At 42.0% G+C, this 57,671-nt stretch carries 46 protein-coding genes and 1 pseudogene (1 of these 47 running past the window's edge); 11 read left to right on the top strand and 36 right to left on the bottom strand.

Going from position 1 to position 57,671, the window contains the following annotated elements; genetic code table 11:
* The 4 genes in view from DCO44_RS12940 to kdpA are tightly spaced (at most 16 nt apart) and all read right to left on the bottom strand, a layout consistent with a single transcriptional unit that may run on beyond the window.
* Window positions 1–2,557: the 5' portion of a sensor histidine kinase gene (locus DCO44_RS12940; RefSeq protein ID WP_116762547.1), read on the bottom strand. The gene continues 92 nt to the left of window position 1, outside the view; 2,557 of the gene's 2,649 nt are visible here — the first part of the coding sequence; it begins with the start codon at window positions 2,555–2,557; its stop codon lies off the left edge, out of view.
* A 12-nt stretch (window positions 2,558–2,569) separates the two neighbouring features.
* Window positions 2,570–3,205 carry a potassium-transporting ATPase subunit KdpC gene (gene kdpC, locus DCO44_RS12935; RefSeq protein WP_116762545.1) on the bottom strand — a complete coding sequence of 212 codons (636 nt, stop codon included), beginning with the start codon at window positions 3,203–3,205 and terminating at the stop codon, window positions 2,570–2,572.
* Between the two features lie 9 nt (window positions 3,206–3,214).
* Window positions 3,215–5,227: a potassium-transporting ATPase subunit KdpB gene (gene kdpB / locus DCO44_RS12930; RefSeq protein ID WP_116762543.1), complete on the bottom strand. Its 2,013-nt coding sequence runs from the start codon at window positions 5,225–5,227 to the stop codon at window positions 3,215–3,217.
* A 16-nt stretch (window positions 5,228–5,243) separates the two neighbouring features.
* Window positions 5,244–6,941 carry a potassium-transporting ATPase subunit KdpA gene (gene kdpA / locus DCO44_RS12925; RefSeq protein ID WP_116762541.1) on the bottom strand — a complete coding sequence of 566 codons (1,698 nt, stop codon included), beginning with the start codon at window positions 6,939–6,941 and terminating at the stop codon, window positions 5,244–5,246.
* Window positions 6,942–7,343: 402 nt separating this feature from the next.
* Between kdpA and DCO44_RS12920 the strand changes: the two genes are divergently transcribed.
* Window positions 7,344–8,312, top strand: coding sequence for an MBL fold metallo-hydrolase (locus tag DCO44_RS12920; RefSeq protein ID WP_116762539.1), 969 nt, complete (start codon window positions 7,344–7,346; stop codon window positions 8,310–8,312).
* 123 nt (window positions 8,313–8,435) lie between these two features.
* On the opposite strand, the gene DCO44_RS12915 is transcribed toward DCO44_RS12920, so the two are convergent.
* From DCO44_RS12915 to DCO44_RS12900, 4 genes are all read right to left on the bottom strand, one after another.
* Window positions 8,436–9,116, bottom strand: a complete 681-nt coding sequence (locus DCO44_RS12915) for a DUF799 domain-containing protein (protein ID WP_116762537.1) — start codon at window positions 9,114–9,116, stop codon at window positions 8,436–8,438.
* Complete coding sequence (locus DCO44_RS12910; RefSeq protein ID WP_116762535.1) at window positions 9,113–9,490, bottom strand: DUF4810 domain-containing protein; 378 nt, start codon at window positions 9,488–9,490, stop codon at window positions 9,113–9,115. The genes DCO44_RS12915 and DCO44_RS12910 overlap by 4 nt, the downstream gene beginning before the upstream one ends.
* Window positions 9,491–9,503: 13 nt before the next feature.
* Window positions 9,504–10,175, bottom strand: a complete 672-nt coding sequence (locus DCO44_RS12905; protein ID WP_116762533.1) for a CsgG/HfaB family protein — start codon at window positions 10,173–10,175, stop codon at window positions 9,504–9,506.
* 98 nt (window positions 10,176–10,273) lie between these two features.
* Entirely contained in the window at window positions 10,274–10,855 is a 582-nt protein-coding gene (locus DCO44_RS12900) for a LysE family translocator (protein ID WP_171304982.1), read from the bottom strand.
* A 463-nt stretch (window positions 10,856–11,318) separates the two neighbouring features.
* Here DCO44_RS12900 and DCO44_RS12895 point away from each other — a divergent pair, with 463 nt between their 5' ends.
* Window positions 11,319–12,932 carry an oleate hydratase gene (locus DCO44_RS12895; protein ID WP_116762529.1) on the top strand — a complete coding sequence of 538 codons (1,614 nt, stop codon included), beginning with the start codon at window positions 11,319–11,321 and terminating at the stop codon, window positions 12,930–12,932.
* Between the two features lie 108 nt (window positions 12,933–13,040).
* Here DCO44_RS12895 and DCO44_RS12890 read toward each other — a convergent pair whose 3' ends face one another.
* The gene (locus DCO44_RS12890) at window positions 13,041–13,232 is read right to left on the bottom strand and encodes an NF038215 family lipoprotein (RefSeq protein ID WP_116762527.1); all 192 of its coding nucleotides are present in this window, start codon (window positions 13,230–13,232) and stop codon (window positions 13,041–13,043) included.
* Between the two features lie 240 nt (window positions 13,233–13,472).
* Between DCO44_RS12890 and DCO44_RS12885 the strand changes: the two are divergent.
* The 3 genes and pseudogenes from DCO44_RS12885 to DCO44_RS12875 form a co-directional block, all read left to right on the top strand.
* Window positions 13,473–13,620 (top strand): annotated as a pseudogene (locus tag DCO44_RS12885) (HlyD family secretion protein); the annotation flags it as partial.
* Between the two features lie 63 nt (window positions 13,621–13,683).
* Window positions 13,684–14,553 (top strand): 1-aminocyclopropane-1-carboxylate deaminase/D-cysteine desulfhydrase, encoded by an 870-nt coding sequence (locus tag DCO44_RS12880; protein WP_116762525.1) that lies wholly within the window; start codon window positions 13,684–13,686, stop codon window positions 14,551–14,553.
* A 64-nt stretch (window positions 14,554–14,617) separates the two neighbouring features.
* Complete coding sequence (locus tag DCO44_RS12875) at window positions 14,618–15,817, top strand: NAD(P)/FAD-dependent oxidoreductase (protein ID WP_116762523.1); 1,200 nt, start codon at window positions 14,618–14,620, stop codon at window positions 15,815–15,817.
* A gap of 91 nt (window positions 15,818–15,908) precedes the next feature.
* On the opposite strand, the gene DCO44_RS16950 is transcribed toward DCO44_RS12875, so the two are convergent.
* From DCO44_RS16950 to eat, 6 genes are all read right to left on the bottom strand, one after another.
* Complete coding sequence (locus DCO44_RS16950; RefSeq protein WP_265735818.1) at window positions 15,909–16,043, bottom strand: hypothetical protein; 135 nt, start codon at window positions 16,041–16,043, stop codon at window positions 15,909–15,911.
* 146 nt (window positions 16,044–16,189) lie between these two features.
* Complete coding sequence (locus DCO44_RS16650) at window positions 16,190–16,345, bottom strand: hypothetical protein (protein ID WP_416224530.1); 156 nt, start codon at window positions 16,343–16,345, stop codon at window positions 16,190–16,192.
* A gap of 64 nt (window positions 16,346–16,409) precedes the next feature.
* Complete coding sequence (locus tag DCO44_RS12870; protein ID WP_116762521.1) at window positions 16,410–18,089, bottom strand: mechanosensitive ion channel; 1,680 nt, start codon at window positions 18,087–18,089, stop codon at window positions 16,410–16,412.
* 616 nt (window positions 18,090–18,705) lie between these two features.
* On the bottom strand, window positions 18,706–19,521 hold the full coding sequence (gene eutC / locus DCO44_RS12865) for an ethanolamine ammonia-lyase subunit EutC (protein WP_116762519.1): 816 nt from the start codon (window positions 19,519–19,521) through the stop codon (window positions 18,706–18,708).
* A 15-nt stretch (window positions 19,522–19,536) separates the two neighbouring features.
* Window positions 19,537–20,922, bottom strand: a complete 1,386-nt coding sequence (locus DCO44_RS12860; protein WP_116762517.1) for an ethanolamine ammonia-lyase subunit EutB — start codon at window positions 20,920–20,922, stop codon at window positions 19,537–19,539.
* Window positions 20,923–20,941: 19 nt separating this feature from the next.
* Window positions 20,942–22,387 carry an ethanolamine permease gene (gene eat, locus DCO44_RS12855; RefSeq protein ID WP_116762555.1) on the bottom strand — a complete coding sequence of 482 codons (1,446 nt, stop codon included), beginning with the start codon at window positions 22,385–22,387 and terminating at the stop codon, window positions 20,942–20,944.
* Window positions 22,388–22,637: 250 nt separating this feature from the next.
* Between eat and DCO44_RS12850 the strand changes: the two genes are divergently transcribed.
* Window positions 22,638–23,060 carry a hypothetical protein gene (locus DCO44_RS12850; protein ID WP_116762515.1) on the top strand — a complete coding sequence of 141 codons (423 nt, stop codon included), beginning with the start codon at window positions 22,638–22,640 and terminating at the stop codon, window positions 23,058–23,060.
* A gap of 86 nt (window positions 23,061–23,146) precedes the next feature.
* Here DCO44_RS12850 and DCO44_RS12845 read toward each other — a convergent pair whose 3' ends face one another.
* Window positions 23,147–23,908 carry a ferredoxin--NADP reductase gene (locus DCO44_RS12845; protein ID WP_116762513.1) on the bottom strand — a complete coding sequence of 254 codons (762 nt, stop codon included), beginning with the start codon at window positions 23,906–23,908 and terminating at the stop codon, window positions 23,147–23,149.
* Window positions 23,909–23,993: 85 nt separating this feature from the next.
* Here DCO44_RS12845 and gigC point away from each other — a divergent pair, with 85 nt between their 5' ends.
* Complete coding sequence (gene gigC / locus DCO44_RS12840) at window positions 23,994–24,872, top strand: LysR family transcriptional regulator GigC (protein WP_116762511.1); 879 nt, start codon at window positions 23,994–23,996, stop codon at window positions 24,870–24,872.
* Window positions 24,873–24,925: 53 nt separating this feature from the next.
* Here gigC and DCO44_RS12835 read toward each other — a convergent pair whose 3' ends face one another.
* From DCO44_RS12835 to ndhC, 16 genes are all read right to left on the bottom strand, one after another.
* On the bottom strand, window positions 24,926–25,684 hold the full coding sequence (locus DCO44_RS12835; protein ID WP_116762509.1) for a cold shock domain-containing protein: 759 nt from the start codon (window positions 25,682–25,684) through the stop codon (window positions 24,926–24,928).
* A 102-nt stretch (window positions 25,685–25,786) separates the two neighbouring features.
* Window positions 25,787–26,080 carry a cold shock domain-containing protein gene (locus tag DCO44_RS12830; protein ID WP_116762507.1) on the bottom strand — a complete coding sequence of 98 codons (294 nt, stop codon included), beginning with the start codon at window positions 26,078–26,080 and terminating at the stop codon, window positions 25,787–25,789.
* Between the two features lie 80 nt (window positions 26,081–26,160).
* On the bottom strand, window positions 26,161–26,796 hold the full coding sequence (upp, locus tag DCO44_RS12825) for a uracil phosphoribosyltransferase (RefSeq protein WP_116762505.1): 636 nt from the start codon (window positions 26,794–26,796) through the stop codon (window positions 26,161–26,163).
* Window positions 26,797–26,918: 122 nt separating this feature from the next.
* Window positions 26,919–28,412 (bottom strand): NADH-quinone oxidoreductase subunit NuoN, encoded by a 1,494-nt coding sequence (gene nuoN / locus DCO44_RS12820; protein WP_116762503.1) that lies wholly within the window; start codon window positions 28,410–28,412, stop codon window positions 26,919–26,921.
* Window positions 28,413–28,415: 3 nt separating this feature from the next.
* Window positions 28,416–30,023: an NADH-quinone oxidoreductase subunit M gene (gene nuoM, locus DCO44_RS12815; RefSeq protein WP_171304981.1), complete on the bottom strand. Its 1,608-nt coding sequence runs from the start codon at window positions 30,021–30,023 to the stop codon at window positions 28,416–28,418.
* Window positions 30,024–30,030: 7 nt separating this feature from the next.
* On the bottom strand, window positions 30,031–31,920 hold the full coding sequence (gene nuoL / locus DCO44_RS12810) for an NADH-quinone oxidoreductase subunit L (RefSeq protein WP_116762498.1): 1,890 nt from the start codon (window positions 31,918–31,920) through the stop codon (window positions 30,031–30,033).
* On the bottom strand, window positions 31,917–32,225 hold the full coding sequence (gene nuoK, locus DCO44_RS12805; protein WP_039621332.1) for an NADH-quinone oxidoreductase subunit NuoK: 309 nt from the start codon (window positions 32,223–32,225) through the stop codon (window positions 31,917–31,919). The genes nuoL and nuoK overlap by 4 nt, the downstream gene beginning before the upstream one ends.
* Window positions 32,225–32,743, bottom strand: coding sequence for an NADH-quinone oxidoreductase subunit J (nuoJ, locus tag DCO44_RS12800; protein ID WP_171304980.1), 519 nt, complete (start codon window positions 32,741–32,743; stop codon window positions 32,225–32,227). Before nuoJ ends, nuoK begins: the two co-directional genes overlap by 1 nt.
* The gene (nuoI, locus tag DCO44_RS12795) at window positions 32,743–33,285 is read right to left on the bottom strand and encodes an NADH-quinone oxidoreductase subunit NuoI (protein ID WP_116762494.1); all 543 of its coding nucleotides are present in this window, start codon (window positions 33,283–33,285) and stop codon (window positions 32,743–32,745) included. The genes nuoJ and nuoI overlap by 1 nt, the downstream gene beginning before the upstream one ends.
* A gap of 18 nt (window positions 33,286–33,303) precedes the next feature.
* Window positions 33,304–34,320 (bottom strand): NADH-quinone oxidoreductase subunit NuoH, encoded by a 1,017-nt coding sequence (nuoH, locus tag DCO44_RS12790; RefSeq protein WP_116762492.1) that lies wholly within the window; start codon window positions 34,318–34,320, stop codon window positions 33,304–33,306.
* Between the two features lie 3 nt (window positions 34,321–34,323).
* Window positions 34,324–37,005: an NADH-quinone oxidoreductase subunit NuoG gene (gene nuoG / locus DCO44_RS12785; protein WP_116762490.1), complete on the bottom strand. Its 2,682-nt coding sequence runs from the start codon at window positions 37,003–37,005 to the stop codon at window positions 34,324–34,326.
* A gap of 11 nt (window positions 37,006–37,016) precedes the next feature.
* On the bottom strand, window positions 37,017–38,345 hold the full coding sequence (gene nuoF / locus DCO44_RS12780) for an NADH-quinone oxidoreductase subunit NuoF (protein ID WP_116762488.1): 1,329 nt from the start codon (window positions 38,343–38,345) through the stop codon (window positions 37,017–37,019).
* Window positions 38,342–38,851 carry an NADH-quinone oxidoreductase subunit NuoE gene (gene nuoE / locus DCO44_RS12775; RefSeq protein ID WP_016166025.1) on the bottom strand — a complete coding sequence of 170 codons (510 nt, stop codon included), beginning with the start codon at window positions 38,849–38,851 and terminating at the stop codon, window positions 38,342–38,344. The genes nuoF and nuoE overlap by 4 nt, the downstream gene beginning before the upstream one ends.
* Before the next feature lie 13 nt (window positions 38,852–38,864).
* The gene (gene nuoC / locus DCO44_RS12770) at window positions 38,865–40,652 is read right to left on the bottom strand and encodes an NADH-quinone oxidoreductase subunit C/D (protein WP_116762486.1); all 1,788 of its coding nucleotides are present in this window, start codon (window positions 40,650–40,652) and stop codon (window positions 38,865–38,867) included.
* An 87-nt stretch (window positions 40,653–40,739) separates the two neighbouring features.
* Window positions 40,740–41,417, bottom strand: a complete 678-nt coding sequence (locus DCO44_RS12765; protein ID WP_016166027.1) for a NuoB/complex I 20 kDa subunit family protein — start codon at window positions 41,415–41,417, stop codon at window positions 40,740–40,742.
* Window positions 41,418–41,423: 6 nt separating this feature from the next.
* Window positions 41,424–41,969: an NADH-quinone oxidoreductase subunit A gene (ndhC, locus tag DCO44_RS12760; RefSeq protein ID WP_116762484.1), complete on the bottom strand. Its 546-nt coding sequence runs from the start codon at window positions 41,967–41,969 to the stop codon at window positions 41,424–41,426.
* A gap of 529 nt (window positions 41,970–42,498) precedes the next feature.
* Here ndhC and DCO44_RS12755 point away from each other — a divergent pair.
* Complete coding sequence (locus tag DCO44_RS12755) at window positions 42,499–42,855, top strand: hypothetical protein (RefSeq protein ID WP_116762482.1); 357 nt, start codon at window positions 42,499–42,501, stop codon at window positions 42,853–42,855.
* A 93-nt stretch (window positions 42,856–42,948) separates the two neighbouring features.
* Here DCO44_RS12755 and bfmS read toward each other — a convergent pair whose 3' ends face one another.
* Both bfmS and bfmR read right to left on the bottom strand, forming a co-directional pair.
* Window positions 42,949–44,607, bottom strand: coding sequence for a sensor histidine kinase BfmS (gene bfmS, locus DCO44_RS12750; protein ID WP_116762480.1), 1,659 nt, complete (start codon window positions 44,605–44,607; stop codon window positions 42,949–42,951).
* 34 nt (window positions 44,608–44,641) lie between these two features.
* Window positions 44,642–45,358 carry a response regulator transcription factor BfmR gene (gene bfmR, locus DCO44_RS12745; protein WP_116762477.1) on the bottom strand — a complete coding sequence of 239 codons (717 nt, stop codon included), beginning with the start codon at window positions 45,356–45,358 and terminating at the stop codon, window positions 44,642–44,644.
* A 585-nt stretch (window positions 45,359–45,943) separates the two neighbouring features.
* Between bfmR and DCO44_RS12740 the strand changes: the two genes are divergently transcribed.
* The 3 genes from DCO44_RS12740 to DCO44_RS12730 all read left to right on the top strand — a co-directional run bounded on the left by DCO44_RS12740 (window position 45,944) and on the right by DCO44_RS12730 (window position 50,438).
* Window positions 45,944–48,772: a ribonucleoside-diphosphate reductase subunit alpha gene (locus DCO44_RS12740; protein ID WP_116762475.1), complete on the top strand. Its 2,829-nt coding sequence runs from the start codon at window positions 45,944–45,946 to the stop codon at window positions 48,770–48,772.
* Window positions 48,773–48,882: 110 nt separating this feature from the next.
* The gene (locus tag DCO44_RS16875; protein ID WP_116762473.1) at window positions 48,883–49,011 is read left to right on the top strand and encodes a preprotein translocase subunit YajC; all 129 of its coding nucleotides are present in this window, start codon (window positions 48,883–48,885) and stop codon (window positions 49,009–49,011) included.
* A 143-nt stretch (window positions 49,012–49,154) separates the two neighbouring features.
* The gene (locus DCO44_RS12730) at window positions 49,155–50,438 is read left to right on the top strand and encodes a ribonucleotide-diphosphate reductase subunit beta (protein WP_116762471.1); all 1,284 of its coding nucleotides are present in this window, start codon (window positions 49,155–49,157) and stop codon (window positions 50,436–50,438) included.
* Between the two features lie 156 nt (window positions 50,439–50,594).
* Here DCO44_RS12730 and DCO44_RS12725 read toward each other — a convergent pair whose 3' ends face one another.
* Both DCO44_RS12725 and DCO44_RS12720 read right to left on the bottom strand, forming a co-directional pair.
* The gene (locus DCO44_RS12725) at window positions 50,595–56,396 is read right to left on the bottom strand and encodes a beta strand repeat-containing protein (protein ID WP_116762469.1); all 5,802 of its coding nucleotides are present in this window, start codon (window positions 56,394–56,396) and stop codon (window positions 50,595–50,597) included.
* A 60-nt stretch (window positions 56,397–56,456) separates the two neighbouring features.
* Window positions 56,457–57,404 carry an OmpA family protein gene (locus DCO44_RS12720; protein ID WP_116762467.1) on the bottom strand — a complete coding sequence of 316 codons (948 nt, stop codon included), beginning with the start codon at window positions 57,402–57,404 and terminating at the stop codon, window positions 56,457–56,459.
* Window positions 57,405–57,671: the final 267 nt, after the last annotated feature.

Raw genomic sequence — 57,671 nt, 5'->3', positions numbered from 1 at the left:
TAATGGCTTTGACAATCGCCAGCCCTAAACCTGTCCCCGTTTTGCCGCGATCACCACGCTGCATGGTATAGAACATATCAAAAATTTGTTCACGTTCATCTTCAGGAATGCCAATCCCTTGATCCATAATATCAATTTGCAGACATTGTTCCTCTTGCTGAATCTTTATTTCAATCGGAACATTCTCTGGTGAGAACTTGGCAGCATTTTCTAAGACATTAAAAATGGCTTGCTCAATCAAAGCAGGATGCACATACAATTGCGGAAGTTCTTCCGCCAAAGCAACTTCGATTTTCACCTCAGGCTGATAGCGTTTCAGTCGTTGCGTTGCCGAGCCAATCAGTTCATCCACACCAATCCAAGCACGACTCAAAGTCAACCCTTGATGACCTAATCGCGTCATGTCCAACAGGTTTTGAATATAACGATCCAATCGTTCGCCCTCGATATGAATGGTGTCTAATAATTCATGGCGATCGCTTTCAGGCATCTGTTCACCATAATATTTGAGCGTATCTGCTGAACCAATCATCGCGGCTAAGGGTGAACGTAAATCATGCGATACCGAAGAAAGTAAAGCTGAACGTAGCTTTTCCGTTTCAGCCACTACTCTAGAATTTTCTAACTGTAAAGAGAGCTGAACCCGAGCAACAGTTTGCGCAATGTCTTCAATCATCAACTCAGTTAAACGTTGCAATTCAAAACTGATGGTTTGAGCGTTTTGATTAAAGCGAATTGCAATCACGCCATATTCTTTCACCAAATTTAACGGAATAAACCACCAATCAGAATTGGTCAACGTATTGGTAAAACGTCCACAGGGTTTCGCATTCTTCTGCGTCCAATCTGCGGCAATTTGATCTTTTTCATTTAAAGCAGAGACATCACCTAAAGACTGATTTTCAACTTTTAACCAGACCGTCGCATTTAATGAAGTTTCCAAATGTTGTTTGGCGACGGTTAATACCTGTTCAATATCCACACAGGTCGATAGCTTTCTTTCTAATTCTTGCAACTGTAACGACACTGAATTTGCAGCACGTAGGCTGAGTACCTGAGCACGTAATTGATTGGCTAAACGCCCGACCAGTAAGGCTGAAATAATGAACGTGATAATGGTAATCACGCCGCGTTCAGCACTGATCATAAAGGTAAATCGAGGTTCGATAAAAAAGTAGTTGTAGAGTAAAAAACAGATGAATACGCTGATAATTGTAATCAACATGCGGGCACGTATCGCAACCAATAATACAGTCACAATAAAAATCAAAGCTAAGTCGCTATACCCAATAAAATGATCACTGATTGCCGCCACAATCAGCCCTAGCAACACAATGATAATACTTTCGACTACTTCTCGTGAATTAAATGCCAAACCCTGTTCTCGCCAAGATGAATAAGCCACATCTTTCTGCAAACGCTTTTCATTATTTTTGGCTTTTAAAGGCTGAACAAAGGTGATTTCAAAAGGGTGCTGTTTCTCTAAAAGTTGGTCAGCAATATGATCTGAAAATAGGCGCTGCCATAGCGATTTTTGAGGGCTTTTGCCAAGTAAAATATTGGATGCACCATAATCATAAGCTGCCTGTAAAATGGTCGATGCAATATGATTGCTATACAGTAAATAGGTGTCTGCACCGAGCTTACGCGCTAGGTTAAAAGCCTTCGTCACCGTAAAAATTTGCGTCGTTTCGGCTTTACTTTTTTGAATCGAAATGACGCTCCACGTTGCATTGCGTCTTTCCGCAATCCGATGTGCACGGCGCACCAAATCTTCAGAGAATTCAGAACCATCTATCGCCAACAGGACGTGATTTTGAATCGGGATAATCTGCCCTTGCGCAACAAATTTTTCTCGATAATCAATATCGACCTGCCCTGCAACAGTTTGAATTGCCAGATCACGTAACGCTGTCAAATTCGCAGCTTTAAAAAAACCTTGTAATGCATGGGGTGCAACATCAGCGAAATAAATCTTGCCATGATTCATCCGTTCTAATAATTCGGGAACAGGTAAATCAACCAGTCGAATATCTTTCAAACGTTTAAGTAGTGCATCGGGGACAGTTTCAGTTACCCGAATCCCCGTAATTTGAAAAACCACATCATTGAGGCTTTCCAAATGCTGAATATTTAAGGTGCTATAGACATCAATGCCTGCATCCAACAACTCATTGACATCTTGCCAACGATATTCATGTCGGCTGTTGGGTACATTCCGATGTGCAAGTTCATCAACAAGCACAATTTGAGGCTTTAATTTAAGAATTTGGTCGAGATCCATCTCTTCCAACATTCGCCCTTGATATTCCACAGACTTTCTTGGAATAACATTCAGCCCTTGAATCAAACGTTCGGTATCAGATCGACCGTGGGTTTCTACGACCCCAACTACCACATGCTGCCCTTGTTGCATCAATTCATGCGCTCGGGTCAGCATGGCATAGGTTTTCCCAACCCCGGGTGCTGCACCCAAGAAAATAGTCAAACGTCCAGATTGTTCACGTTGGCTATGTGCCAACCATGCATCTGCTTTGTTATTACGGTCAATCTGCATAAGTGCGCTCTATTAACGAGGTGTAGATGACAATTGATCTAAGGCTAAATTTAACTGCAACACATTCACTCGCGCTTGCCCATATACGCCGAACTGTGCAGGCTGAATTTGTTGTTGTACCAAATCACGAATGTGTTGCTCAGGCAAATGACGTTGCTGTGCCACACGTTTCACCTGCAACAATGCACTTTCAGGTGAAATATCAGGATCAATCCCACTGCCCGACGCAGTCACCATCTCGTTCGGCACTTGTTGCTTAGTAATCTGATTATTTTGGGCAAATTGTATCGTTCTCTCTTTAATTTGTTTTTGCAAATCAGGATTAGAGATTGCCAAATTACTGCCTGCCATGCCATCGACACTGTAACTTACCGCACTCGGTCGCCCATGGAAATATTGTTCACTAACAAAGTTTTGTCCGACCAAACTTGACCCCATCACTTTACCATTGAGTTCAATGACACTGCCATTGGCCTGTTTGGGAAAGATCAACTGTGCAATGGAGACACTTGCTGTAGCGTACAACATGCCTGCAATCAAGAAACCAACCGCAACCAAACCGAGGCTTGGACGTAAAACTGAATGAACAGGATTCGATAATTGGAGATTCTGTTGATTCAATTGCTCATGCTTCAATAAAATATTCATTTCCAACTCCTAAATCCACAAGGACACAACAAGGTCAATGAGCTTGATCACAATAAATGGAAAAACGACCCCACCTACCCCATAGATCAACATATTACGGCGTAACAATTGCAGCGCACTGGCAGGTTTAAATTGAACACCTTTGAGTGCCAATGGAATCAGCATTGGAATAATCAAGGCATTAAAAATCAAAGCGGAAATCACTGCGCTACTTGGGCTACTGAGTTGCAAAATATTCAAAACGCCAAGCTCAGGAATCGCAACGGCGAATAATGCAGGTAAAATCACAAAGTACTTAGATACGTCATTTGCCAAAGAAAAAGTGGTTAATGCGCCACGAGTAATCAGTTGCTGCTTGCCAATTTCCACCACATCCAGCAATTTGGTTGGATCAGAATCCAAATCCACCATATTGCCAGCTTCTTTGGCTGCTTGCGTACCAGAATTCATGGCTAAACCAATATCTGCCTGCGCCAAGGCGGGAGCATCGTTGGTGCCATCACCGACCATTGCGACCAATTTCCCTGCTGCTTGTTCGTTACGAATACACGCCAATTTGTCCTCAGGTCTCGCTTCCGCAATATAGTCATCCACCCCTGCTTCGGCCGCAATCGCAGCCGCAGTCAATGGATTGTCTCCCGTGACCATAATGGTTTTGATGCCCATCTCACGTAGCAGCGCAAAGCGTTCTTTAATGCCTTGTTTAATCACATCCGAAAGTTCAATCACCCCTAAAATACTGTGATTCGAAGCCACCACCAATGGTGTTGCACCTTTAGAAGCCACTTGTTCGACACGAGTTTTAAGCTCTAAGTTGTCTTGAATATTTTGATGGGTAAAGTTAAGAATGGCATCGACAGCACCTTTACGAATCGTTTGTCCAGTTGCTAGATCTACTCCTGAAAGACGAGTTGAGGCACTAAATTGAATGAACTCAGCATCTTTCGGCTCTTGGATGCTCTCACCTAATTCTTTCCCAAGGCTGATGACCGACTTCCCTTCAGGCGTTGGATCGGCAAAAGAAGTCAGCATTGCTGCTTGGCGTAACTCACTTGGTGTCACACCTGCCAATGGATAAAAAGCAGTGGCTTGGCGATCTCCATAGGTGATCGTACCTGTTTTATCCAAGAGCAACACATCAATATCACCTGCAACTTCAACGGCTTTACCTGATTTTGCTAAGACATTGGCTTTTAAAGCACGGTTCATCCCTGCGATACCGATTGCAGGCAGCAAGCCACCAATCGTGGTTGGAATTAAACACACCAACAGTGCAATCAGCAAAACCATACTGATTTTGATTCCAACCATTGAACCAATAACAGGTAAAGTCAGCACCACCACAATAAAAGTGATGGTCATAATATTCAGTAAGATACTGAGTGCGATCTCATTCGGTGTCTTTTGGCGATTGGCACCTTCCACCAAGGCAATCATACGGTCTAAGAAGCTATGCCCTGCTTCATTACTGACTCGAATAATAATTTCATCGGACAAAACCTTAGTTCCGCCAATCACACCTGAACGGTCGGTATTGGCTTCACGCAGTACGGGCGCAGATTCACCTGTAACCGCTGATTCATTGATAGTCGCAAAACCCTGAATAATCTCACCATCGGCAGGAACAATTTCACCTGCTTTGACGATGACTAAATCATCCTTCTTCAGTAAATTTGCAGAAATCACTGTCGGTACAGCATTTAAATCGAGGATACGATTTGCAGTTAAATTTTCACGCGCCTGACGTAATGATGCGGCTTGTCCTCGACCTTTGGCTTCTGCAACCGCTTCTGCATAGTTGGCGAATAAAACCGTAACCAATAAAATCAAGCTTAGGACTAAGCCAAAACCTAAGCTGGTATTTCCCATCAAAGTGGCAACAAGGGTTAAAACTGTTCCCACCCACACACATGCCATCACTGGGTTTTTAAACGCGTGTTGAGGCAGCAATTTATGGAAAGTTTGCTGAATAATTTCTTTATTCAAGATATCCATCTGTTGTGTCGCATTTGAATGTTTCATTGTGCTTGCTCCACGCTTAAACTTTTATCGATAAATAGTCAGCAATTGGTCCAATCACCAACACTGGCATGAATTGCAACAAGGTCAGAATCAATACGATCCCAATTAGGGTCAACGCAAAGGTTGGAGATTCAATCTGTAAAGAACCTTTGCTTTCGACTGCTTGCGGTTTGGTTGCCAAACTGACTGCAATTAAAACTGGAATGATCAACACGCTATAACGCCCTGCCAATAAAGCCACACTGGCACTGAGGTTCCACCAAAGCGTGTTATCACCTAAACCTTCAAAACCTGAACCATTATTGGCATAAGCAGAAACATACTCATAAAACACTTGGCTAATGCCGTGAAATGCTGGATTGGAACTCCCTGTCATTGATGGGACTGCAATGGCGATGGCCGTCAAACCAAGAATCACCACAGGTTGTAAGAGAATGACCAGTGCCAATAACTTAATTTCAGTGACTTCAACTTTTCGCCCAAATAATTCAGGGGTACGCCCTGTCATCAAACCTGCGATAAATACGGCAAGAAATAGGTAAATAAAGAACTGTAATAGACCACAACCAATCCCCCCCCAAATGGCATTGATCAGCATATTGCACAGTTCAACCAATCCCGTCAGTGGTGAAGCCGAATCATGCATCATATTCACAGAGCCGTTATTGACTTGTGTAGTCAAGCTTCCCCACAGTGCGGATGCCTCAGCACCAAAGCGGATTTCCTTGCCTTCCATCAATGCCATATTTGGAATTAATGAGGATTTTTCTGTCCACAGGGTCAATAGCGTTGAAGACAGCGACATCAACAACATGCTGCCAAAAATCATCCACATCAGTTTTTTACGTTGAATAAAGCGTCCAACCATAAACACCGCAGAAAGTGGAATCAGTAAAATCGCAATCATTTCAATCACATTGGACAATGGTGTTGGATTTTCTAAAGGCACAGTACTGTTTGGTCCATACCAGCCACCACCATTACTGCCGAGTTGTTTAATCGCGACCATCGGTGCAACAGGACCCAATGGAATATGTTGGGTTTTGACTTCTGTACTTTGATCTAAAACTTGCGCTGTTGGGCCCGCAGACAGCGTTGATGGAACACCTTGAAAAGTGAGCAGCAAAGAAAAAACAAAACCAAGCGGAATGAAGAATCGAAATAAGGGGCGGATGATATCCATCCAATAATTGCCCAGATTAATGCGATTCCATTTGTTTTGCTCTAGGTCTTGTTGTTGAGCAGATTGTAAAAATAATGCTCTTAACATGGCGACCAATAAGGCAAGTCCCATAATTGGCGATAAATATTGCAATCCCACAATCACCGTCATTTGCGATAGATATGACAGTTGTGCTTGCCCCGAATAATGCTGTTGGTTGGTATTGGTCAGGAATGAAATCGTAGTATGTAAAGCCAAGTCCCAATTCATATTGGGAATATGATCAGGATTTAATGGTAGCCATGCCTGTGTCATTAAAATAGTGACACTCGCCCCCAGCAATAAAATATTGCTCAGAACAAAAGCACCCAAATATTGTCGCCAGTTCATCCCACTGCGCTTGACACCGAGCACAGCATAAATCGGTTGCTCAATCCATTTAAAAAAATGGTCACTTTTCATTGGCTTGCCTTGCATCACATCCGCAAGATAAGCGCCAAGCGGGTAAGCTAGCAACAATGAAAAGACAAATACAGTAATAAATTCCCACATAGCAAATGCCATTTAAAATAGGTCAGCATTAGTATGGAAATTGAGGGAGTAAATTCTCTATATTGAAAAAAGTCAGATGTGTAAATTTCGCGTAAATTTTTAAATGATTCAGATCACAGATAAAAAATTGACTTAAAAAAGAAAACCTAAAAATCTTCAGTAGCCTACATAGATAAAACTTAAATTTGGCATAAGCCAGCACGTCCTATTCCGTTGTAAATGCGTACTAATTTGATGTGAATATACATTGAGCTTTATCCCTTAATAGCAAAGCAAAATAAAACATCCGCCTTTATTTCTTTAAATTTGAAAAGCTAATGTCTAAAACAGAGCCCAAAAATTGCTGCGGAATCATTTACATGTTAAAAATAAAACACTTTATAATTTTATATATGAATCCCAATGAATAAATATATTGCTGCGACTTTCATCTGCACGAGTTTGATTAGCCACGCTGCATTTGCCACTTCACCTCCCACACCAATTCAACAGCAAAAACAAGTTTCAGGCTATTACCAATACCAAGCGGGTGATGTGCAAATCACGGCTCTGCTCGATGGCACCAATTTCATGTCGCCGAAGCTATTTCAAAACACTCCAGAAAAAGAAGTGCATGAAATTTTAAAGAAATACGCTGCCGACCAAGCCAAAGGCGTACAAACCTCTATCAATGCCTTTTTGGTCAATACGGGTCATTCACTGGTTTTGGTGGATAGCGGCGCTGCGAGCTGTTTTGGCGCACATTTGGGTTCAGTTTTAAACAACTTAAAGGCTTCTGGCTATAAACCAGAACAAGTCGATACCATTTTACTTACGCATTTACACCCAGACCATGTGTGTGGGATCAGCAAAAATAGTGTTGCCAGCTTCCCAAATGCCACAGTGTATGTATCGAATGATGAAGCCAACTATTGGCTAAACCCGAAACAAGTCGACCAAATTCCTACAGATAAACAAGCTGGCTATGTCGGCACTGTGGAAAAAATTAAGCAAGCCATAGCCCCTTATCAAGCCAAACAACGCTTCAAAACCTACACATTGGGCGATGAAATTCAAGGCTTTAAAGTAATGAATACCGCGGGGCATACACCGGGACATTTTAGCTATGCGCTGAAAACCAAAGATGAAACGGTGGTATTTATTGGTGACATTGTACACTCGCATACCGTGCAATTTGATAAACCTACAACCGCCATTGATTATGATATCGACCCGAAAAAAGCGGTGCAAACACGCCTAAAACAATTTGCGGAATATGCAAAAGGCGGGCAAACCATTGCAGCACCACACCTCCCATTCCCCGGCATTGGACATATCTATTCGGCAGATGGGAAAAGTTATCAGTGGATTCCTGTGCATTTTAAAGATTAATTCTTAAATAAGCCTTCTCCCTTTGGGATAAATAACCCTATTCCAAAAGGGCTGAGGATGAAAAATCATCCCCCTATAAGCAGGTTGAATCATAAAAATCCCCTCATGAGAGGGGATTATTTTTTACTGCTGTGAGCTCATCGAATTTTGTACGAAATTCGGAGAACGCGGCCCATATAATAAACCTTTCTGCTGTACCAACTGCGGAGCATATAACTGCGTACTCACACTGTTAGAAAGCACATAGGCTTTGTCCGATAGGTGATTTGAAATTTGGTCAATCAAAGCACCAACCAACATCCCCACCAACCCCGCGTTGCTATTATTATTGGCTTGTTGGATTTTTTCCTGACCTTCCCATAATAATGCCCCAGTTTTTAAATCCACCAATTTCGCCTCGACCGCGACGGTCGAAACAGATTGAATCACCTGATACTTAGAACCATATTCTTTGACTTTGATATACAGTGCAGCATCCGCTCCAAAGATTTCATTAAGTTTTTGAATTGGAATTTGCTGCGCATCATAGCCGTTGGTTACACCATTTTCTTTAAATAGCGTATCCACCACAGAAATGGGAAACACGTAATAACCTGCTTCTGCCACAGGTAAAGTTACAGTAGACCAATATCCATAGGTTGCCCGTGTGTCGGGTGACTCATTTACAGGCGGCAATACCAAAATAGATTTTGGCATATTGGCATGATATACAGATAAATCACGTTTACTTTTTGGTGCCGTAACACACCCCGTAAGCAAGGTCGCTGCAAGCCCAAGTACGCATAGTTTTTTAAAATTTTTCACTTTGCCCCCCCAACAGTAGATTGAGCGGTCATTTTTTTCAAAAGACGATCCATTAATACTGCCGACTCTGGGTAGGTTTGGCGTTCAAGCTCAAAATACTGAACAGCACGTGGCCCATTATTGATATTTAGGTTCAATAAACCCAAATGCGCATACAAGCCTGGAGGCACTGCTGCATTTTTAGCTTTGGCTTTTTCAATATCTTTTTCGAGTTTACCAATCTGTTCTTGTGGAGACGTCTTTTCCGGCAGACTCAACATCAAATAGGTTTGCTGCGGGTATTCGCCCCAACTGTAGAGTGATTTTGGCGCTGAAACACAGCCCACCAAAGTCATAGTGCAGATTGCACCTAAAACTAATATGATTTTTTTCATTGATTCAAACCAATTACTGCGCAGACCACTTATTGGTTTGAATATCCAACACCAAATTATTGACCGCTTCACGCACAGCCAAATCTAATACTTTACCGTTCAAAGTTGAATCGTATGACGCGGTAGAACCAAAACCTAAAATTTCACGCTCGCTCAGTGCATACTCACCTGCACCTTGCACAGAGTGGACAATTTCTGCTGTTTTCACATCCACAATATTTAAGTTCACTTTGGCATAAGCAATTTGAGTTTTACCACGCCCCAATATGCCAAAAAGCTGATGATCGCCGACTTCTTTACGACCAAATTCAGACACGTCACCTGTTAATACATAGCGTGCGCCCTTAATGGCTTGAGAAGATTTGGTGAAGCCAGCTTCTTGTTGTAATTCAGTAAGGTTGTCGCGGTTTAGGACAGAGAAATAGCCTGATTGCTGTAAATGCGTTTCTAAAATGGTTTTCGCTTGACCACCTAAACGGTCAACATTGTCTGAAAAAATGCCCCGCATGTAGCTCGAGCGATTGTCAAATTTCCCTACAGAAACAGGGGTTTTAGTTCCCGTATATTTGACTGTCGCCACTGCCGCTGTCACTTGTGGTGCTTGAATTGTTTTTGAGGTTTCTGTTGTTGAACAGGCAGATAATGTTAAAGCGCTAAATACTGCTGTAAAAATAATTTTCTTCAAGAGTTATCCCACTGATATTTATTAAAAATCAGTGGAATTATAACAAGTTACATTCTGGTTACATATACAAAATTAAATATTGTTGTTCTATAAAGGTATTACTTCATTCCAAAAATCAGTTTTAACCCAAGTAAGGTCATGACCCCACCCGCTACACGGTCAAAAATCGCTTTCGATTTTAAATAGACTTTACGTGGACCTTCTGCCGATAAGGCAACTGCCACCAATGAATACCAACCTGCATCAATAAAGAAACACAGCATCGGTAATACCACATAAAAATAGGTAGGAATATCTTTTGGCAATAAAGCCGTGAAAATACTGGCCAACACAATCGCAATTTTTGGGTTACTCATTTGTGTAATTAAACCCAATCGGTACGCTTGTTTATAGCTCATTGGAGCTGCTGCACCATTCGTGGTTTCCATGGGCTCCTTAGCATGCTTAATAATTTTAAATGCCAGCCAAAGTAAATAGATACCACCACAGATTTTTAAAGCGAGATACGCCGAAGGCACTGCCAATAGAATGGCTTGTAAACCCATTACTGCCAATAAACCGAACAACGCGGCGCCTGTTCCTGTACCCAATGCGGTAAACAAACCATGTTTACGCGAAATCGCAATTGAGTTTTTCGCCACATAAATAAAGGTTGGCCCGGGGCTAATTGCGCCTAACATTAAAGCTAAGGTAATTGAACCTAATATAATGAGCGATTCCAAAGCGCACCTCGATGCATTGGGATAAAAATGGGTGCGTCATTTTAGACAAAATTTGCACCAAAACCTATCAAAAAATGTGTTTAGCGCAATAAAAAATGCTTTAAATCGTATTATCCCAATCGACTCTGTTCCCTTAAGTGTTGCTATTAAAATACACATATAAAGTATTTATTAATGTCAAAACAATGAACTTAATTAGAGTAATTATTCAATATAATATTTATTATCATATACTTAAAATTATAACACAGGAATTTTACATTTTAATCTAATTACTTTTTTCTCCATAAAATCATTTTTTTAATCAAAATTTCACATTAAATTTTCACATTTATTTCCTAGTATTTTTACACCAACAATCACATACTAAAAATATGGTTTTATTTTACTTTCTGATAAAAATGACACAAGAGGGTTCATCATGCCGAATAAAAAAACATTCGACGCCAAACAAACACATCTCTGGATCGTTGGGGGTGGCATTGCAGGTATGGCGGCAGCAGCCTTTGCCATTCGTGATGCACAAGTCCCTGCACAAAACATTCATATTCTAGAAGAATTAAATATTACGGGTGGCTCGATGGATGGTGGTCAAACTCCTGAAGCTGCACATGCATGGGTTACACGCGGTGGACGGATGCTGACTGATGAAACCTATTTATGTTTATGGGATTTATTTTCGACCATTCCTTCCTTAGAAAACCCTGACATTTCCGTACGGGAAGAATGTCGTGAGTTTAATGAGAAAGTGAAAACCCACGCCAATGCACGATTAATTGATGCCAAGCACAATATTTTGGATGCGGAAAAATTAGGTTTAAGCAATTTACATCGCGCACAAATGTTACGCTTATTAGCATCAAAAGAAGAGCGCATTGGCAGCCGCCGTATTGATGAGTTTTTTGATGACTCTTTTTTCCAAAGTAATTTTTGGCGCATGTGGCGAACGACTTTTGCGTTTCAAAAATGGCATAGTGCGGCTGAATTAAGACGTTACTTCTTACGCTTTATTCAAGAACTGCCTCGCATTCATACTTTGGCTGGCGTAAAAAGAACCAAATATAATCAATATGATTCGATGATTCTGCCTTTACAGCGTTGGTTAGTTGAACAAGGCGTTGATGTGCGCTTTGGAAACTATGTCACCGATGCAGATTTTAGTACGGATGAAACCACACAAGAGCGTCGTGCGACCAAACTTTATGTCAAATTACCTGAAGGTAAAGAAGAAATAGAACTACAGCAGCATGATCTTGCCATTTTTACCTTAGGTTCAATCACTGCCGACTCACGTTATGGCAGTAACGATGATATTCCTGCATTAATTCGAGATCGCCAAGATCATGGCTGGCGTTTATGGGAAACACTTTCCAAAAAAGCACCTGATTTTGGCCGACCTATGAGCTTCTATGGCAATGTCGATGAACACAAATGGGAGTCTTTCACGCTGACCATGAAAGATGATGTGCTACTAAAACGGATTGTTGACTATACAGGCAACGAACCCGGCACAGGTGCATTAATGACATGGTTTGAGTCAGGTTGGCATTTGTCGATTGTGGTTCCCGCACAGCCCCACTTTGCCAATTTACCACAAGGTAGTTTTACCCTCTGGGGTTACGGTTTCCAAATAGATCATATTGGCGATTACATCAAAAAACCCATGTCCGAAGCCACTGGTCAAGAAATTTTAACGGAGCTGATCAAACAGTTAGGTTTTGACGACATTTTGGATCATGTTTTGGCAACCACTAATGTCACAACGGTCATGATGCCATATGCCTCTGCCCTATTTGCCTGCCGTAAACCTGGGGATCGTCCTTTCGTGATTCCAAAAGGATCACAGAATTTTGCATTCTTAGGGCAATTTGTAGAAATTGAAGATGATGTGGTCTTTACCGTCGAATATTCAGTTCGTGGGGCAATGCTAGCCATTTATAAATTCTTTGGGGTCGAACGTGAAATCCCAGAGATTTATAATGGTTTACTCGATCCTAAAGTTGGATTAAAGGCTTTAGAAGCAGTTTTCCACTAATGACCTGAATTAAAAAAAGAGCGTCATTCAGATGCTCTTTTTTATTTCATCTGTTTTGAATCACTATTGCCTTCTAAAGTTTAGTGAAATTCATCAAGACCGATAACACTAAGGTTGTGAATGATCAACATGAGGCGTTTGATCGCGAGCCATTGACTTATAATCATGATCAGCCACAGGCACACCCCCAATGACCATGGTTCTAACCATCGTTTGAGGTTTATTCAGATCATCCTTTGCATCACAAGCTGTGAGCAACCCTGCCATAATACAGATCAGTATCAAGGATATTTTGTTCATCACATCCCCTCTTTTTCGTTCTTATTGTTCTTTCAGCATAGCACTTTTATTTTTCTAATCCTATTGACTTTGTTACAACTTTTATCCATCCATATAATGATTCTGCGCGTATTTCCTTTATTTAAAAAAACATTAATTATTCATAGTTAAAACAATAATATGAATGATTTAAGCCAACCAAAATTCGATGTAAATATTTATCCAATGTATTGAAAAAAGTTATCTTGGCGGCGTCTTATAAAACCCGCCAAAAATACGGGCAACTTTACCAAAGTGGTACAACGCTGCAGTACGTATTGCAATTGATCCAAATCAAACGGGTATTGAAAACTTACGTCCTGGCATGTCCGTAATTAGTTCGGTCGATACCCAATCTGTACAGCATTAATCTTGTGCAGAAACAATTCATTTTCATTTACACTATGCTCTGAGCCAAGTTGATAAAAATCTTATGTTTGACCAAATTGCCCAAACTATTCCTTATCAGAAGATTACTGTCGAAGGATTTGAGATCAGCATCAAACGTTTGGATTTGGTTCATCCACACATTTCAGGTAATAAATTTTTTAAACTCAAATACAACCTGTTAGCGGCACAGCAACAAGGCTATAAAAAACTGCTGACCTTCGGCGGAGCATATTCAAATCATATTGCCGCAACTGCCTATGCAGCGCAGTTATTTGGATTTGAAAGTTTAGGCATTATTCGAGGTGAAGAGCTGGCCAGTAAACCCTTAAACCCAACTCTACATACGGCGCAACAATTTGGTATGCAGTTGCAGTTTGTAACGCGTGAAGCCTATCGACAAAAGCAAAGCTCAGCCTACTTAGCACAGTTACAACAAGATTATCCTGACTATTATGTGATTCCTGAAGGAGGAACGAATCCCCTCGCCATTCAAGGCTGCACAGAAATTCTCTCTGATGCGGATCGACAAAATTTCGATCTGATTTGCTGTGCCGTGGGGACAGGTGGCACCATTGCAGGTCTGATTGAAGCCAGTCATTCACAACAGCACGTTTTGGGCTTCTCCGCGCTCAAAGGCGATTTCTTAAGCACAGAGGTCGGACAACTCACCCCAAAACGGAATTGGCAAATTACCGATCAATATTGTTGTGGGGGCTATGCCAAAACCACGCCTGAACTACTGCAATTTATTCAAGACTTTGAGCAGCGCTATCAGATTCCACTGGAACAAATTTACACAGGCAAAATGCTGTTGGGTTTAACCGATTTGATTCAACAAGGTTCATTTCCAACGGGTCATCGTATTTTGGTGATTCATTCAGGTGGGCTTCAAGGTCGTTTAGCCGCGCTTTAGATAGTCCTGAAAAAGCAAAAAAGATGGTCTATAATGCCCTGCTTTATTCTCCCGTGAGTGTGTCATGTCCGCAAATCAATATGATGTCTTAGTTTTAGGTGCAGGTGCATCTGGCTTAATGACAGCCTATATGGCAGCTCAACGCGGACGGAAAGTGGTAGTGGTGGAAAAAGCCAATAAAGTCGGCAAAAAAATTCTCATGTCGGGTGGTGGTAAATGTAACTTTACCAATCTGTATGTCGAGCCAAGCACCTTTATTTCACATAATCCGCACTTTGTGATTTCAGCCCTGACCCGCTATACCAATTGGGACTTTATTGGTCTCGTTTGTGAGTACGGCATTGAATATGAAGAACGTAAACATGGTCAACTCTTCACCCTCAATGGTGCTAAAGAGATTTTAGCCATGCTATTGAGTGAGTGTGAAAAAACAGGTTTGGTTGATATTAAAACCAACTGTGAAGTGAAAGCCATCACCGCACTCGATGAGCAAGGTTTTCAAATTGCCACAACACTGGGTTATTTTGAAGCCGAATCTGTAGTGATCGCATCAGGTGGTTTATCTATTCCAACCTTAGGTGGTTCAGGCATTGGTTATGAGATTGCAAAACAATTTGGTCACCATGTTTATCCAACTCGCGCAGGTTTGGTGCCTTTTACCTTCTCGGATAGCTTTAAAGAAGTGACCACACGCTTAAGTGGCAACGCGGTCGATGCGACTTTATCGAATGATTTAAATTCTTTCACCGAAGCCTTGTTATTCACCCACCGAGGACTTAGTGGTCCAAGCTCACTACAGCTATCGAATTATTGGGATGTAGGGCAAAGCTTCAAAATTGACTTCTTGCCAAGCATAGATTTACAAGATTACCTAAAAGCGAAAAAACACAGTCAACCCAAAGCCCTGATTCGCACTTTACTTGGTGAACATTTTCCTAAAAGTGTCGTGATTGAACTGCAAAACCTGATTTGGCCTGAACTGGCTGAAACCGCAATTGGTCAGTTGTCGGATGAAAAACTAGAGTACATTGCAACACGCTTACATGCATTTGAAGTCAAACCATCTGGAACCGAAGGCTACCGTACCGCTGAAGTGACTTTAGGTGGTGTAGACACCACTGAGGTTTCATCGAAAACCATGGAAAGTAAAAAGCAAAAAGGCCTATATTTTGTCGGTGAAATATTGGATGTGACAGGACATTTGGGCGGTTTTAACTTCCAATGGGCATGGTCATCTGCACATGCAGCATCGGAATATGTTTAATCGTTTTAGATGAAAAACAGGCAGTGTAAATTTGCACTGCCTGTTTTTATTTGAGCCAGCCCATCATCAATAGACTGTGAAATCTCATCCGTTATTCTAAATAGTCGGTACGCAATAAATGTACTTGCGGATTCGCATGCACACGCTGAATGGCTTTTTGCATTTGATCTAAACTGTGTTCTGTATCAGTCAATACATTTAAACGTGTCAACAAGAATTTTAACATTGGAATTCCTTTCGTTTTATCTTTTTAGTTCTAAAAATTTAATTCAGAAATATGTCAGCAGTATTAAACTAAATACTAAATGATGCTGAATATTTTATATCAATAACACAATACAATTTAAAATGCGACTCTCTCAGCATAAAATATTAGTCTTTCTGTTTTGTTAAATCCTCTGCTTCATTAGCATTAGGATGCGCCGAATGCTGTGCAAAAATAAATTTATACGCACTCACTAAAAATCCGAAAGTAATTCCCGCAATAATGATTGGGGCAATAATCTTATTCGGTGCCTTATTCTTCATCATCTTTCCTCATGTATAAGATCGACCAGTCTAAGCATGATCGATCTCGACAAAATTCAACACGTTATTCCGGGTCATCTTTGGGCTGAATATCAACATCCTCTTCAGCTTCACCTGTAGAGCCGTATGGGTTATTCAAAGGCTTATGCTCAGGGTCGACCAATAGATCATCTGGAACAACCTGATCCGTATATGATGTTGCAGCGGTTTGTTGCTTGACCTGTGTAGATGCCATCGGACTCGACGTTTTCGGTTGCGGATTGGGTTGTTTCGCCTGCTTTTTCGCACAATCAATCAAGTCAGTCAAAATACGTTCCGCAGGTTGACGACCTCCCAACCCAAATGCGAGTGCAAATGCCACAGCGACAGCACCCAAAGTTAAACCAAAAGCCAAGTTCACAATTGAATCAGCAATTCCCATCGCTCTTAAGCCCATGGCAACCACCAATCCCATAATGAGCACACGAACCAAACTGGCTAACCAAAGTGAACTCTGATATTCACCGCGTTGTACAATATTTGCCACCAAATTGGCCAACCAAAATCCAATTACTAAAATGACAGCACCTAATAGAATATTGGCACCAAACTGGATAAACATGGAAATCAGTATACTAACTTGCTCTAAACCCAAGCGATTGGCTGCTTCGGACACCGCAAACAGCATGGTAAAAAATACAATCAGATAACCCACCACGCATGAAATTTTCGTGGTGCCTAGAAAACGCTGTAGGTCGAGTTTGGCAGGAATATTATCCACTCCAGTCCCAGAGATTACATCCACCACCAGATTTGCCACAAAACGCGAAACCACATAGGCAATAATCAAAATTAGCCCTGCCGCAATAATCTGCGGGATTGCATTCATAATTTCGTACAACATCGCCGTTGCAGGTTGTGAAATTGAATTAATACCCAAGACTTCAAATGCAATAATTAAGGCAGTAATAATAATAATGGCAAATACAAATGAGCCTAATACATGAGCTAAATTCGAGTTCTTAAACAATCCGATTTTTTGCGCTTGCTTTTGCAGATCTAAACTTTGTATCAATCCTTCCAGAATACCTCGAACAATTTTTGCCAAAATATAGCCGACAAATACAATCACAATGGCAATAAACAAGTTCGGTAGATATGAAATGGCTTCATTCAACATATTTTGAATTGGGAACAGCAAACCATTTAAACCTAAAATCGACAGAACAATCGGTAAAAATAGCAATAGAATCAGCCAGTAAACAATTTCACTGATATTTTGGCTAATAGGACTGACACCAACATCTTCACTTAGTTTTTCATCGAGCTGAGTTCGATCCAGTAATTTCTTCAGCCCAACTTTCACTAAATTGGCAAAAATCCAGCCAATAAAAGCAACTGCTGTCGCTGCCAAAAGTTGAGGAATAAATAACAAGAACTGCTGAATCATATTACTGAATGGACCACTGACGCTGGTCAGATTCAAAACATTCAATGCACCAATTACGGCGATAAGCAATACAATCCAAAAGACTATTCTAGACACGATATTTTCAATATTGGAACGATGTCCTGTTGCACCAGAAAGCTTTTGATTGGTGCCTAATTTAGATAATACTTTCTTCACCGCAGCGGCGATCACTAAAGCAATCACCCAACCAATAAGTAAAATAGCAACAGCAGACAAAATCGGATGCAACTGATCCCAATAATACATCCCATTCATTTCAGGGGGTCTCATTCCCCCTTCAAAAAACTCATTCATGTCTATTCCCTCTTCTTATTTCTGTTAATGACTAACTCCATCAGGAGCTTGATTGTTGTATTCATAAAGGTATGGAGGTACTTCATTACCTTAAAATTTGTATTTTTTTTAATCAATAACCATATGCAGAATTACAACAAAAGGGCACATCCCAATAGCAAAAAAGCTCTAGCTTGTTGAGCCAGAGCTTTTATTTTATAGACATCATTCAGTTAAATTATTCATTTCAACTCAAGCAAATTTAACTTGAATCATTGCATCGAACCCCGTCTTCGAGTATTGCTTCAAAGACATTCCCCATTGCACATTCTTAACTTGGCGTTCCGCTTGAAAGCATATACACCACAAGTGCCAAGAAAAAGATACCCACTAAGATTAGCATGTACACTGGTAAGCGTTTTTTTTGTCTTATTTCTTCAGCACTCGTGACATGAGGCGGTTTATTGAAATCATGTACCATGTTCCCCTCACTCAATTCATTCCTTGTTGAATTTTTATACTAACAACAAAAAGTATGAAGTTGTGTGACAAAGCATTATTTGATCGTGAGCGCTTGTAAATTATCTATAGAACGAGCTGCTTAGCTTTTATTTTGACTTAGCATGATATCGCTCTTTTAGAAAATACCATGCAGTAATTGTGGCTGCCCCTGCTCAGTGACCATTTCATGTTCATCCTTTAAATTTACACCAGAAAATTGTAATTGTTTTGACTTAGACATCAGGGCAATCAGGCGTTGTGCCGCTGTCACTTCGTCCAAACCTGCTGGGCGCACATTAGAAATACAATTACGCATGGCATCATGACAGCCTTTTTGAGCTTGCCATGTATAGTAAATCCCCATGCTATCTGGAGAACTCAAACCTGGACGTTCTCCAATCAGCATCACCAACATTTGCGCATTTAAGATTTGGGCAATTTCATCCCCCAAAGCAACTCGACTGCCCGTTGCGACCATGATAGGTGCCACAGACCAACCTTGCTGGGCACATGCATCTAATATTTTCGAGATAAAACTCACCGCATTATCTTCAATCGCACGTGCAGATAAGCCATCCCCAGCAACAATTAATACATCATATTGTGTTTGCTCGGATTGCATTGCTGTGAGCATTTGCCGTGAAGCCGCTGAAAGTTCCCGCCCCAAATCTGGACGTTTCAAATAAGTATCCTTATCAACTGCACAACTACAGACTTGTACAAAAGCCAGACTCTGCTGCTCAAATTGCTGGCTTAACAATTCAATATCAAGAGGTTTTAGTACAGCATCCTTGGCTTGGGCATGCGCCAATTGAAACTCTAAAAGAGGACGAGTTGGAAGGCTTCCGCCTGTTCTCCCCAAGGCAATTCGAGCATCGGTAAACTGTTTCAGTTGTTCCCAACTGTTTTGTTCAAATTGCTGTGGATATTGAACATCATAATGTAGCTTCATCCATATCTCCTCAAACTAAGACATCAGCAAACGTGAGAATTTTTCAGGCATGTGTTGTGGCCATTCCAGCTTTGAACATTGCTGTTTTAATATACCTTGCTGCTCTAACCAATAGGCAAATTCAGGTGCTGGCGCGAGTCCTAAAAGTTGACGAATGTATAACGCATCATGAAACGATGTGGTTTGATAATTCAACATCACATCATCTGAACCTGGAATGCCCATAATAAAGTTAATGCCTGCATTGGCTAATAACGTGAGCAGAATATCCATATCGTCCTGATCTGCATCGGCATGGTTGGTATAGCAAATATCGCAACCCATCGGGACACCTAGCAATTTTCCGCAGAAGTGGTCTTCTAAGCCCGCACGAATAATTTGCTTACCGTTATACAAATATTCAGGACCAATAAAACCCACCACGGTATTGACTAAAAATGGCTTGTACTTACGTGCCACTGCATAAGCTCTGGCTTCTATGGTTTGTTGATCTACCCCATGATGGGTTTGACTGGAAAGCGCGCTGCCCTGACCTGTTTCAAAGTACATCACATTTTGCCCAACGGTTCCCCGCTTCAAGCTGAGTGCAGCGTCATAGCCTTCTTGCAGTAAAGCTAAATTAATCCCAAAGGCGCTATTGGCTTGCTCGGTCCCTGCAATTGACTGAAACATCAAATCTATTGGAACGTTTTTATTCGCAAGTTGAATACCTGAACTTACATGCGTCAGCACGCAAGATTGGGTTGGAATATCATATTCGTGAATAATGTAATCGAGCAGCTTTAATAGTTCAGACAGGTTTTGCAGGTTATCGGTCGCGGGGTTAATCCCAATCACCGCATCACCATTACCATACATCAGCCCATCCAAAATACTGGCGGAAATGCCCAAAACATCGTCGGTGGGATGATTCGGTTGTAAACGGGTGGATAAATGTCCTTCTAAGCCAATGGTATTGCGAAACTGGGTAATCACGCGGCATTTTTTTGCCACCAAAATTAAATCCTGATTGCGCATAATCTTGCTGACGGCGGCCACCATTTCTGGCGTTAATCCTGCTTGTAGCACGGTCAATTTTTCGGTGGTGGCATCTGCACTCAACAACCAATTGCGCAAGTCTCCCACTGTAAAATGTGAAATTGGATAGAATGCCGCTGCATCATGTTCATCTAAAATCAGTCGGGTCACTTCGTCCTGTTCATAAGGAATCAGCGCTTCATTCAAGAACTGCTTTAAAGGGACATCTGCCAAACACATTTGCGCAGCAACACGCTCTGTTGCATTCTGCGCGGCAATACCTGCAAGCTGATCTCCTGAACGCTCAGGTGTCGCCTTGGCCATCAGCATTTTTAAATCTGAAAAAACATAATGTTGATGCGCAACATCAATCCGATAAATCACGGCCCAAACTCCTTATGTCTTATGTATTAAGTTCTTGTTCTGCTGCTTGGATATTGGCAAATTCTTCTTCTGGGGTGCCTGCCACCAAATGATGACGGCTATACAATAAGAAATACAGGATAAACACCGCATAAATTGCGGCTGCCATAAACCACACTTTCGGATCCACCACAAAACCTGCAACCGTCGCTATAGCGGCTAAAACTAAGGCAACCGAAGCGGTAACAATTCCACCAGGAGCTTTGTAAGGACGTGGCATATGCGGTTTGGTAATTTTTAATTTGATGTACGCCATCATCATCAGTACATAAGAAATAGTGGCACCAAAAACTGCCATCAAAATCAGCAAATCACCTTCGCCTGATAAAGACAGCATAAACCCAATCACGCCAGGAATAATGATGGCTAAATACGGTGCATGGTTTTTATTTGTTAATGAAAGTTTCTTGGGTAAATAACCTGCTCGAGATAAGGCAAAAATCTGACGTGAATAGGCATAAATAATCGAGAAAAAACTCGCAACTAAACCTGCCAATCCCACGAAATTAACAAAGCCTGCCAACCACGTATTTTCGCCATAGACCACTTTTAACGCATCCACCAATGGTGCACCAGACGCTTTTAAGGTATCTGCGCCTGCGGCACCCGCACCCAAAAATAAAATGGCTAAGGCAAACACGGCTAAAATCAGCATTGAACCAATCAAGCCTCGAGGTAAAGATTTATGTGGTTCTTTGGCTTCTTCTGCCGCCAAAGGCACACCTTCCACCGCCAAGAAAAACCAGATGGCATAAGGCACAGCCGCCCAAATACCTAAATAGCCCAAAGGTAAAAATGCACTTGCTCCAACTGCATCAGTTTTGACAGGAATATTGAGTAAATTCTGGCTGTCAAAGTGTGGCAACATGGCGGCAATAAAGACCAGTAATGCTACGGCAGCCACGGCGGTAATAACGAAAATAATTTTTAAGGCTTCTCCCGCACCTTTAAGGTGAATGCCCATAAAAAATAGATAGCAAAGTAAATACACAAACCATCCGCCAATCCCAAACAAGGATTCACAGTAAGCGCCAATAAATACTGCAATTGCCGCAGGTGCTATCGCGTATTCAATCAAGATCGCTGTGCCTGTTAAATATCCAGCCAAAGGTCCAAAAGCCGTACGGGCAAAACTATAACCTCCTCCCGCTGTAGGTAACATGGTCGACATTTCCGACATGGCTAAGCACATACATAAGTACATGATCGCGACAACAATGGTGGCAATAAACATCCCACCCCATCCACCTTGTGCCAAGCCAAAGTTCCAGCCTGCAAAGTCACCAGAAATAACATAGGCAACGCCTAGCCCAATCAGTAATAGCCATCCGACAGCGCCTTGTTTGAGTTTGCGCTGAGCAAAATATTCTGTATTGGAATGATGATCTGAATTGACTTCTGCAACTACACTTTTAACATTTGACATAAGCACCTCGCCCTCACTTGATGCTAAACACAAATGCATAAGCCATACCAATTTTGACTTTTAGTTCAAAATGATTTGTATTTATTTATAAAAACAGCAGCTTATTTAACTTAAAAAAAGGAAGCCTTTTAGCATAGTTCCAAGCATGGTGACATGCTAAGAGCACATCAAAGAATATGTAACCAATCTGCCGCATTAAAGCGAAATTAGAGTATAATTATCCACCTCATTTTAAATGCTCCTAATCTTTATGGCGTATAGTCAACAAAGTGTCACACTTGATCTTGACACCGACGTCACCCATCAATGTTCACTACACTACACACGTGATCAGCATCTGATTGGTATTATTGAATTTACCAAACCCAGCTATGTGCTGAAATGGGGTGATTTAGAATATTTCCGTCGTCGCACTGAAGAATTTTCAGTCATGCCTTTTCCAGAGTGCGTGAATGCCATGATTGTGGATATTCGCAATATTGCAGCATTCCTAGACAATGAAGTTCCAATTCTGCCTTGGCGCTTACTGGAAGAGGAATGTCCTGTGCGATTGGTGGTTCCACAAGATCGCTTGGAATATTATGCAGGCTTGTTTGAACCCATTTGGCTCAGCACAGATTTAGACAGTGCGATTTATGAAATTCGTGATTTCATGGATATGTTTGTGCACTAAAAACATCTCCATGAAAGGCAATCCTACACGACAGCAACCGTCCGTGTACTGCTTTAAATGCTCTTGCGCCGCTACAATGCGGCTCATTACCAATAATTTTCGACCGCAATATTGCCTTCACCACGGCGATTCATCGTTAAACCCCGTGCTTTTAATGCTTCTTTGGTATCTTCCACCATTTGTGGATTACCACACAACATCACATGACTGGTCTCAGGATTAAATGGGCAGCCTACTGCCTGTTCTAATGCACCATTCTCGATCAATATCGGCAAACGATCATGCAACACGGCTTGCGGATCACGGGTAATAATCGGCACAAATTTAAAGCCTGTATGCCCTTCTCCGAAAGTTGCTGCAATGTGCTGAATGCGTTCACCATAGGCAAGCTCTGAAGCGGTACGGACACTGTAAACCAAATGAATCTTTCGATATTTGCTCCACGTTTCGAAGTCTTGCAACATAGAAACGAAAGGCGCCAAGCCCGTGCCTGTCGCCAATAGCCATAAATCCTGTGGTAAAGGCAATTGATAACGGGTCAGGGTCAAAAATCCGTAAGGAATTTTTTCTAAATACAGCTCATCGCCCACTTGTAAATGCTGTAAGTTAGACGTAAATGCCCCATCTGGCACCACAATTGAAAAGAATTCTAAGGTTTCATCAAAGGGTGAAGACACAATTGAATAAGCACGTACGACCAATTCATCGCCCACTTTTAAGCCAATGCGGGCAAATTGTCCTGCGGTAAACTTAAAATGCGCAGGCCGTGTCATGGTAAAACTAAATAAAGTATTGGTCCAACGCTGTACAGATAAAACCTTTTCTACGCTAAATTTTTCAATTGACATGATTTCGACGTGGCATCAAAGACTGTGCTCATGTTAGCATGACAGCATAATTTATTAATATTTTTTAAATGTTAAGGCTACATTCATGCGCATGACTTTACGCCAATTGGCTGTTTTTGTAGCAGTCGCTCAAGAAGGCACCGTGACCAAAGCCAGCGACGCGGTGAAGTTGACTCAAAGTGCTGCAAGTATGGCACTGGCAGATCTAGAAGATGGTTTAGGGGCTCCGCTATTCGACCGTTTAGGCAAACGTCTGCAATTGAATGATTTAGGTCGTTTTTTATTGCCACAAGCGCTTGAGATTTTAGGCCGCTGTGAAGCCTTTGAACAAGCAGCAAAAGGTGAATTACAAAGTATCGATTTACGTTTAGGGGCAACCTTAACCATCAGCGACTACTTAATGCCTGACCTCATGGCCAGTTTTTTACAAATTCAACCACAGGCACATTTACAACTTCAGGTTGGAAATACGCGCCAAATGATTGAAGCAGTGAATCAATTCCAATTAGATCTCGCTTTAATTGAAGGTTCATGTCATTTACCTCAATTACAATGTATCCATTGGCGTGATGATGAATTGGCGGTGTGCTGTGCACCAAACCATCCTCTTGCACGCTTAAATCGTGAACTCAGTCCTGCAGACTTTGACAATGTAGAATGGATTCTACGTGAAGAAGGCTCAGGTACCCGTGAAGTTTTTGATAATGCTATTTTGCAAGACTTGCCAGATGCCAATATTCGTCTCACCCTTGGACATAACGAAGCGATTCTTAAAATTGTTGCGGGTGGTTTAGGCATGTCGTGTATTTCTAAACTCGCGATTGAACCTTTACAAGAAAAAGGACATTTGGTGGTACTGAAAACACCGTTCTGGCAACTTTCACGACCTCTATTCATGTTGGTGCATCGCCAAAAGTATCAAGGACCAGGTTTAAAAGCCTTTATGAAATTCTGCGAAGGTTAATCACCTTCATCGTTAAAAATGCTCCTCACATGGAGCATTTTTTATTCCAAAATTTATCTTCCAAACTGCTTCTCACACGGTTCACCATCGTGATTGCCATCCATTTGTGTATTTGGGCAATTTCTTAAGAAAAATACAGCCTCATCATAAGATCGCATTTGACCACAGTGGGTACGCCCGTCACATTTAAAATGAGCAAGCTGTTCACCCTTTTGTACCTTTGCACCGTGAGTCGTTGTAAAGCCAGAGGATGATGCTGTACTCACCTGCTGAACATTAACCGCATAACCTACTTTATCCAAATTTTTCCTCCCCTGCGTTGAAAGAATTTGGTCGGGTAAATTCCCCAATGCTTCTCGCTGCTGTTCTACAATTCTTTTTTGTTGTTGTATCAATTGTTCTGCTTTCAATTGTTTTGCTATACGGTAATTCTGAACTTTTTGATAGCCGACAAAACCCAATCCAGTCACTAAAATAAGCATAAACAAGATGATATATTTTAAGCGCGATACCGATTTCTTTGGCAGAATGATTTTCTCTGAAATCGGAATGGTCTGGTACACAAAGCTATGCTGCTCCATCAGGGAGTAATCATTCTCTGGCTTTAGATCTAAACGCACAATATCGGATGCCTTAAATTTCCCCTGTTCCTCGATTACGCGAAATTTGAGCTGTTCTCCCTCATTGGGCTTAATGTGCCAGCTTGGGAAATCTTTAATATGAAAAAAAATATCTTCCGATTCATCTGTGGCACGAATAAACCCAAAACCACGTTCCGAATTGTAGTTTTTAATCTTCCCCTCAATAAACATAATTCGCCCCAATCTTTTTTATTTTTTTATTGTAATTAATAAAAAAGAGACCCTAAAGTCTCTTTCTTCAATTTGAAATGAAATAAATTAAACAGTTCGTGATCAACGTCTAAAGTTTGTCAATAAAGTGGATGTAATCGATTTATTATGCGTTGATACTTTCGACTTCTTGGCTTTAGCAGAATTATCTTCAACACGCTCAATCTTAATTGCTTTATAGCGATCGCCATTTTCAACCACATTAAACTTCACACGTTCATTGCGTTTCGGCTCGCCTGAGTCTGCAGGAAAATCCGAGATATGAAAAAACACATCGCCTTCAGATGAGGAAATAAAACCAAAACCTTTGTCAGCATTATATTGCTTAACTTTGCCTTGATATTGCTCGGCCTTCATAAACAGATCCTATATGTACACGCTTTGTTTTAGTATATAAAAAAGAGGCCATAAAAGCCCCTTTTTGCTGAGGCTCAAGATTAATCTTTTTGTACTGAACCAAAAATTTTGTCACCAGCATCGCCTAGACCTGGCACGATATAGCCTTGTGCGTTTAAGCCATCATCAACAGAAGCAGTAAAAATTGTCACATCAGGATGTGCATCTTCCACCCTTTTTATGCCTTCTGGTGCAGCAACCAACACCATGACACGTATGTCTTTACAACCGCTGGCTTTTAAAACGTCAATTGCAGCCACCAACGAAGCACCTGTCGCCAACATTGGATCAATAATCATGGCGATACGATTCTGCACATCTGGAACCAATTTTTTATAGTAAGTACGTGCTTCTAAAGTTTCTTCATCACGTTCCAAACCCAATACAGACACTTTGGCACTTGGAATCAAGTTTAAGAAACCATCCAGCATACCAATACCTGCACGAAGAATTGGCACTACGGTAATTTTCTTACCCGCAATACGTTGTGTCGTAACTTTACCCGCCCAGCCATTAATTTCATGATCAACCACAGCTAAGTCTTTGGTCGCTTCATAGGTCAGCAACATAGTCACTTCCTGCGCCAATTCACGAAAATTCTTTGTACTAATATCAGCGCGACGCAATAAACCAAGTTTATGTCGAATCAAAGGATGACGAATTTCATGAATAGCCACAGAAGTACACCTAAAAAAATCAAAACATTATTTGTACTATTATAAATGTTTTTTATAAATCTTATAACAAAAAAAGCCCCCAACTCGTGGGGGCTTTCCGATTAACACAATAATTTTTTCAATTATTGACGCGTTAACATGAAATGCAATGGAGATAAAATCTCAGCTTGTAAGGCCATTTTGATAATTGGATCTGGATAAATACCAATCACCAATACTGCAAGTGCCGCAAGTAATACCATGATACCACCCACTTTTTGACCCCAGTGATCTACAGCATCAATACGTGGAGTTTCTGGCGGAGTCATGTACATCACAACCATCACACGGAGGTAGTAGTACAAACCAATACCCGAACCTACCACAATCATTGCAGCCAAGAACCAGTGTTGAGTTGTTACAGCAGCCATCACGACCAAGAACTTACCAATGAAGCCAGCTGTTAACGGAATACCCGCTAAAGACAACATCATCACAGTTAACGTCGCTGTTAATACTGGACGGCGCCAGAATAAACCGCGGTAATCTGCCAAACTTTCAGCTTCATCTACGTTATTGTATGGGCTCGACATCAATGCCACAGCACCAAATGCACCAATCGTGGTTAACACATAAGTGATGACATAAACTGATACATTACCAAGGCTTGCATAGGTCATGCTGATTAAACCAATCAACAAGTAACCAAAGTGTGCAATTGATGAATAACCCAGAATACGTTTCAAGTTAACTTGACGTACTGCCAAGAAGTTACCCACCAAAATTGAAAGCACTGCAATAATGGTAATAATTGTCACTAAAGACTCAACCAAAATTGCGCCTGAAGTCAGCAAGTAACGCACAAATAGACCAATCGTCGCCACTTTCGCTGCTGTCGCAAGGAAGGTTGCAATCGGAGCTGGTGCTCCTGCATAAACGTCTGGTGTCCATTTGTGGAATGGTGCAAGTGAAAGCTTAAAGCCAACTGCAAAAATAATCAGCGCTAAACCAAGAAGTACCATTGGTTGACGAATATTTTGCATCAATGCTTGGAAAGATTCATAGAAAGACAATGAACCTGTGTAAGCATAAATATATGCCATACCCATTAGCAACATTGCCGAAGCCGTTGCAGAAAGAACCAAGTATTTAATACCCGCTTCTAATGAGTTTGCACGTTGATGTGTATAAGCCAACATACCGTAGACAGGAATCGACATTAACTCAAGGCTAATGAAGAAAGATGCATAGTGCGAACTTGCCACCATTAACATTGCACCCGCAACCGAGCACAGCATCAAGATATACAGTTCTTCACGGTTATCTTTATAAGACTCAATATACGCGTGTGACAACGTACAGCATGCAAGTGATGCAATTAAGATCACCAATTGGTAAAGCATGGTGAACGGGTCCACCATGAACATACCCATCACGTTTGATGGTACAAATTGTCCACCAAACATGTTGAATAAAATATTTGCCGCAGCAAGGTTTAAGCCAACCACAGAAGCTGTTGCGATTAAATTATGATTACGTTTAATCGAAGTGAGGATCATCACAACGACCGCGGTCAATGCCACGATCATTACAGGAACTAATGGCATAAGCTCAGAAAAAGACATTGTGAAGTTCATGGCTTATTGCATCTCCACATTTTCGAGTTGAACAGATGCTTGATGCACAACGTCAACGACTTCTTGAACTGGAATATAGCTGTTTGCTAACCACGCCATGCTTGAATTTGAAATATCAAGGAAGGATTGTGGGTAGAGACCAAGCCAAAGCAGACCAAATGCACAAATTAATAGAATACCAACTTCACGCGCATTCAAATCTTTCAGTGGACTTGCGTAATGTTGTTTTTGCTCTTCATTTGGCGTACCAAATAAAGCTTTATGAATCAAAATCAGACCATAAAGACCAGCGAATACTAAGCTGATTGCAGCCAAAATAGTAAATACAGGGAACTTGGCATAAGAACCCATCAAGATTAAGAACTCACCAATGAAGTTACCTAAACCTGGAATACCCACTAACGCTGCCACGAAGAACATCAGGAAGAATGAAAGGTATTGGAATTGACCACGAATACCCCCCATTAAACGCATGTCACGTGTATGTAAGCGCTCATAAACCTGACCACACATAATGAACAGTGCAGCAGATGATAAGCCGTGCGCTAACATCATGATCATGAGACCTTGGAAGGTCAAAATGTTACCTGCATACAATGCAAGTAAGATGAAGCCCATGTGTGAAATTGAGGTATAAGCCAACAGACGCTTCATGTCGGTTTGCTGGAAAGCACACCAAGCACCGTAGAAAATACCAATTAAACCCATGATGATTGCGATATCGGCAAACTGTGCAGACGCTGCTGGGAAGAATGGAATCACAAAACGGAGTAAACCGTAAGCAGCTGTCTTAATTAGGATACCTGCTAAGTCTACAGAACCTGCTGTAGGTGCTTGCGCATGTGCATCAGGTAACCAACCGTGTAATGGAAACACAGGAAGTTTAACTGCAAAGCCAACAAACAAGCACAACATGAAGGCATAAGCCACCGCAGGAAGCTCAGCATCAAGCGTATTCGCTACACCTAACAAGTAGTTGTAATCGAAGCCGATCATGCCTGTCATCATGTATCCATAAACCACAAGGCCTAGGATACCAATAAGCATGATTAAACCAGCAACTTGGGTATAGATGAAGAACTTAGTTGCAGCGTAAACACGTGATTTACCATCTGCACCACTATGTCCCCAAAGTGCAATCAAGAAGTAGATTGGAACAAGCATCATCTCCCAGAAGAAGAAGAACAAGAACATATCAATCGAAATGAATACACCGATGACCCCGCCCAATGACCACAAAAGGTTCAAATGGAAGAAGCCTACGTTCTTTTGAATTTCACCCCAAGAACAACCAACTGCCAAAATACCCAACAGCGCAGTTAAGCCCACCATTAATAATGATAAGCCATCAACTGCCAAGTGAATATTGATACCGAGGGTTTGAATCCACGGCAAGAAGAACTCTGCAGACCATGTTGGGACTTTTGCACCCAATTCATAGTTGTAAGTACCCGTTTGCCATAAAGCGATTGTTAAGCCCAAAGTAATGAGCATACCCACGAGCGCAATATAGCGTGGTAGTTGTTGGTCGATTTTATCGACCACCCAACATAAAAAACCTGCAATGAACGGTACGAGGATCAGCGCGGGCAAAACCAAATTGTTTGTGATTTCCATCTTATTTCCCCACGACCTGAATCACGACTAAGATCATCAGTAGAACCACAATGCCCAGTGACATGCTCGAAGCGTATTCACGCAATGAACCTGTTTGACGAGAGCTTGTAAAGCCGTTACCAGCTTTCACAATTGCAGGTAATACAAGCCATAAACCATCAATTGGATCACGACCACAAATCTTAGCAATCAGTAAATATGGTTTTACGAAGATAAGATCATATAAGGTATCGAAACCTAGTGCATTACGGCAAATATTCGCCAAACCTGCACCCAATGAAGTTTTCGCAAAACTTTTCACTGCACCATAAGCAAAAGCGAATAAGATCACACCAATCACAAGACCAGCAAGTGCGATACCCACAGCCATATGTTCTGCACCGTGTACACCCGCTTCCATCGCTTCAGGAATAATCACCGCTGGAATTTTTGCAGCATTCAAAATGCTTTCTACAGGTGCTTTAAGTGCTGCACCCACGAAAGTTGAAAGAACCGCTAAAATTGACAAAGGCCCCCAGTAAGTCACGCCTTTGATTGCATGATATGGCGTATTTTCTTTTCCAAAGAATACAACCCAAATTAAGCGGAATGTATAAATTGAAGTTAAGAAAGCACCTGCAACACCTGTCCAGTATAAGCAGTCATATAACGCTACTGCCTGACCTTTCATCCATACAGCACCCAAGATTGCATCTTTCGAGAAGAAGCCAACGGTGATGAATGGAATAGCGGCCAATGCACCGCCACCAATGGCGAAGCAAGCAAATAGGAATTTATTCTTATAGAACAAACCGCCCATTTTGAAAATGTTTTGTTCGTGGTGGTAAGCCAAGATCACCGCACCAGAAGACAAGAATAATAATGCCTTGAAGAATGCGTGAGTCAACATGTGGAACAGACCTGCTTGGTATGCTTCAGCACCCACTGCCATAAACATATAACCCAACTGACTCATGGTTGAGTAAGCCAAGATACGTTTGATATCGGTTTGAACCAATGCAGCAAAACCAGCAACCAACAATGTTACAGCGCCTGTAATCGAAATGAACATCATCACTTGAGGAGCCATTTCAAATACAGTGAACATACGGCAGCAGAGATATACACCCGCAGTAACCATTGTCGCTGCGTGGATTAATGCAGATACTGGTGTAGGACCAGCCATTGCATCTGCTAACCATGTTTGGAGTGGAATCTGTGCAGATTTACCTGCAGCACCTAGGAACAACATTAATGCCGTCCAGATTGCCATAGATGAACCTTGCGTTAATACCGTTGGTGCCGCAGCAACCACTTCCGCAATGTTTAATGTACCGAACTGTTGGTAAATTAAGAACAATGCAATCAGTAAGAACACATCACCAACACGCGTTACTGTAAATGCTTTGATTGCAGCAAAACCATTTTCTGGGTTTTGGTAGTAGTAACCAATCAGCAAGTACGAGCAAAGACCTACACCTTCCCAACCTAAGAACAACAACGCTAGGTTATCGCCCAATACCAACAACAACATGCTGGCAACGAATAGGTTGAAATAAGAGAAGAAACGTGCAAAGTCTTCTTCGCCACGCATATACCATGAAGCAAAGATATGAATAAGGAAACCAACACCTGTCACCATGCCCATCATCAATAATGACAAGCCATCAAGGTGCAAGCTAATGCCTGGTGCAAGACCGCCAACATTGAACCATGTCCACAAGTGTTGTACTTGCGCCACAGAACCGTTGTTAACGAAATCCATCCCCGCAATAAGGGCAAATAAAGCAGATAGACCTACAGCCCCAACGCCAATAATCGCTGCAACTTTCTCAGGTAAATTTTGGCGCCCTGCCGCTAATAAAATAAAACCGATTAGCGGAAATAATACTGTTAAATATAAATAACTCATCCGCGCATCTCACTAGCAGCATCCACATCCAAATGATGGAAGCGATGATAAAACTGAAGGACAATCGCAAGACCGATACAAGCCTCTGCCGCAGCAAGGGTCAAAATCAGGATGAACATAATTTGTCCATCTGGTTGCACCCAAGCACTACCTGCCAAAACGAATGCCAACGCAGCAGCATTCATCATGACTTCAAGGCTCATTAACATAAATAATAGGTTGCGTCGCACCATTACACCGTAAAAACCCAGTGCAAAAAGAATGGTCGCAACGATCAAACCATGTTCTAAAGGGATGTTGCCCATTATTGTTTGTCCTCTTCTGCACTTGGCTCACGTTTACCTAAGTGGAATGCTGCAACCAAGGCTGCTAGCAATAACATCGCGGCAACTTCTACCAATAATAAGTAGTGAGTAAAGAGTGCTTGACCAACGGCTTTCGGACCTACAATTTCAGTGCCCATTACTGGACCTGCTGTGGTGTAGTCTGAACCTAACATCCAAACTAAAATCAAGCCCATTAGGAAGCTCATGAGTGCTGGATATGCCCAAGCAGATGACGTTAGCCATTTGCGCTCTTGATCAACCGTATGTTCACCAAGATTCAGCATCATCACCACGAACACGAATAACACCATGATCGCGCCAGCATAAACGATAATTTCCAATGCACCCGCAAATGGTGCACCCACAATCATGAACATCCCTGCAACAGCAAGTAAAGACACGATCAAGCTAAGTAACGCATGTACAGGGTTCGCGTTAGTAACTACACGAACCGTAGAAACGATGGCCACGAGTGCCATCAAATAAAACGGCCACATCATGGTAATAGACTCCGTACATCAACAGGTGCGCTTTCACGTTGCGCCTGACCTTTTTCTTTACCTGTTACAGCCATACCTGTAACACGGTAGAAGTTGTAGTCTGGATATTTACCAGGACCTGAAATGAGTAAATTCTCTTTCTCATATACAAGGTCTTGACGAACGTACTCGCCTAATTCGAAATCAGGTGTCATCTGAATTGCTGTAGTTGGACACGCTTCTTCACACATCCCGCAGAAAATACAACGCGAGAAGTTAATACGGAAGAATTCTGGATACCAACGACCATCTTCTTTTTCAGCTTTTTGTAATGAAATACAGCCAACTGGGCACGCAACAGCACATAAGTTACATGCCACACAACGCTCTTCACCATCTGGATCGCGCGTTAATACAATACGACCACGGAAACGTGGTGGTACGATTTCTTCAGCCGGTACTTCTGGATATAAAATCGTGTCACGTTTACGCGTCACGTGGCTGAATACCATCCACAATGAACGTACAATTGACCCAACTCCAGCTAGAAACTTAAACATTTTGTTCTCCCTGCCGTCTTAGGCCTGATTCATCAGAATCACAGCACCAGTCACAAGTAAGTTGACCAATGCCAATGGCAAGCAAATTTTCCAACCAAAGTTCATGACTTGGTCATAACGTGGACGCATTAATGAACCACGCGCCAATACAAACATCATCACAAAAAATGCTGTTTTGATAATGAACCAGAATACGGGTGGAATAAACGGAATTTCAAGGTTGAATGGTGCTAACCAACCACCGAAGAATAACGTTACGATCAATGCAGAAATCAGAACCACGTTGACATATTCAGCAACGAAGAACATCCCCCATTTCATACCGCCATATTCTACGTGGTAACCTTCCGCCAATTCTTGTTCTGCTTCGGGTTGGTCAAATGGGTGACGATGCGTTACCGCAACACCCGCAACCACGAAGATTAAGAAACCTAAGAACTGTGGAATCACAAACCATACATCTTTTTGTGCTTCTACAATTTCACGCATGTTGAATGAGCCTGCAATCGCAACCACACCCATGAGTGAAATACCTAAGAACACTTCATATGAAATGGTTTGCGCAGCAGAACGTAGACCGCCAAGTAATGCATATTTGTTGTTTGAAGCCCAACCACCAAATAACACCGCATAGACTGCAATACCCGCCATTGCCATAAAGAACAATAAGCCAATGCTCATGTCTGCCACACCCAAATATGGGCTCACAGGAATCACCATGAACGACAGTACCGCAGTTGCCATCGCAACTGCTGGTGCTAAACGGAAGGTTAACTTGTCCGCAAACTTTGGTGTCCAGTCTTCCTTAAACATGATTTTCAACATGTCGGCAACAATCTGGAACATACCGCCAGGACCAACACGGTTTGGACCGTAACGGTCTTGCCATAAGCCGAGCAAACGACGCTCGACAAATGACATTAATGCTGCAATCAAAACCACCACCAATAAAATGACAATGGCTTGAATAACCGAGTACGCAATTGGCCAATTTTCAGCCCAGAGCGGTGTTTGACGTATAATTTCTTGATTCATGAATTACACTCCTACCGCGACTGAAACTGGTTCAGCTAAAGAAACAGTCGGTGCAAGACCAATTGGATAACCGATATAACCTGCTGGTAAATATTCAATCACTTGAACTGGCAAGCTAATGCTGGTTTCGCCTGCTTTCACCGTAATTTGCTGCCCATTTTGAACATTCAAACGTGCTGCATCTTGTTCACCTACCGCAAACATTGCTTCAGGAATACGAGATTGCATAGCAGGTGTTTTCACTGTGAATTCACCAGAAGCAAAAATGTGATGCATCGGCACAAGACGGAAGCTTTCAGGGTTAACAACAACCGCTGAAGGTGCAACATAGCTACGTGCTGGACGTTTCGGTAAGCGATCGAATAAACGCACACCTGAATCACCACCTTTTAAATGGCCGCCCACATTGTCTTGGAATTTATTCCATGCTTGTGGAGAGTTCCAACCTGCTGACCATGCAAATGGCACAAGTGCAGATGGAGTTTGTGTCCCCACATAACCTTCCATCGAGAACGTTAATGCTGAGTCAATGTCAGTCGGTTGTTTTGGCTCGTGAATCGATAACGGTGCACGAATTGCAGTACGACCTGAATAACGACGTGGTTCACGTGCAATTTTCAAACCATGTACACGGAAGCCTGCATCAGGTGCAACATCTTCAATCGCTTGTAATGCTGGAACGTTTTTCGCAACTGACTCGATCACGTCATCCAATAAAGTCCAAGAAATCGCTTTGCCTTTCACACCTGTTTCAATGGCATGTAACCAACGCCAAGATTCTTTGATCGCCAGTTCAGGTTTGTAGTAGCTCGGGTCATACACTTGATAGAAACGTTGTGCACGACCTTCTTGAGATACAACAGTACCATCACCTTCAGCAAATGAAGCCGCAGAAAGTACGATATCTGCTTTCTTCACAGTTTCAGTTTCAGAATGATCAAGTACGATTACATCTTTAGCTTTTGCAAGTGCTGCATCGACCTGAGCTGTAGGTAAACGACGGTAAAGATCGTTTTCAACCACAATCACGGTGTCATAGTCTTGTGCAAAAACTTGCTCTAGGCTTTGACCACCAAGAATTGCTAAGCCCATTGAGTTCACTTCTGGAACAGTCAAGGTTAAGCCTGCATTGCCAAGATTCTGTGCAACTTGTGCAGCAGCTTCCATAATCGCAGGATCTTGTAAGCTTGTACCCGAAATCACCAATGGTTTCTTCGCTGCTTTTAAAGTGTCCGCAATCGTTTGTGCAAATGCTTTCGCATCATCTGCTAAACCAAGAATTGCATCGCCTTTCACTGCCGCAGCAATCGCAAAACCTAAACGTGCGATGTCATTTGGAGAAGCTACCACTTCACCTGTCGCAACATCCGCTAAACGCGTTTGGGTTGCCGCCAAGATATAAATTGGTGACTTCGCATCTTGAGCAATACGTTGTACAGGTTCAGCTAACCAGTCTTGAGTACGACGTTCCGCAGCCATTTCTTTGGCTTTGTTTTTCGCCGCTTGACGAACAGACAATGCCATACGTGGTGCAGTTTGAGTTAAGTCTTCACCCAAAATCAACACGGCATCATAGCTTTCGATTTCACGCATATTCGGGTTGTAAACACCCTCGGTTTGCATGATTGAAGCCGCCAATTCAACCAAGTTTTGCTCTTTTTGAGACATACCTGTCGAATAGTTGTCTTGACCGACCAACTCACGTAATGCGTAGTTCGATTCAAGCGATGCACGTGGCGAACCAATACCCAATACTTTTTTGCCTTGGATATTTGCAATCACGCTATCGAGTGCTTGGTCAACAGACACAGTCTCAACATTTTCACCCGTGCGGAACTGAGGTTGACGTGGACGATCTGCACGGTTCACATAACCTGTACCGAAACGACCTTTGTCACACAAGAAGTATTGGTTCACTTCACCGTTAAAGCGGTTTTCGACACGACGTAATTCGCCATAACGCTCGCCCGGTGAAATGTTACAACCTGAAGAACAGCCTTGGCATACGCTTGGCGCATACTGCATGTCCCACTTACGGTTGTAGCGTTCAGAGTGAGTCTTATCGGTAAATACACCTGTTGGACATACTTCAGTCAAGTTACCTGAGAATTCAGATTCTAAAGTCCCAGATTCTGGACGACCAAAGTACACACGCGATGCATTGGCATACACGCCAAAGTCCGTACCGCCAGCATAGTCTTTATAGTAACGAACACAACGGTAGCATGCGATACAACGGTTCATTTCATGAGAAATGAATGAGCCTAACTCTTGGTTGTAGTGCGTACGTTTGGTGAAACGATAACGACGACGGTCGTGTTGCGTCATTACAGTCATATCCTGTAAATGACAGTGACCACCTTCTTCACAGACTGGACAGTCGTGTGGGTGGTTGGTCATCAAGAACTCAACAATAGAAGCACGGAAATCAGTCGCTTCTTTGTCTTCAATCGAGATGTAGGTATTGTCAGATGCAGGTGTCATACATGACATGACCAAACGACCACGCGTATCTTCTGGATTCGCGTATTGAGTCACAGCACATTGACGGCATGAACCGACAGAACCTAAGGATGGATGCCAACAAAAGTACGGAATATCAATACCCAAAGACAAACATGCTTGCAGCAAGTTCTCTGAGCCATTGACTTCGTACGATTTGCCATCGACATGAATTGTAGCCATAGTCGAATTCCTTAAGCTTGTTCTACGTTGCGAGTTTGCGCAGCAGCATTCACTACTTTTGCTTCAAACTCACCACGGAAATATTTGAGTGCGCCCATCAACGGTTCCATTGCACCTGGAGCATGCGCACAGAAAGTCTTACCAATCCAAAGCTTACGCGTTAACTCTTGTAAGTGGTCGATATCTTCTTTCTTGCCTGTGCCATCTTCCAAGGCTTTCAGTGCTTTCACCGCCCACGGTAAACCATCACGACAAGGCGTACAGAAACCACATGATTCACGTGCAAAGAATTCTTCTAAGTTACGTGTCGCCGAAACCATACATTGAGTTTCATCCACCACCATCAGTAAGCACGTACCTAAACGCGAACCTGCTTTCATGATGCTTTCCGCATCCATTGGTAGATCAATATGTTCAGCTGCCAAGAAGTCAGTTGATGCACCACCCGGTAACCATGCTTTTAACGTCAAGCCATCACGCATACCGCCAGCATGATCTTCAATCACTTCACGTGCCGTTGTACCAAATGGAAGCTCCCAAAGACCTGGGAATTTCACCTTGCCTGATGCGCCATAAATCTTAGTGCCTGGATCTTTCGATTTCCCAGCAGAAAGATTGATATACCACTCTGGACCACGCAGCAAAATTGCAGGTAAGTTGTTGTAGGTCTCTACGTTATTGACAATCGTAGGACGACCCCAAGCACCAGCAACTTGCGGGAATGGCGGCTTGGTACGTGGGTTTGCACGACGACCTTCAAGCGAGTTAATCAATGCAGTTTCTTCACCACAGATATAACGACCCGCACCCGTATGCACGTGCATTTCGAAGTTCCAGCCAGTGCCAAGGATGTTTTCACCCAAGTAACCTTTAGCACGGATTTGCTCTAGTGCTTCATTTAAATAAGCAGCAGCTTCAATGTACTCGCCACGGATAAAGATATAACCATGGGTTGCTTCAAGTGTATAACCCGCAATCAGCATTCCTTCGATCAATTGATGTGGAAGTTTTTCCATCAACAAACGATCTTTAAAGGTGCCTGGTTCCATCTCATCGGCATTACAGATCAAATAGCGTGGACCACCATCATTTGGTGCCATCAACGACCATTTAATCCCTGCTGGGAAGCCTGCACCACCACGACCTTTAACGGTTGCAGCTTTAATGACTTCAAGCACGTCTTTTGGTGGCATAGTCAAAGCTTTTTTAAAGCCTGCATAACCTTCCAATGCTTCATAGTCATCGGCACTACGTACAAACTCTTGTTTACTCAAGCGCCACGTTAATGGATGAGTTTCTGGGTTACCGTCGCCATAAATTGGTTTTGGTTCGGTATTCATACATACTTCTCCAATAACTGTTTCACTGAAGTCACTTCAACTAGACCATGCGTGTCTTCATCAATCATCAGCGTCGGACCTTTATCACAGTTACCTAAACAGCAAATTGGTAACAATGTAAAACGACCATCTGCTGTCGTTTGTCCAAACTGAATACCGAGCTCACGCTGGAATGCTTCAGCTAAAGTTTCTGCACCCATTAAGAAGCACGCAATCGAGTCACAGAGCAAAATTACATGACGGCCTACAGGTTGACGGTAGATACGGTTATAGAATGTTGCGACACCTTCAAGGTCTGCGACGCTCATGCTTAGCATTTGCGCAATCGCATTCATTTGCGCATCATCTACCCAACCATTACGGCGTTGTACACACTTCAGCGCGTCAAGGCAGGCTGCACGTGGGTACGGATAGTGATCAATGTGATGTTCAATATCGTGGATTTCTTCCGCAGTCAAAATCCCTTCAACATTCACACGTGGCTTTTTATCAGTCAAAATCATCATAATGCGTTACCCCTTAGCGATCCACGTCAGCCATTACGACGTCAATTGTCGCTAAATAAATGATCAAGTCAGATACCAGACTGCCGTTAATCACGGAAGGCATTTGCTGTAAATGGGTGAAAGTTGGTGTACGAATACGGGTACGATAACTCATCGTTGACTTATCAGAAGTCAAGTAGTAGTTACTTGCACCTTTGACCACTTCAGCCATGACAGAGGCTTCACCAGCAGGCATTACAGGACCCCAAGATACGCTTAAGAAGTGCGTAATCAAGGTTTCAATATCTTGTAATGTTTTGTCTTTTGGTGGTGGAACAGCCAAAGGGTGATCCGCTTTGTATGCACCAGAAGGCATGTTGTCTAAACATTGCTTCACGATTTTGAGTGACTGTTCAATTTCACGGTAGTGAACGATGACACGTGCATAGGCATCGCCTTCGTACTCTACAGGAACTTCAAAGTCATAGTTTTCATAACCACTGTACGGACGGTATTTACGCACATCAAAGTCAATACCAGTTGCACGTAAACCTGTACCTGTTACACCCCAAGCCAATGCAGATTTTGCATCGTATTGCGCAACATTACGTGTACGGCCTTCAAATACAGAGTTTTTAAGTGCTGCTGTATGGTATTCCTTCAAACGTTTTGGCATCCATTCGAGAATTTCACGAATCAAATGCTGCCAGTTGTTTGGAAGGTCATGCGCTGTACCACCGATACGGAACCACGCTGGGTGCATACGGTAACCCGTGATCGCTTCAATCGCGTCATAGATTTTTTGACGGTCAGCAAACATGTAGAAGACTGGCGTCATACCACCCGCATCCTGAATTGCAGTACCGATATATAACAAGTGGTTATTGATACGGAACAATTCAGACATCATGACACGGATACATTGCGCGCGGTCAGGCACTTGAATGCCCGCAAGCTGCTCAACACCCATCACGTATGGCATGTTTTGCGCACAACCACCTAAGTAGTCGACACGGTCGGTATACGGAATGAATGAATGCCAAGTTTGACGTTCAGCCATCTTTTCCACACCACGGTGGTGATAACCGATATCAGGCACACAGTCTTTCACTTCTTCGCCATCCAACTGCAAAATGACACGGAATGCACCGTGCGCAGATGGATGGTTAGGACCTAAGTTGAGGAACATGAAGTCTTCGTCTGCATTCCCACGTTTTAAACCCCAATCTTCAGGGACAAAACGTAAATGCTCTTGTTCGAAGTCCTGCTTCGCTTGGTTCTGCATGTACGGTGTATATTCCGTAGCACGTGCAGAGTATTCCTTGCGTAGCGGGTGACCTTCCCAATAGGTTGGCAACAAAATACGACGGAGCATTGGATGCCCTTCGAAATTAATGCCGAACATATCGTAAGCTTCACGCTCATACCAGTTTGCATTTGGCCAGATATTGGTCGCAGTTGGAATGTTGAGATCACTCTCATTCAATGCAACTTTAATACGAATATCCGTATTGCGCTCTAATGACAATAAGTGGTAGAACACTGTAAAGTCAGACGCAGGCAAACTGTCACGGTGAGTACGTAAACGCTCATCTACCGCAGACAAATCAAACAGCATCACGTAAGGACGTGACACTGTACGCAAGAACATTAAAACTTCTTGTACGCGTGCGCGCTCAACCCAGACCGTTGGAAAATCTTCACGAGTCGTTTGCACATAGAAGTTCTCACCAAATTTGGTTTTGAGTTCTTCTATAATTGCAAATGCTGGGCGTGAATCAACTGCTGTTGATTCTGGCATAGCAATGTCAGTTTCAGCCATTGGCTTGGCTTCCTATTTAATACAAATTCAGTCAACCTTAACGACAATTACACCCATCTCGGGTGCATCAAACATTCATCGTTAAAATTATTTAATTTCATCCATAGAGCGTAAGTTTTTCACAGCAATACGCTGTGCATTCTTACGATCGCGTTCTGGCATCATCTTTGGCTTATATACAGGCTGAAGATCATCACCAATCACGGCAGATAGTGGACGGCGCTCTAATTGAATTTGGTCCTGTAGTAACATTAACGCTTGGATTAATGCTTCTGGACGCGGTGGGCAACCTGGGATGTACACATCGACAGGAATAATTTTATCGACACCTTGCACTACAGAGTAGATGTCATACATACCACCTGAGTTTGCACAAGCACCCATTGAAATCACCCATTTAGGCTCTAACATTTGCTCATACAAACGCTGAATAACAGGCGCCATTTTGACAAAGCATGTGCCTGCTACAATCATCAAATCCGCCTGACGCGGTGAAGCACGAATTACCTCAGCACCGAAACGTGACAAGTCATGCACACCCGTTAAGGTCGTTGCATACTCTACGTAACAGCAAGATGTACCAAAGTTAAACGGCCAAACTGAGTTCTTACGTCCCCAGTTTACTGCTGTGTGTAACACGTCTTCTAAACGAGTCATGAACACATTCTTATTCACTTCTTCTTCAAGCGGATCCGTAACGATCTGGCGCTCCTGAAGTGGATATTGATCAGCATTCGGATTCGCACGGGTTAAGGTATATTTCATCCCGAGTTACTCCTTAGATGAGACAGTCGGTGATTTTGCTTTCACGCGACCAGATGATTGAGCTGGAATATGACCCGTAGGGTCTGTTACCAATTCTTCAATAGAGTTAAAACGTGTAATGTCAGCAATGTTCATATTTGGAGAGCCAACTTTAATCACTTTACCAGCAGCTTTACGACGATCTGTAGGTGCCCAATTTAATGCACCAACAGAAACTGCATAAACTAAAGCAATCAATAAATCGACCACAAAAATTACAACAGTTGTAAAACCTAACCAGCCCACTTCACGTACAGAGGTAGACCATGCGTAAAGATAAAGCGCTTCTAAGTCAAAAACCACGAAGAAAATAGCAACCAAATAGAACTTAGCAGACAAGCGAATACGTGCACCACCTGCACCCACTACGCCTGACTCAAACTGCTCCTGCTTAGCACGGCCCCATGACTTACCCCCAAGGAGTAATGGAACTGTGAGCATAAAAGCACAAAGAAATGTAACGCCGATCACGAAGGCAATTATTGCCCATTCGTATGGAGTAATGGCACTCATGCGGGGATAACTCCTGGCAGGCCTATTTATTAACAAAGAATGTATGTATTGGCCTTCAAATACACCAAACACAAAATTAATCCCGCCAATTGTACCTGATTTATGATTTCACTTGCTAGTTTATAGGTCTTAGTCTTTTGGATGATTTTTTGAGCTTTTTTCTATATTTCCACGCATAAAACACTGAAACCCACCCCACTATCGCTTTATTGAATGAAAAAATAAAATTCCATCATTTTTTTCAACATGACTTTCATTTAATACGGATTTCTGTGCAAGGCTTTATTGCTGAAATCCTTTATTTGTCTAGTTAAGCCGCAAATTTTCACAGCGCAATGCATCTATAAATAATTCACTATCGCAATCTATGCTTCATATAAATTTGGGTTAAAAGTCTTCAAAATTGTAAGATGGTTTTAAAAGAATTCTTTATTTTATTTACAACACTGCTACACGACTAAATTTCGCAAAGATCGTGATTATGGTATTCCTATATCATCATGTAAAACAAATAATAAGGAGCAAACACATGAATCTAGAATTCACACATAAACCCAATTATTACTTGTTTGCACAACTGCTCATTCGCCATATTGAAAATTATATTGCAAAGCATCCCGATGCAAACAATGCAATATTTGATCTGCGTGATATCTATGAATTATTCCGACAAGATCGCGCTTCAACCACCACCAATTTAGACGGAATATTCAACATTGTAGATGACTATAAAGTAGAAACACTGAATGGAGACCAAAAATTAATTACGGGTCATTCTATTGATACTGTGAATAATTCGTTATTAATCGATTTCAATCAAGATGCTTTAGAAAGCCTAAAGAGCGGTAAACAAATTATCGAACCTGATGCTAGTATTTTGGATTAAAGCACTGTAGATACACATAGATAAAAGCCCAGCTAACTCCCTTCAAGAGCAATACTGGGCATATTAAAAATTAAAAACTATAACTATAAGAAATTAATTATCCAAACTCTCTTTAGACCCTAATTTCTTTTTATTACTCTTCGCGAAACGCTTTGCAGGCCAACTCATGGTGAATCTTGCGCCTTTTAAGGTTGGACTCGCATCAACTTCTATACGTCCACCAAACCAATAAGCAATCCGACTCACAATAGAAAGCCCTAAACCGTAGCCACCCGAGGCACGGGTACGGCTATCATCTAAACGTGCAAAAGCTTCAAAAATGCGTTTACGATCTTCCTCAGGAATACCTGGACCATCATCTTCAACGCAGACATAAGCCATGCCCGCATCGGTAATGCCACCACTAATCACAATCTTATGGTCACAGTAACGCACTGCATTTCCAACTAAGTTTTGCACCACACGATGTAAGTAACGACGCTCCGCATCTGCAATGACACTTGGTAAGGGTGCTTCTACAATAATTTCTTTTTGGGTTTTCAATGCTTCAGTTTCGGTCGCAACTTGCTCAAGTACTTCAGCCAACACAATTTTTTCAAAATCAAGTGAAGGCGTGCCTTGCTCCAACTTCGCATAGGTCATAATTTCATCAATTAAGGTATTTAGCGCCTCAATATCTTTATCAATCATGTCGACTTGCTGTATGCGATATTCATAATCATCTTCCTCAGCCAGCATTTCCATACCGAATCGAATACGTGCCACGGGTGTTCTGAGTTCATGTGATACCGCGCGCATTAACTCTCGCTGCGCCTCAATCAAACGCTGGATATGGTCTGACATGCTGTTATAACTTGATGCCAAACTTGCCATTTCGTCGGTACCATCAATGGGTAAGCGCAGACTCAAATCGCCCGATTTCATGCGATTTAATGCATAGTTCACTTCACGAATCTTACGCTGCATAGGCAATATCAGACCATAAACCCCCAAGCTCAAGACAAATAAACTCAGTAAAGTAATGCCTGCTGCCAATTGGAATGGCATCCAATTAAATAAAGGCACTGGTCCCAGCACCAAAACCTCGGATGGCGTACTTGGAATAGGAGAAACAATCGAAATAGTTGTGCCGCGTACTGTGGCACTATCACGATACAAGATAATACTATGATCTAAGCGTAAACGCCCAATTTGCTCCGAATCCAAAGGAAGGTTTTGTACTTTCTCAATTTCAATTGGATAGGAAAAATGCTTCTGAATTTTCGCTAGATATTCTTTTTCCTGTCCTGGGTAATACACCAGATAATCCAGAATAAAAATCGGCAGCGCTTTCATTTGACGCTCACCAATTTTATCTACTTTTACATATAGATAATGATTGGTGTCATTTTTTAAGCCGATAATAATATAAGCAATTGAGTTTTGCGCATCATAACGCACGGCAGCCTTTTGCTGACTAATACGTTTTTGTTCAGCTCTTGAAAGGTCAACTTTATTGGCATCGACATAATAAATAGGCAATTCCAACAAGTCTGAAGCATCAGAAATCCAGTCTATCTTTTGTTGGACTGTCTGCTGACGCGCAATCCCCTCACTGATAATAAATGAAATACCATCCGTTAAAGACTCACGATATTCTTGCGCACGCTGGTAATTAATAATTTGCACCAGCAAATAAGCAAACAGCGCCACGATTGCAACCAGCACAACCAGACCTGCATAGATGCGCAAGAATATACTGTGTTTAAACACGAAAATGTCCTGTGTGAATCAAGAGAGGTGTAAATTACATTCCGTTGGTTTCTTTAACAAAAAGATAGCCTTTACTACGCACAGTCTTAATTCGTTTCGGGTTTTCTGGATCATCGCCAATTTTTGGACGAATACGCGAAATACGCACGTCAATTGAACGGTCTTGACCATCGTACTCAATACCACGTAGACGCTCAAAAATATCTTCGCGTGACAAAATACGACCAGCATTAGAAGCCAACAACCAAAGCAAGTCATATTCTGCGCTGGTAAAATCGACTAACTCACCATGTAAAGTCACAGAACGACCACCGTTATCAATCACCAAATCATCAAATTCGATGCGTTGTGCCACTTCATCTTCAGGTGCTTTATCTGTACGACGCAATAATGCACGAATACGCGCAAGCAAAACACGTGGTTGAACGGGTTTAGCGACGTAATCATCCGCACCCATTTCCAAGCCAAGTACCTGATCCATATCTTCAGTACGAGCGGTAAGCATTAAAATTGGTTGATGATAATGTGGGCGTACTTCACGACAAATGGTTAAACCATCAGCACCGGGTAACATCACATCCAGAACAACTAAATCGGGTTGCTCGGCAATAATACGACGAATGGCACGATTACCATCTGGCTCTACCCCAACTTCCAATCCATTACGGATTAAGTATTCTTGAGTTAAACGCGCAAGACGCTCATCATCTTCTACAATTAAAATTTTCGGTAACTTTTCTTCTTGGCTCATAAACTGCCCCTTCAATAGGATGAAGCGTATCTTTTAAAAATCCTACAGATACGACGTAATATAATTTTGCAATATACACACGTTTACATTGTAAACAAGATGCTATTCACGAAACTGATACATCTAAGTAGCTTTTTGTAATATTTTTTAATCGTTGAATTAATTGGCTTTTTCAGTTTGCCTTTTTTGGCTCAATTCAACATACCTTACCGCAAGCGATCAATTATTAATCAAATCAGACAATTGATCATAAACTGTCTGATCAGTTTTATTCTTTTTCACTTATCCACAAGGTTATCTATAAGCAGATAAATAGAGCTTTGCTATGCTATGCCCTTGTCTAATAAGGCTTAAACCATAAGCATAAAAAACTCGGAAATTTGAGCTATTTTTTTTTGGCAAAAATCAGAAAAATTTTTAGTAAAATGTCAATATTGATCTACCCTCAATTTTCCCGTATCTTGTGTTCAATTCAATTTTAAACCACTAAGTCTTGTGTTTATTCCTCAAACACTGTGGCACACTTTTTGCCCAGTTCAAATGGTCCATAAACATAACAATAGATGACAATGGAGCTATGCTGACATGAGCGTAATCACATCCACCCCTGGGCAACTTCAGGTGATTAAACGAACTGGTGATGTTGCTGCTTTTGATGCCGAAAAAATTTCTGTCGCAATTGGTAAAGCCTTTTTAGCGGTAGAAGGACAACAAAGCGCTGACTCTAGCCGTATTCATGACCGCATTTCACAATTAACTGAAATGGTGATGAACACCTTTAACCGTCGTTTACCTTCTGGCGGTACAATCCATATTGAAGAAATCCAAGATCAAGTGGAATTGGCACTAATGCGTACTGGTGAACAGAAAGTTGCGCGTGCCTATGTGATTTACCGTGAACAACGTACATCTGCTCGTCAGCAAACAGGTGCACACCATCATCCGACCTTGCAAATCACTGCACAAGACGGCCAACTTAAGCCATTAGACTTGAGCGCGCTCCAAGCCAAAGTTAATAAGGCGGCTGAAGGTTTAGAAGGCATTGATGCGCAAGCAATTATCGATGAAACCATTAAAAACCTTTACAACGGTGTAAAAGAGTCAGACATCTCGACTACGATGATGATGGCGACACGTACCCGTATTGAACAAGAACCGAACTATACCTACGTGACCGCTCGCCTACTTCGTGATGAATTGGTTGCAACAGGTTTAACCTTCCTTGGTTTGTCTGAAAACACGGTTGAAGGCGATGCTTTAGAAACTTTCCTTAAAAAAGGTATTGAGCTAGAGCTACTTTCACCAGAACTTCTTAACTTTGACCTTGCAAAATTGGCAGCGGCGATTCAACCAGAACGCTCAAATCAATTCACGTACTTAGGTCTACAAACTTTATTTGATCGTTATTTCATCCACTCAGATGGCGTACGTTTCGAATTACCACAATTATTCTTCATGCGTGTTTCGATGGGTCTTGCACTTAACGAAGAAAACCGTGAAGAACGTGCAATCGAGTTCTATAACTTATTGTCGAGCTTCGATTACATGGCGTCTACTCCGACGTTATTTAACTCAGGTACGCTACGTCCACAGTTATCAAGCTGCTACTTAACCACAATTGATGATGACCTGTATGACATTTATGGCGCGATGCGTGATAACGCAATGTTGTCTAAATGGGCAGGCGGTTTAGGCAATGACTGGACACCTGTTCGTGCCTTGAACTCATACATCAAAGGTACAAATGGTAAGTCACAAGGTGTTGTTCCATTCCTTAAAGTGGCGAACGATACTGCTGTTGCGGTTAACCAAGGCGGTAAGCGTAAAGGTGCCGTATGTGCATACCTTGAAACTTGGCACTTGGACATCGAAGAATTCCTAGAGCTACGTAAAAACACCGGTGATGACCGTCGCCGTACCCATGACATGAACACAGCAAACTGGGTTCCTGACTTGTTTATGCAACGTGTGTTTGAAGATGCTGAATGGACACTGTTCACGCCATCTGAAACTCCAGACCTACACGACTTGATGGGTGCAGAATTCTCTGAGCGTTATGCACACTATGAAGCGATTGCGAAAGAAACAAATATGTTGCACAAGAAAATTCGTGCAAAAGATTTGTGGCGCAAAATGCTGTCGATGTTGTTTGAAACAGGTCACCCGTGGATCACATTCAAAGACGTATGTAACTTACGTTCACCACAACAACACGTCGGTGTAGTTCACTCTTCTAACTTGTGTACAGAAATTACGCTGAACACAAGCAAAGATGAAATTGCAGTATGTAACTTAGGTTCGATTAACCTTGTACAACACGTTCAAGGTGGTGTACTAGACCGTGAGAAACTTGCACGTACTGTAAAAACAGCGGTTCGTATGCTCGATAACGTGATCGACATTAACTACTACGCAGTTCCACAAGCGAAAAACTCGAACTTGAAACACCGCCCAGTGGGTATGGGTATCATGGGCTTCCAAGATGCTTTATATGAAATGGGCATGGCGTACGGTTCTGATGCTGCAGTCGATTTTGCTGATGAATCGATGGAAGTGATTAGCTACTACGCAATTTCAACATCAAGTGATTTGGCTGTTGAACGTGGTACTTACGAGACATTTAAAGGTTCGCTTTGGGATCAAGGTATCCTGCCGATTGACTCGCTTGACCTTGTGGCTAAAACGCGTCCTGAGCGTATGTTTGAAGTTGACCGCACACAACGTTTGGACTGGGATACTTTACGTGCCAAAGTTCAAAAAGACGGTATGCGTAACTCAAACGTGATGGCTATTGCACCGACTGCAACCATTTCAAATATTTGTGGCGTGTCGCAATCAATTGAACCGACATTCCAAAACTTATATGTGAAATCGAACCTTTCTGGTGAATTCACAGTAATCAACCCGTACCTTGTACGTGCGTTGAAAGATCGTGGTCTTTGGGACTCTGTGATGGTCAATGATCTGAAACACTTCGAAGGTTCAGTTCAAAAGATTTCACGCATTCCAGAAGAGCTTAAAGCAATTTTTGCAACTGCGTTTGAAGTTGAACCACGTTGGATTGTGGATGCTGCATCACGTCGTCAGAAATGGATTGATCAAGCGCAATCGCTTAACCTTTACATTGCTGGTGCAAATGGTAAGAAACTTGACATCACTTATAAGATGGCATGGTTACGTGGTTTAAAAACTACATATTACCTCCGCGCATTAGGTGCCACTTCTGCTGAGAAATCTACTATTAACACAGGTGCATTGAATGCGGTTAAAGCAACGACAGTAGCAGCGCCTGTTGCAGCAGTTGCTCAGGAAGTTAAACCTGACATGGTTGCTGAAGAAGAAGACTTCAGTCAAGCAGCTCCAGTGCCAATGGCATGTTCAATTGACAACCCAGATTGTGAGGCTTGTCAGTAATCTGACCAGTTTCAAATCCTCCCCAACCCTCCTTTTAAAAAGGAGGGAGAAAAGCCCCTCTTTTCAAAGAGGGTTTTAGGGAGATTAAAATATAAATAAAGGAAAAGACCATGTTCCATATGACTCATAACTACCTGTTAGGACTCGCGGTTTTGGTTTTTTCCTTTGTTTTCTTTTACGTGCCGATGGTCTACGCATTTGTTGCCATTCGCAATCAACAGCGTAAGCAAAATAAGTAGTGAGGGCACTTGCTCTACCGAATAAAATTAGAGCATTTATCGACAAAACTTAATTTTGCTTACACAAATTGAGCGTATAGTAGGGCATCTTCTTGGTTGAGATGTCTTCATAAAAGATATAAAGCAACGAAGAGAGAATTGATATGTCTATCCTAAGTTGGGACGATTTAGAAGATGATTCGCAAAAACCGGCTGCACCTGAACACAAGTCTGCGCCCGTCGAACCGCAAAAAGCGCCTACTGCGCCGTTGGTATCTAATGCAGAGCAATCATCGTCGCATGTGGCAACTGCACAATCCGCTGGAACCCGTTCAGTGCGAGCAACAGATCCAGCCGATCCGTTGGCAAGAGCATCTAACGCTCTAGAAACTTTAGATGTTGCCCCTGGTCTTGAAGAACTTGAGATGGGTGCGCAACGTGTACAAGTTGACGATAAAGCCATGATTAACTGTCGTGCTGACTTGAACCAACTTGTACCATTCAAATATGAATGGGCTTGGCAGAAGTATCTAGATGGTTGTGCAAACCACTGGATGCCTCAAGAAGTCAACATGAACCAAGACATCGCACTTTGGAAGTCTGAAAATGGCTTAACTGAAGATGAGCGTACCATTGTGATGCGTTCTTTAGGTTTCTTCTCGACTGCGGATTCATTGGTTGCAAATAACTTGGTGTTGGCGATTTACCGTCACATTACCAACCCTGAATGCCGTCAGTATATTTTACGTCAAGCATTTGAAGAAGCGATTCATACGCATGCTTATCAATACTGTATCGAATCTTTAGGTATGGACGAAGGCGAAGTCTTCAACATGTACCGTGAGGTTCCATCTGTAGCACGTAAAGCAGCGTGGGGCTTAAAGTATACTCAATCATTGAGTGACCCTACCTTCCAAACAGGCACACCTGAAAACGATCAAATTTTGCTGCGCAACTTGATTGCATTCTACTGTGTACTTGAAGGAATCTTCTTCTATTGTGGTTTTAGCCAAATTTTATCGATGGGTCGTCGTAATAAGATGAACGGTGTTGCAGAGCAATTCCAATACATCTTGCGTGATGAATCAATGCACTTGAACTTTGGTATCGATATGATTAACCAAATCAAGATTGAAAACCCACACCTTTGGACAACTGAATTCCAAGAAGAAATCATTCAAATGATTCTTGAAGGTACCATGCTTGAAATCGAATATGCTCGTGACACGATGCCACGCGGTGTATTGGGTATGAACGCAGCGATGATGGAAGAATATTTGAAGTTTATCTGTAACCGTCGTTTAAGCCAGTTAGGCTTACCTGAACAATTTGCTGGTGTGAATAACCCATTCCAGTGGATGTCTGAAATGATGGACTTGCGTAAAGAGAAGAATTTCTTTGAAACTCGCGTAACGGACTACCAAACGGGTGGTGCGTTAAGCTGGTAAGTAAATATCCTAAAAAAATCCCGCCTTGATGGCGGGATTTTTTACATTAGATAGTTCTAACTTTAATGATTCAAACGCAATAAAGAAAAAACCTCCCTAATAAATCAGAGAGGTTCATGAGGTGATTCAAATCAAATAAGACGGTTTACCGATCAACTAAAGGACAATCACCCCCATACCATTCACAATATCATTATCTACAAATACTGTGTTTGCACCGAGCGTATATTGCGTCATCGTTACACCATTAATGGTAGATTCTGCACCTTTAATCGCGCCAATCATTTGTACCTGATCATGCGAATCACCAAAAATTTGTAGTGTATTTGATCCAGTAACTTCCAGAACATCAGCGGCAGTCAACGTTAATTTCGAACCTTCTGCACCATTACCCAAATCGATATGTTCAATGTTGGTAATATTATTCGATGTCGTTAAATCTAAATCTATGCCACCCAATAACGTTAAAGTATCTGTATCCGCACCACCATCAATAGAAATAAAGCCTGTACCTGAAATGATAATCACGTCATTACCATTACCACCAGTGAAAGTATCGGCACCATTGCCATCAATCAACAGGTCATTACCATCACCACCATTTAAGATGTCATTCCCTGCACCGCCACGGAGTAAGTCATTTCCAGAACTACCATTTAGCGTATCATCACCATCGAAGCCATAGAGACGCTCATGAATGGTGCCAGATGCACTATTGTTTAAAGTATCATTTGCTGAAGTTCCTTGAATAATATCAGGATTACTTCCAGATCCTAACAAGTTCTGTAGCACCTGAGCATTCAGTAACGATGAGAAACTGTCTGAATCTGTTGCACCGTAACTATCGGTTGCAGTCACACTAAAACTACCCAAGGCGCTCACACTCAAACCCGTAACCAAACTGAGTAAATTTATATCGGAATTGAGCTGAATCGTGGCTAATAATTCATTCACAGCTAAATTATCAATATTTCCACCATCTGCAGCTGTAATGGTTATTGTTGACGTTGCACCTATAACACCCAATACACCTGATGTATTGTTAATATGAATTTCGAGTCCCAAATCTGCGGCTAATTGAGCAGAAGCAGAGAAACTTAAGCTGCCTAAATTTACCGTGAGTAGACCATTAAATTCCACCTCTACCGAACGTAAATTTTGGTTAGCATCGACCGCAATAAAAGCCTGTTGATTCAAGTCAATGATGCCAAGCGCATCTACACCAATTAAGCCCAGCAAAGTTGCATCGGCAGCTTGTGCAATCGGTGCTACATTCGGTTGTGTTGAGGTAGATGGTGAAGTTGAGTCAAAGGTGATATTGGTTGAAGCAGTATCACCATCATTATCTACAATCACTACATCAAAAGATGAGGAACCATTTAAATCCGTGTTCGTGGTTTCCTGGTCTACCAAGAGGTTTCCATTTTTAAGTAAATTCGAAATAATCTCTTGCTGGGTGGTATAGCTACCCACTAAATCTACATTCGTAAATGTAATGTGCTGATCAGAAGTTGTTGCAGGTGTTGCAGCCGAAAGCGTACCCGCGGTATTGATATAAAGAATTGTATTGGTACCATCAAAGACAAAGTATAAATAATTTGCCAAGTTTCCAATACTTGTCCCCTTCGCCAATTCACCGACTAACAAGCCACGTAAGTCGAGAATATCCCCTCCACCCGCAACAGGTTGTTTAGAAAAGTCAGTAATGGTGTCTACGGCTGGTGCCACAACAGTCCCCTGATCACCTTTCTCCCAAAGGAAAGTGTCATTGCCTGAGCCACCCGTAAGTGTGTCATTTCCTGTACCACCAATTAAAATGTCGTTACCAGCACCGCCACTTAAAGTATCGTTACCAGTCCCACCGCGAAGTAAATCATTCCCTTGGTTACCTGTTAAATTATCATTGTCGGCATAACCATATAAACGATCATCACCATTGGTTCCATTGAGCGTATTTATACTGCTTGTGCCTTCGACAATTCCTGAAGGATCATTATTTGGAGTTAATAGACTTACACCAAGCAAATCAGTATAAGAAGTGCTAGAAGTCACGGGTTGACTATCTGTTGCAGAAATAGAAATTGTCGGTCCAACACTTAATGATAATGCACCATATTGATGAACATAGACGGTGGCTAAAAACTCATTCAACTTAAAGTTATCAATTGGTCCACCATCCAAAGATGTGATTGTCAGTTTAGAATAAGTCTGAACAGTAACTAAAACCCCAGTAATATCATTCTCTTCAACAACATTTAGACCAAATTCAGTTGCCATAGCTACTGACCAGTCCAATTTATAGTAAGCCAATACTCCAAGATTAACAGCAACATTCGCATTCACAACAACTGATTGAATATCGTTATTCGGATCAACCGCCGTTAAAAGTTGGTTAGTACCAATCCCGATCAAATCTAAGGCCTCTGCATTTACCAGCCCTAACAGACTGGCTGATTTATTAATGCCTACAATCGGTGCTTGAGCTGCTGTTGTTATCGCTAATGAGGAATAACTGTAATGCCCCGTTAACATATCAACGACCAGAACTTCACCCGTGCCTTTGTTGATGGTTAACTCATCATTTGTAGCATTAAAGCTATAAGTAATTGAACCCGCAGTTCCAGAAGCTGAAACCGAATCTGTTGTAGATGAATAGGTTAAAGTATAACCATCAACCGAGATACTTTGCACATGACCATGATCTGCACCATAACTTACAACTAAATCTCCTTCTATGGCCGCAGGTTGGACATCGACATTATGTATGCTACTAGGCGCGGCAATTGGTAAATCATCTTCAACATTAATGACTAAAGTTGAATTGGTTGTTCCAACAGCATCAGTAGAGGCAATGGTAAAACCAAGACCTAAAATGTTTTCAAGTGAAGCAATTGAATGGTCTATCGGTTGTTTCAAGGTAAAGGTGTAAGCCCCTAAAGTTGAAAGTGTCAGTACCGCGACCTCTTTACCTCCCGCAGTTCCTGTTAATGTATAAACGCCTGCCGTAATCGAACCACTCCAACTCACTGACTGCCCACCAGAAGTAATACCCGATGGACCAGTTACAGCCACATTAGTTAAATTACCAAGATTTAAAGTTCCTGATACCATTGTTGAATTTGTTGTATCTTCAGGATTACCAACAGCATCAGCATTTGCACCTGTCAACCCTTCTTCTGAGACAGAGACAGTCACAACATCGCCTTTTGCGGTATCACTATCGATTTCCAAATAAGATGTAATATCATAACCATAAGCTGTTACTAAACTTCCATCTTTTACTGCATCTTGTCCAATGGTAACCACGCCAGTACTTGTATTTAAACTTACACCCGTTGGAGCTGGATCATCAAAATACCATGTACCATCTGGTGCTTGTGATACTGTCACTATTTGTGAATTATTATTTTCATCTGTAAAAGTAATGTCTTGATGGACGTTATCTGCACCTGGAGTCACAGTGACTGAACCATCATCTAAAGCCACGACATCAGGTGCATCGGCTGCATTTGGATTCAGGTCATCAGCCAATGCCGTGTCATTGTCGGTCTCGCTGTTGTTGTATTGGTCCGTCCCCTCTGCGCTCACGACACTGCCGTCTTTGACTGCATCCATCCCCAGCGTGATGACACCAGTACTTGGATCTATGCTGACGCCTGTCGGGGTTGTAGCCAAACTCCAAGTGCCATCCGCGGCTTTGGTGGCCGTCAGGGTCACAGGGGTATCGCTTTCATTGGTGTAGCTGATCACCTGTTGGACGTTGTCCGCTCCTGGGGTCGAGGTGACTGCACCACCTGGTAAAGCCACGACATCAGGTGCATCGGCTGCATCAATCACCACATTCTGGCTGGTAGTACTTTGGCTATTACCTGCCGCATCTGTGACTGTTGCCACCACCGCATAGCTACCATCAGCCAAGCTGGTACCCGTGAGATCTAGAGTCCACGCGCCTGTCAGTAGATCAATCGTCAAGCGTGGATCCGCGGTGCTGTAGATGGTCGCGCCTACGGTCACACTGAGGCTGTTACCATCAGCCAGATCCACCGTACCTTTAAACAGCAAGCTGTTGTCATTGGTGATGAAGTCACTGTTGGAACTGCCCGTGTCGTTGGTGATCGAGTCGAAGGTCACGGTTTTACCGTCATTATCAGTGTCGATCTTGGTGTCAATCACCACATTCTGGCTGGTGGTACTTTTGCTATTACCTGCGCTATCAGTCACCGTTGCAATAACTGGATAGATGCCATCAAGTAGTAGTGTGCCTGTAAGATTCAGCGTCCAGTTACCTAAAGCATCTACCGTTAATTCAGAATCTGCTAAGGTATAGTTGGTTCCGCCTACACTGACACTTAGGGCATTACTATCCCCCAGATCCACCGTACCTTTAAACAGTAAGCTGTTGTCATTGGTAATGAAGTCACTGTTGGAGCTGCCGGTGTCGTTGGTGATCGAATCGAAGGTCACAGTATAGCTTGTAACATCTAAATGCGCTGTATCACTGTCGCTCGCAGTATTGTTGAATTGATCTGAACCCACTGAAGTGACGGTGCTTCCATCTTTTACAGCCTCCATTCCAATAGTAACAACACCTGTCACAGGATTAATAATCACGCCAGTTGGTGTACTGTCTAAACTCCAAATTCCACTTGCACCCTTAGTTGCCGTTAGAATCACAGGATTATTGGATTCATCTGTATAGCGAATAACCTCTTTAACATTATCTGCACCAGGGGTGACTGTAACCGCCCCCCCAACCAGCGCCAATACATTAGGCTTATCGGCAATTAAATCTGAACCTTGAGTATCTGTCTCATCAGCTTTTGCTGTATCACTATCTGTCGCAGTGTTGTTATACGCATCAGTACCCACGGACTTAACGATTGAACCATCTTTGACTGCATCTGGACCAAGCGCAATCACGCCTGTCGCAGGGTCAATTAAAACATTGCCAGGCGTTTTATCTAGACTCCATTTACCATCAGCTCCTTTTATTGCCGTTAAGGTCACTGGATTATTGGATTCATCTATATAAGTAACAACTTGCTTAACGTTATCTGCACCAGGTTTTACTGCAACTGCACCTGTCACTAAAGCCATGACATCGGGTAGATTGGCTGAAGTTGGGGTGCTATCGTCTATCTTAGCCGTATCGCTATCAGTAGCCGTATTATTGCTAGAGTTAGTGCCCGTAGAATTCACTGTGCTGCCATCTTTCACGGCATCCATACCAATAGTCACCAAGCCTGTTGATGAATCAATGCTTACACCTGTTGGCGTTTTATCTAGACTCCATTTACCATCCGAACCCTTTGTTGCTATTAAGGACACTGGGTTATTAGATTCATCTGTATAGGTAATGACTTGTTTTACATTATTTGAACCTGGTTTAACTGTAACTACACCACCATTTAAAGCCACCACATCGGGTTTGTCCGTAGATGGAGCTGGTGTCCCGCCACCTCCGCCTCCACCTCCTCCAGCCGCCGCCAAACCAACCAGAGGAATTAAAGCCAGTAACCAATACGGGTTAAACTCATAGGCTGCAGAAGTTAAAGGCTCACCACCCAAAGCTTGTCCAACACTGACTTGATCCGCCAGCATACTGACTGCATGCTGCTGTGCACCTGTTTCAGGTACATACGCGTAATAACTGCCATTTTCATGCAGCCCAATAAGCAGATTGGTTGTCGTCCCATCCGTTCCGTAATAACCTTGAATAATAAGGTCAGGATCAAGTGCGTTAACACCATCATCTTCAAAACCAATATATAGATCATTACCGACACGCTGAATTTTGATATTTTCTGGCGCAAATTGAGTTGCATCATCAATCAACTCGTAATTAATGCCCTTTTGTGCCTGAATCGTCACAGGCTGATCGTGAGTTTTAGTAACTTGCAAAGCCGAAATAATGGTTTTCGCATCATGTAATTTTATAGTAACTGTTTGATTTGGCATTTTATTTATCCTTTTCTTATAACTTGTTTTTTAAAATTTTGAATAAATATAGAGCAACGTTTATTCAGCTTTCATTCCATAGGTCACAATTTCTACCCGTCGGTTTGGCAAGTTACATTGCTCACGCGCTGCTTTATCCTTGGCATATTTCTGCTCACAATCACTCACCACAAGCTCTTGCTCACCACGCCCTTCAACCAAAATATTCTTTTTCACGACACCGTTTTGAACCAAGATTGCACGCACGGTTTCAGCACGACGCTGCGACAATTGTTGATTGGAATTTTCAGACCCCACAGGATCTGTATAACCAATCACTGCAATATGGCTAATCGACTCTTGATCACGGGTAATTTCTGCTGCAATTGAAGCAATCTCTTCACGACCTTTCGGTGTTAAATCATTAGGTCCAGATTTGGCATAACCAAAAACCGTACTTGCCTCTAAGGTATATTTCTTCAACTCAGATTTCACAGGAACCTGAACATAAACTGGCTGTGCACATTCCTCGATCGCTTTTACACGAGAGACTGTGCCAATTGCCTCTTTCAAATTTGGTAGCAGCGATTGAGCTTGTGTCTCAGTAAGCTCTTGGACTTGTATTGCCTGATTACTACCATTAACTAATCTGAAATATTGTGTCGAACCTTCTGTAAGTGATTGCGTAGAATTCAATCGACGTGCATTGGTATAGTTCACAGCACTTTGCGCGTAAATTGCACTAATACGGGTAGGACGTGCACATAACTGTATTGCTTTAAATGAATCAGGTAATAATGACGTTAAATAATACCCTTCAATAAATACATTCGCTGCCGGCCCTTTTAATCCTTCTTTATCACGAATAAATACAACTTGCGTATGCCCTTCTTTAATAATCTTAGGCTGTAAGTAAGGTTTTGAACCGAATTGATTCCAATGTTCAAAAGGTGGATTCTTATTTGTAGTTGAGCATCCGACCCAAAACAATGAACACCCAACCATCAATATTAATCTTTTAACACTCATAATACCCACCTCTTTTATTTCTATTTCATTTTCCTACCCCTTAAACCAAGGGGATTTATTTTTATTCCACAAAAACCCTTAAAAAAATTAAGAGTTTATGTGATAATTTTTTATATTGTTTTTTTAAAAAAATATAAAAAAAAAAAAAAAAACAAATAGAATTAATTATAATTTTAAAAATATTATAAACTGGTTAACATATTTTTCATATAGATAATTTATATTTTTACACTGATTATTTTTAAATTAAAAATTGCAAATTTAAAT

Origin of the sequence: Acinetobacter sp. AM (genome assembly GCF_003105055.1) — a bacterium.
Classification (GTDB): Bacteria; Pseudomonadota; Gammaproteobacteria; order Pseudomonadales; family Moraxellaceae; genus Acinetobacter; species Acinetobacter tibetensis.
This window is presented reverse-complemented; position numbering and strand designations above follow the sequence as displayed.

Excerpts from the sequence above, each read along its gene's own strand:
- DCO44_RS12850 (WP_116762515.1), top strand. The coding sequence starts at position 22,638 with ATGGCGTATAGTCAACAAAGTGTCACACTTGATCTTGACACCGACGTC.
- ndhC (WP_116762484.1), bottom strand. The coding sequence starts at position 41,969 with ATGAGTGCCATTACTCCATACGAATGGGCAATAATTGCCTTCGTGATC.
- DCO44_RS16875 (WP_116762473.1), top strand. The coding sequence starts at position 48,883 with ATGTTCCATATGACTCATAACTACCTGTTAGGACTCGCGGTTTTGGTT.
- DCO44_RS12740 (WP_116762475.1), top strand. The coding sequence starts at position 45,944 with ATGAGCGTAATCACATCCACCCCTGGGCAACTTCAGGTGATTAAACGA.
- gigC (WP_116762511.1), top strand. The coding sequence starts at position 23,994 with ATGCGCATGACTTTACGCCAATTGGCTGTTTTTGTAGCAGTCGCTCAA.
- DCO44_RS12730 (WP_116762471.1), top strand. The coding sequence starts at position 49,155 with ATGTCTATCCTAAGTTGGGACGATTTAGAAGATGATTCGCAAAAACCG.
- DCO44_RS12835 (WP_116762509.1), bottom strand. The coding sequence starts at position 25,684 with ATGTTTATTGAGGGGAAGATTAAAAACTACAATTCGGAACGTGGTTTT.
- nuoK (WP_039621332.1), bottom strand. The coding sequence starts at position 32,225 with ATGGGCAACATCCCTTTAGAACATGGTTTGATCGTTGCGACCATTCTT.
- DCO44_RS12920 (WP_116762539.1), top strand. The coding sequence starts at position 7,344 with ATGAATAAATATATTGCTGCGACTTTCATCTGCACGAGTTTGATTAGC.
- DCO44_RS12895 (WP_116762529.1), top strand. The coding sequence starts at position 11,319 with ATGCCGAATAAAAAAACATTCGACGCCAAACAAACACATCTCTGGATC.
- kdpB (WP_116762543.1), bottom strand. The coding sequence starts at position 5,227 with ATGAAACATTCAAATGCGACACAACAGATGGATATCTTGAATAAAGAA.
- DCO44_RS12880 (WP_116762525.1), top strand. The coding sequence starts at position 13,684 with ATGTTTGACCAAATTGCCCAAACTATTCCTTATCAGAAGATTACTGTC.
- DCO44_RS16650 (WP_416224530.1), bottom strand. The coding sequence starts at position 16,345 with ATGAAGAATAAGGCACCGAATAAGATTATTGCCCCAATCATTATTGCG.
- DCO44_RS12725 (WP_116762469.1), bottom strand. The coding sequence starts at position 56,396 with ATGCCAAATCAAACAGTTACTATAAAATTACATGATGCGAAAACCATT.
- DCO44_RS12870 (WP_116762521.1), bottom strand. The coding sequence starts at position 18,089 with ATGAATGAGTTTTTTGAAGGGGGAATGAGACCCCCTGAAATGAATGGG.
- nuoH (WP_116762492.1), bottom strand. The coding sequence starts at position 34,320 with ATGAATCAAGAAATTATACGTCAAACACCGCTCTGGGCTGAAAATTGG.
- DCO44_RS12875 (WP_116762523.1), top strand. The coding sequence starts at position 14,618 with ATGTCCGCAAATCAATATGATGTCTTAGTTTTAGGTGCAGGTGCATCT.
- nuoJ (WP_171304980.1), bottom strand. The coding sequence starts at position 32,743 with ATGTGGCCGTTTTATTTGATGGCACTCGTGGCCATCGTTTCTACGGTT.
- DCO44_RS16950 (WP_265735818.1), bottom strand. The coding sequence starts at position 16,043 with ATGTTAAAATTCTTGTTGACACGTTTAAATGTATTGACTGATACAGAA.
- DCO44_RS12755 (WP_116762482.1), top strand. The coding sequence starts at position 42,499 with ATGAATCTAGAATTCACACATAAACCCAATTATTACTTGTTTGCACAA.
- eat (WP_116762555.1), bottom strand. The coding sequence starts at position 22,387 with ATGTCAAATGTTAAAAGTGTAGTTGCAGAAGTCAATTCAGATCATCAT.
- kdpA (WP_116762541.1), bottom strand. The coding sequence starts at position 6,941 with ATGTGGGAATTTATTACTGTATTTGTCTTTTCATTGTTGCTAGCTTAC.
- DCO44_RS12900 (WP_171304982.1), bottom strand. The coding sequence starts at position 10,855 with ATGTTAGGCGCAATTAGCCCCGGGCCAACCTTTATTTATGTGGCGAAA.
- nuoE (WP_016166025.1), bottom strand. The coding sequence starts at position 38,851 with ATGATGATTTTGACTGATAAAAAGCCACGTGTGAATGTTGAAGGGATT.
- DCO44_RS12845 (WP_116762513.1), bottom strand. The coding sequence starts at position 23,908 with ATGTCAATTGAAAAATTTAGCGTAGAAAAGGTTTTATCTGTACAGCGT.
- nuoC (WP_116762486.1), bottom strand. The coding sequence starts at position 40,652 with ATGGCTGAAACTGACATTGCTATGCCAGAATCAACAGCAGTTGATTCA.
- DCO44_RS12910 (WP_116762535.1), bottom strand. The coding sequence starts at position 9,490 with ATGAAAAAAATCATATTAGTTTTAGGTGCAATCTGCACTATGACTTTG.
- nuoF (WP_116762488.1), bottom strand. The coding sequence starts at position 38,345 with ATGAATACCGAACCAAAACCAATTTATGGCGACGGTAACCCAGAAACT.
- DCO44_RS12890 (WP_116762527.1), bottom strand. The coding sequence starts at position 13,232 with ATGAACAAAATATCCTTGATACTGATCTGTATTATGGCAGGGTTGCTC.
- DCO44_RS12765 (WP_016166027.1), bottom strand. The coding sequence starts at position 41,417 with ATGAAATATACCTTAACCCGTGCGAATCCGAATGCTGATCAATATCCA.
- nuoN (WP_116762503.1), bottom strand. The coding sequence starts at position 28,412 with ATGAACTTCACAATGTCTTTTTCTGAGCTTATGCCATTAGTTCCTGTA.
- nuoI (WP_116762494.1), bottom strand. The coding sequence starts at position 33,285 with ATGTTTAAGTTTCTAGCTGGAGTTGGGTCAATTGTACGTTCATTGTGG.
- bfmR (WP_116762477.1), bottom strand. The coding sequence starts at position 45,358 with ATGAGCCAAGAAGAAAAGTTACCGAAAATTTTAATTGTAGAAGATGAT.
- eutC (WP_116762519.1), bottom strand. The coding sequence starts at position 19,521 with ATGAAGCTACATTATGATGTTCAATATCCACAGCAATTTGAACAAAAC.
- kdpC (WP_116762545.1), bottom strand. The coding sequence starts at position 3,205 with ATGAATATTTTATTGAAGCATGAGCAATTGAATCAACAGAATCTCCAA.
- DCO44_RS12830 (WP_116762507.1), bottom strand. The coding sequence starts at position 26,080 with ATGAAGGCCGAGCAATATCAAGGCAAAGTTAAGCAATATAATGCTGAC.
- DCO44_RS12720 (WP_116762467.1), bottom strand. The coding sequence starts at position 57,404 with ATGAGTGTTAAAAGATTAATATTGATGGTTGGGTGTTCATTGTTTTGG.
- nuoL (WP_116762498.1), bottom strand. The coding sequence starts at position 31,920 with ATGAGTTATTTATATTTAACAGTATTATTTCCGCTAATCGGTTTTATT.
- nuoG (WP_116762490.1), bottom strand. The coding sequence starts at position 37,005 with ATGGCTACAATTCATGTCGATGGCAAATCGTACGAAGTCAATGGCTCA.